The sequence below is a fragment of the Methylobacterium fujisawaense genome (assembly GCF_014138435.1).
Classification (GTDB): Bacteria; Pseudomonadota; Alphaproteobacteria; order Rhizobiales; family Beijerinckiaceae; genus Methylobacterium; species Methylobacterium fujisawaense.
In genome coordinates this window covers 1-56,770 of record NZ_JACJIM010000006.1, presented here as the reverse complement: position 1 = coordinate 56,770, position 56,770 = coordinate 1, and the positions used below count along the sequence as shown (strand labels likewise).

Genomic DNA, 56,770 nt, shown 5'->3' with positions numbered 1-56,770 from the left:
CCGCAAGATCAAGGAGGCGCTGCTGGCGCTCCGGATCGAGGCGGCCTACTCGAAGGACAAGATCCTCGAGCTGTACCTCAACGAGATCTTCCTCGGCACGATCGTGCCGGGCCGGAACCTCCACGGCGTGGCGGCAGCGGCGTTGGATTACTTCGGAAAATCGGTCCACGAGCTGACCATCAACGAGGCGGCCTACCTCGCCGCCCTGCCGAAGGGGCCGAACAACTACCACCCCTACCGCAAGACCCAGGCGGCGCTGGACCGCCGCAACGAGATCATCCGCCTGATGGCGGAGAACGGCTACATCACCAAGGAGGAGGCGGATTCCGCCAAGAAGATGCCGCTCGGCGTCAACCCGCGCGTCGCCTTCCCGAACGCCGCCAACGCCAACTACTTCACCGAGGAGGTCCGCCGCGAGATCTCCGAGCGCTACGGCGAGAAGAAGCTCTACGAGGGCGGCCTCTCGGTGCGCACGACCCTCGATCCGAAGATGCAGGGCTGGGCCCGCAAGGCGCTGGTCGACGGCCTCGTGCGCTACGACCAGGCCCATGGCTGGCGCGGGCCGGTCACCAAGGTCGACCTGACCGGGCGCGACTGGGGCATGGCGGCGGCCGAGGTTCCGGCGCTGGGCGACGTGGCACCGTGGCGCCTCGCCGTGGTGCTGGGCAATGGCGGCGGCGGCGTGCAGATCGGCCTGCAGCCCAAGCGCGAGGCCTCCGGCCAGGTGGTCAAGGACCGCGAGACCGGCGTGATCACGCCCGAGGGCATGCGCTGGGCCGGCCGCGCCAATCTCCAGCCCGGCGACATGGTCTATGTCGAGGCGATGGATGGCGGCCGCGGCCAGTTCCGCCTGCGCCAGAAGCCCGAGGTCTCCGGCGCCATCGTGGCCATGGACCCGAATACGGGCCGGGTGCACGCGATGGTCGGCGGCTTCTCGTACGACGAATCCGAGTTCAACCGCGCCACCCAGGCGATGCGCCAGCCCGGCTCCTCGTTCAAGCCGATCGTCTACTCGGCGGCGCTGGATAACGGCTACACGCCCGCCTCGATCATCCAGGACACCCCGATCACCATCGAGGCCGGCCCCGGCCAGGAGGCCTGGACGCCCTCGAACTACGACGGCAAGTCCGGCGGCCCCCACACCCTGCGCTACGGCATCGAGCACTCGAAGAACCTGATGACGGTGCGGCTCGCCAAGGATGTCGGCATGCCGCTCATCGCCGAGTACGCCCGCCGCTTCGGCGTCTACGACGACATGCTGCCGGTTCTTCCGATGTCGCTGGGCGCGGGCGAGACGACGGTGATGCGCATGGTCACCGCCTACTCGATGCTGGCCAATGGCGGCCGGCGCATCCGGCCGACCCTGATCGACCGGATCCAGGACCGTATCGGCGAGACCATCTATCGTCACGACAACCGCAAATGCATCGGCTGCGACGCCGAGAAGTGGTCCGGCCAGGACGAGCCGAAGCTGGTGGACGATTCCGAGCAGGTGCTCGACCCGCTGACCGCCTACCAGATGGTCTCGATCATGGAGGGCGTGGTCCAGCGCGGGACCGCGACGATCCTGAAGCAGATCGGCAAGCCGCTCGCCGGCAAGACCGGCACCACCAACGACGCCAAGGACGCGTGGTTCGTGGGCTTCTCGCCGGATCTGGCGGTCGGCATCTATATCGGCTTCGACAAGCCGCGCTCGCTCGGCGACCGCGCCACCGGCGGCGGGCTGGCGGCGCCGATCGCCCTGGAGTTCCTCAAGACCGCCCTCAAGGACAAGCCGCCGACGCCGTTCCGCGTGCCCCCGGGGATCAAGCTGATCCGCATCAATCTCGCCAGCGGCACCCGTGCGGGGTCCGGCGAGGGCGCCGGGACCATCCTGGAGGCGTTCAAGCCCGGTACCGCACCGGCGGATTCCTACGTGGCGCCGTCGTCCTCGGGCGGCGGCCAGGCGGCCGCCCCCGCGGCTGTCCCGGCCGATCCCGACCGGGCCGCGCAGGCCGGCGGATTGTACTAAGGCGACCGGTCCCGGCTCGCGCTCCGCTCAAGTCGGGTCTGCCCAAGTCGAGTCTGCTCAGGTCGAGTCTGCCCAGGTCGGGTCCGCCCGGCCTGGGCTTTCTGTTGCGGATCCCGAGCGTGCGCAGCGCCGACGCCGGAGCGGCGTTCTGAAACCGCGGCATGGCCTCGACGAGGGTCACGGATCCGGCCTCATCCTGTCCCCCTCCCGCGTGGGATCAGGGTGCCTGCCCTGGACGATTCAGGGTCCGTGCCGTGGCTCCGGGGCGCGGCAGCGGCCGTGCGCGGTCCGGAAGACGTGGCTCGCGCGATCCGCGCACCGGCATCCGCGCAGAAAAAAGCCGCCCCGGATGGAGCGGCTCGAAGAGTCATCAGGGAGGCATCAAAACAGAGCGGACGAACATGTCCAACTCGACATCCAGATCACTGGATGCCTCTTTATGCCCCGGAAACCTTAATCGGTAGTTAAGACAAATCTTCGGCCGGTGATCTCAGGCCGCCAGACTGTCGAACAGGCCGCGCCCGTCGGTTCCGCCGATCAGGTCTTCGACGAAGTTCTCCGGGTGCGGCATCATCCCGAGCACGTTCCCGGTCTCCGACAGGACGCCCGCGATGGCGTTGAGGGAGCCGTTGCGGTTGGCCTCCACGGTGATGGCGCCGGTGGCGTCGCAGTACCGGAAGGCGACCCGGCCCTCGCCTTCGATCCGCGCCAGCGTCTCGGGATCGGCGAAGTAATTGCCTTCCCCGTGGGCGACGCAGACGTCGATGACCTGACCCGGGGCGTAGGCGCTGGTGAAGCGGGTGTCGGTGCGCTCGACCCGGAGCGTCTGGCGGTGGCAGATGAAACGCCGGTCGACGTTGCGCATCAGCACGCCGGGCAGAAGGCCGGATTCGCACAGGATCTGGAAGCCGTTGCAGATGCCGAGCACGAGTCCGCCGCGCGCCGCGTGGGCCCGCACCGCATCCATGGCGGCGGCCCGGCCGGCGATGGCGCCGCAGCGCAGGTAGTCGCCGTACGAGAAGCCGCCGGGCAGCACGGCGAGGTCGGTGCCGGCGGGCAGTTCGTGGTCCGCGTGCCAGACGAGGCTCACCTGCGCGCCGGATCGCCGCAGGGCCCGGACGACGTCCGATTCGCGGTTGGAACCCGGGAAGACGACGACCGCGGCGTGCATCAGAGGATCTCGATCGCGTAATTCTCGACGACGGTGTTGGCCAGGAGCTTCTCGCAGGCCGTGCGCAACGTCGCCTCCGCGGCGGCGCTGTCGACCGCCGAGACCTCGATGTCGAAGACCTTGCCCTGCCGGACGCCGTCGACGCCCTCGATGCCGAGGGATCTGAGTGCGGCCTCGATCGCCTTACCCTGCGGGTCCAGCACACCGGTCTTCAGGGTGACGATGATACGGGCTTTCATGGATCTTCGGGTCTCACGCGTGTCCGGGACGGGAGTGTGACCTGCGACATCGTCACACAGACCGCCGCGGACCGCTTCTAGCAGGAAGGCCGCCGAACTGTCGAACACCCCGCACGCATGGGGATAATTCCGGTATTCGGTGCAACTTGACGAATATTTCTAGAGCAGGCGCACTCGCTCAGCGATGCGTGGCCGGGCTCCGCAGCGGCTCGATGCTGGTGGCCCGGCGCCAGAGCTGGAGCATGACCCAGGCCGCGAACAGGCTGAACACGCCCATCAGGACGTGTCCCACCCGCTCGCCGAGATCGAAGATGCCCGCGATGGCCCAGCCCGCCGCGATGGCCACGGCGAACACCTCGGTGCCGACGAGGACCATCATGCTGATGATGGTGATGGCGTTGCGCCCGTTCACGAGATCCGCCCTCGAATCGATTTCGCGTCCCGGACGTGCCGTCCGGGACGCGCGCAGCTAGCCCGGAGCGGCCGCGTGATGCAACCGACGGGACGGATCCCGCGTCAGCGCGGCGCGCGCTTGGCCAGGATCCGCTGCAGGGTCCGCCGGTGCATGTTGAGGCGCCGGGCGGTCTCGCTCACGTTCCGGCTGCACAGCTCGTAGACGCGCTGGATGTGCTCCCAGCGGACCCGGTCCGCCGACATCGGGTTCTCCGGCGGGTCGGCCCGCTCGCCCGGCTGCGCCATCAGCGTGCCGTGGATCTCGTCGGCATCGGCGGGCTTGGCGAGGTAGTCGAAGGCGCCGAGCTTCACCGCGGTCACCGCCGTGGCGATGTTGCCGTAGCCGGTCAGGATCACGCCCCGGGCCTCGGGACGGCGCTCCTTGAGGCGGGCGATCACGTCCAGGCCGTTGCCGTCGCCCAGGCGCATGTCGATCACCGCGAAGGCGGGGGCGCGCGCCTCGACGGCCGAGACGCCGTCCGCGACGCTGTCGGCCACCTGCACGTGGTAGCCGCGGCTCTCCATGGCGCGGGCGAGGCGGGTCTGGAAGGGCTTGTCGTCGTCAACGATCAACAGGCTGCGGTCGGAGAAGGCGGCCAGCGGATCGGCATCGTCGATCACGGCGGGGTTGGTCGCCGCCACAGTCCCGGGCTGCGTGAGCATCCGACACTCCTTTTGGGTTTTCGTCGTCGGGTTCTTGGTCTGTGCCTCATATAGGTACGGCATCGCGCGGTGGCAGGGGGGCGCGGATACTGAGTTCCGGAGAATGTCGCGGCGCCGCCCCCCGCTCGAAGATGTGGCGGGCCCAGGAGACCCGCACGATCGCCCCATGGGCGTCCGGAGCGGCGACGTTCATCAGGGCGAGCTGCGCCCCCGAGCGCTCGATCAGGGTCTTGGCGATGAACAGGCCCAGGCCGAGCCCGGCCCCCACGGTCTCGCCGGATTGCGGCCGGTCGTGGCTGCGGGTCGTGACGTAGGGCTCGCCGGCCCGCAGCAGCACCTCGCTGGAGAAGCCCGGCCCGTCGTCGCGGATCTCGATCCAGACCCGGTCGGGCGTCCAGCGCCCCTCGACGGAGACGCGGGCCTCGGCGAAGTCCACGGCGTTGTCGAGGATGTTGGCGAGGCCGAACATGACGCCCGGGTTGCGGCGGCAGGCCGGCTCCGGGCCGTCGCCGGCGCTGGTGACGTCGAGGGCGGCGCCCAGCGCCCGCTGGGGCGCCACCAGCTCCTCCACGAGGTGGCTGAACGTGACCGTCTCCAGGAAGCCGACCCCGTCCCCGTCGAGGGAGGTCAGCTTGCCGAGGATGCCGCGGCAGCGGTCGACCTGCTCGCGCAGCAGGTTGAGATCCTCCGCCACCGCCGGCGAGGCGGTGGGGCCGAGCTGGCGGATCAGCTCCTTGGTCACCACCATGATGGTGCCCAGCGGCGTGCCCAATTCATGGGCAGCGGCGGCCGCCAGCCCGTCGAGCTGCGACAGGTGCTGCTCGCGGGCGAGCACGAGTTCGGTGGCGGCGAGCGCCTGGGCGAGGAGCCGCGTCTCCTCCGCCACCCGCCACGCGTAGACGCCCGTGAAGGCGGTGCCGAGCAGGATCGCCGTCCAGACGCCGGAGACGTACAGGAACGGCAGCTCGATCCGCCCGTCGGCGAACCAGGGCAGGGGCCGGTGCACCAGGGCGAGCAGGGTCGCGAGCCCCACCGCCAGGAGCCCCAGCGCCAGCGTCCGCTCGGGCGGGAGGGCGGTCGCGGAAATCAGCACGGGGGCGAGGAACAGCAGCGAGAACGGATTCTGGAGCCCGCCGGTGAGGAACAGCAGAGCCGCGAGCTGCACGATGTCGAAGGCGAGCAGCAGCGCGGCCGAATCGTCGCTGAGACGGTAGCTCGCCGGGAAGCGGATCCGCAGGGCGAGGTTCAGCCAGGACGAGGTGGCGATCACCAGGAAGCACCAGCCGAAGGGGAGCGGCAGGCCGAGGCCGAACTGCGCCCCGACCACCGCCGCGCTCTGGCCCGTGACGGCGAGCCAGCGGAGGCGGACGAAGGTGTCGAGCCGCAGGTGTCGGGCGTCGCGGCCGAGGCCGCTGAGATCGGTATCGGGCATGCTGTGTTTCGATGCGTCGCCGGACGGACCCGACCGGCCCGGCTTCTCGCGGATCCCCACCGCATGACGCGGTGGCGGGGATCCCGGCAAGCCGACCCGGACAAGTCGTCGCTGGTGAACGTGGTCACAGGCAAGTCGCCGCGGCTCCGGGATGTTCCACCGGCGTTCAGGGTGGAGCATTATCCTACCGATTCGGGTTGCAGGGGACGGGCCGTGCGGCGCAATGCCGGCGGCCGGACCGAGACCGCGAGGTGACGATGCTGCTGGCCTATTCGATGTACGAGGGCGCCCGCGCCCTGATGGCGCCCGCCCGCGTTGCCGCCGATCTGACGCGCTACGGGCTGCAGCTGCCGGGCAACCCCCTGGCCTACGGCCCCTATGCCCGCGCGGTGAGCGCCGGCTGCGAGATGTTCGAGCGCGTCACCCGCCAGTACGGCAAGCCCGCCTTCGGCTTCACCGAGACGGTCGTCGACGGCGCGCCGGTCCCGGTCACCGAGCGGGTGGTCTGGGAGCGGCCGTTCTGCCGCCTGATCGCCTTCGACCGCGCCTTCCCGACGCCCCCCGCTGAGGCGCAGCCCAAGCTGCTGATCGTCGCGCCGATGTCGGGCCACTACGCCACGCTCCTGCGCGGCACCGTCGAGGCGATGCTGCCGAACCACCGGGTGTTCGTCACCGACTGGACCGATGCCCGGATGGTGCCGCTGTTCGCGGGCCAGTTCGACCTCGACGATTACATCGACTACCTGCAGGAGATGTTCGCCGTCCTCGGGCCGGACCTGCACGTCATGGCGGTGTGCCAGCCGGCGGTGCCGGTCTTCGCCGCGGTGGCGCTGATGGAGGCGGCCGACGAGCCGGCGGTGCCGACCTCCATGACCCTGATGGGTGGCCCGATCGACACCCGCCGCTCGCCCACCGCGGTGAACTGCCTCGCGCAGGAGCGCGGCCAGGCGTGGTTCGAGCAGAACACGATCAGCCTCGTGCCGCCGATCTACCCGGGGGCGTGGCGCAGGGTCTATCCGGGCTTCCTGCAGCTGTCGGGCTTCATGGCGATGAACCTCGACCGGCACGTCACCGCCCATTCGGACATGTTCGACCACCTGGTGAAGGGCGACGGCGATTCGGCCGAGAAGCACCGCGAATTCTACGACGAGTACCTCGCCGTGATGGACCTGACGGCCGAGTACTACCTCCAGACCGTGCAGACCGTGTTCGTCGACCACGCCCTGCCCACGGGCCGGATGCGCCACAGGGACACACCGGTCGATCTCGGAGCCATCCGCCGCTGCGCGATCCTCGCGGTCGAGGGCGAGAACGACGACATCTCCGGCGTCGGCCAGACCAAGGCGGCCCTGGACCTCACGCCGAACCTGCCCGACGCCCGCAAGGCCTACCATCTCCAGGCCGGCGTCGGCCATTACGGCGTGTTCAACGGCTCCCGCTACCGGGCGGTGATCGCCCCCCGCATCGCCGCCTTCATCCGCGCCATGCAGGCGGTGCCCGGCACGCGGGGCAGCCACCTGCGGCAGGTGGGCTGAGGCGTTACGTCCAGCCTCCGCCCGCCGCGCTCGGGACAGGCGCGACGGGCCCCGTCCCCTGCGGGCGACGATGCTCACACGGCTCCGACCGCTGCGCGCCGCGCAGTGAGGCCGCACCGGCTCTGGCGAAGTCTCGCCCTGCGCCCGCGCGCGAAAAAATCCCCCGCCGATCCTGAATACATAACGCAGTGATGGCCGGACTGGCGCGGGGCTTGCGAGATGCGCCCCGTGACCTGGATTCGCGCAAGCACCGCCCGCGCAAGCACCGCCTGCGCCCAGCCCGACTCCGTCCCCAGACCGGTGGTCGCGCGGGCGCTTGCCCGAGCTCCATTGTCACGCCGGGCCATTGCGCCCCTGCTTAAGAATTGTTCAAACTCGCCCGCAAGGTGTGGGCCGGCGCTTCGGGCCTGAGACCCGCACCGCCAGGGAGAAGACGATGGACCGCAGGACGTTCCTGAAGGGCTCGGCCGCGCTCGGGCTGGCGGCACCGCAGATCGCGCGGCCGGCCCTGGCGCAGGGCGCGAAGGTGCTGCGCTTCGTGCCGCAGGCGAACCTCGCCAATTTCGACCCGATCTGGGGGACCCAGTACGTGGTGCGCAACGCCGGCACCCTCGTCTGGGACATGCTCTACGGCGTCGACGCGCAGCTGAAGCCGCAGCGCCAGATGGTCGAATCCGAGGAGGTCTCGGGCGACAAGCTGACCTGGACCTTCCGGCTGCGCCCCGGCCTCAAGTGGCACGACGGCGAGCCGGTGCTGGCCAAGGACGTGGTGGCGAGCCTCACCCGCTGGATGGCCCGGGACCCGATCGGCCTGATGATCCGGGGAATCCAGGACGACCTCGCGGCGACCGACGACAAGACCTTCCAGTGGCGCCTGAAGAAGCCCTTCCCGAAGCTGCTCTACGCGCTCGGCAAGACTAACGCGCCGATGGCCCTGATGATGCCGGAGCGGATCGCCAAGACCGACCCGTTCACGCAGATCTCCGAATATGTCGGCTCGGGCCCGATGAAGTTCGTCCGCAACGAGTGGGTGCCGGGCGCCCGGGCGGTGTTCGAGACCTTCACCGAATACAAGCCCCGCGACGAGCCGAATTCCTGGCTCGCGGGCGGCAAGCGCATGCTGGTCGACCGGGTCGAGTGGGTGATCATGCCGGACGCCGCCACCGCCTCGGCGGCCCTGCAGAACGGCGAGGTCGACTGGTGGGAGAACCCGATCTCCGACCTCGTCCCGCTGCTGCGCAAGAACAGCAACCTCAACGTCGATATCGCCGACCCGCTGGGCAATGTCGGCTCGTTCCGGATGAACCACCTGCACCCGCCCTTCGACAATCCGAAGATCCGGCAAGCGGTCATGACCGCGATGAGCCAGGAGGATTACATGCGGGCGATCGTCGGCGACGACGACAGCCTGTGGAAGAAGCTGCCGGGTTTCTTCACGCCGGGGACGCCCCTCTACAGCGAGGCGGGCGGCGGCAACGTCGGCAAGGGCGACATCAAGCTCGGCCAGAAGCTGCTCAAGGAAGCCGGCTACAAGGGCGAGCCGGTGGTCTGCATCGTGGCGCAGGACCAGGGAATCACCAAGGCGCAGGGCGACATCACCGCCGATCTCTTGAAGCAGATGGGCTTCAACGTCGACTTCGTCGCCACCGACTGGGGCACCACCGGCACACGCCGGGCCTCCAAGGCGCCGCCGTCCCAGGGCGGCTGGAACATGTTCCACACGTGGCATGCGGGCGCCGACTGCATCAACCCGGCGGGCTACCCGGCGGTGCGGGCGAGCGGCGACAAGGCGTGGTTCGGCTGGCCGAACATCCCGCCGGTGGAGACGGCCATCGCCGAATGGTTCGACGCCGCCGACCCGGCCGCCGAGAAGGCCGCCATCGACAAGGTCAACGCCGCCGCCTGCGAGGGCGTGGTCTACGTCCCGACCGGGTTCTTCCTCGGCTACCAGGCGTGGCGGAAGAACGTCTCGGGCATCGTGAAGGGGCCGATCCCGTTCACCTGGGGCGTGTCGAAGGCGTGATGGGGCGGGTGGTGATCATGCCGGCGAACGCGACGCGTTCTCCCTCCCCCCTCTGCGGGGGAGGGTGGCCCTCGCGTCAGCGAGGGTCGGGAGAGGGGAGCGACGATGCAGGATCGGGCTTCGCCCTTCATGCAGGCCGCGCCCCTTCCGGAAGCCGGGTTCCCCTCTCCCGACCCCCTTCGGCTGCCACCCTCCCCCGCAGAGGGGGGAGGGGGTGCGGCGGCGCCCGCCGCGCCCTTCGTCCCACGGCCTAGCGAGGACCCATGCTCGGCTATATCGGCAGGCGCATCCTCGCCACCATCCCGGTCATGGCGGTGGTCGGGCTGTTCGTCTTCAGCCTCCTCTACTTCGCCCCCGGCGATCCGGCGGCGATCATCGCGGGCGACCAGGCGACGCCCGACGACGTCGCCCGGATCCGCGCCACGCTGGGCCTCGACCGGCCGTTCCTGGTGCGGTTCTGGGAATGGTCCTGGCAGATCCTCCACGGGGATCTCGGCACCTCGATCTTCACCAACCTGCCGGTCACCACCATGATCGGCCAGCGGGTGCAGCCCACCGTCTCGCTGATGCTGGTCACCCTGGTCTTCGCCATCGTGGTGGCGGTGCCGCTCGGCGTCGTCGCCGCCTGGAAGGCCGGCAGCCTGATCGACCGCCTCGTGATGGGCCTCGCCGTGACGGGCTTCTCGGTCCCGGTCTTCGTGGTCGGCTACGTGCTCGCCTACGTCTTCGCCCTCGAACTCGGCTGGCTGCCCGTGCAGGGCTACACGCCGATCGAGCAGGGCCTGTGGCCCTGGCTGTCCAACCTGATCCTGCCGGCGGTGACGCTCGGCCTCGTCTACATCGCGCTGATCGCCCGGGTGACCCGGGCGACCATGCTCGACGTGCTCCAGCAGGATTACGTCCGCACCGCCCGGGCGAAGGGGCTGGGGCAGGGGCCGGTCCTGTTCGTCCACGCCCTCAAGAACGCCGCGGTGCCGATCGTCACCGTGATCGGCATCGGCATCGCCCTGCTGATCGGCGGCGCGGTGGTGACCGAGACGGTCTTCGCAATTCCCGGACTCGGGCGCCTCACCGTCGATGCGATCCTGCGGCGCGACTACCCGGTCATCCAGGGCGTCGTCCTGCTGTTCAGCTTCGTCTACGTGCTGGTGAACCTCGCCATCGACCTCTTCTACACCGTGCTCGACCCGAGGATCCGCTATTGACCGCGACCGTCGCGCCCTTCCCCAGCAGCGCCCCGCAGGCGGGGCCCCCGTCCGAGGCGACCGCCCCCAAGGCGCCCCCGCCGCCGGGCCTCGCCATCGCGGCGCCGCTGCCCGACGTGTTCCCGGCCCGCAAGCGCCGGGGCCCGGTCTGGACCTATATCCGCCGCAACCCGACCATCGTGGTCGGGGGCGTGCTGCTCCTCGTCGTCTTCCTGATGGCTTTGCTGGCGCCGTATCTCGGCACCGTCGACCCGACCGCCCTGGCGCCCGCCAAGCGCACCCGGGCTCCGTCCGCGCAATACTGGTTCGGCACCGACATGCTCGGCCGCGACGTCTACTCGCGGGTGGTCTACGGCGCCCGGGTCTCGCTGCTGGTCGGCTTCTCGGTGGCGTTCCTCGCCTCGATCGCCGGCCTCGCGGTCGGCCTCGTCTCCGGCATGGTGCGCTGGCTCGACGGGATCGTCATGCGGATCGTCGACGGCATGATGTCGATCCCGCCGATCCTGCTCGCGGTGGCGCTGATGGCGCTCACCCGCGGCTCGGTCCAGAACGTCATCGTGGCGATCACCATCGCGGAGATCCCGCGCGTCGCCCGCCTCGTGCGCGGCGTGGTCCTGTCCCTGCGCGAGCAGCCCTATGTCGAGGCGGCGGTGACCACGGGCACGCGGATGCCGGCGATCATCTGGCGCCACATCCTGCCCAACACGCTGGCGCCCATGACCGTGCAGGCGACCTACATCTGCGCCTCCGCGATGATCACCGAGGCGATCCTGTCGTTCATCGGCGCGGGCGTGCCGCCCTCGACGCCGTCCTGGGGCAACATCATGGCCGAGGGCCGGGCCCTCTGGCAGGTGAAGTTCTACATCATCCTGTTCCCGGCCATCTTCCTCTCGATGACGGTGCTCGCCGTGAACCTCGTCGGCGACGGCCTGCGCGACGCCCTCGATCCCCGCATGGCGAAAGACGTCTGATGAGGACCGGCAGCATGAGCGGCGCACCCCTCCTGTCGATCGAGAACCTGCAGGTCCATTTCCGCACCCCCGACGGGGTGAACCGGGCGGTGGACGGGGTCTCGTTCGCGATCCAGTCGGGGGAGACCCTGGCGATCGTCGGCGAATCCGGCTGCGGCAAGTCGGTGACGTCCATGTCGATCCTGCGGCTCCTGCCCGAGCCGCCGGCCCGCATCGCCGGCGCCATCAAGTTCGAGGGGACCAACCTCCTCGACCTGCCCAACAGCGCCATGCGCAAGATCCGCGGCAACGACATCAGCGTGATCTTCCAGGAGCCGATGACCTCGCTGAACCCGGTCCTGACGGTCGGCCGCCAGATCGGCGAGACCCTGCGCCTGCACCAGGGCCTCGGCCGCCGGGAGGCCGAGGAGCGGGCAATCGAGATGCTGACGCTGGTCGGTATCCCCGAGCCCCGGCGCCGGGTGCGGGAATACCCGCACCAGCTCTCCGGCGGCATGCGCCAGCGGGTGATGATCGCCATCGCGCTCGCCTGCTCGCCCAAGCTCCTGATCGCCGACGAGCCGACCACGGCGCTCGACGTGACCATCCAGGCCCAGATCCTCGACCTGATGCGCGACCTGAAGGCCCGGGTCGGGGCCGCGATCATGCTGATCACGCACGATCTCGGGGTGGTGGCCGAGGTCGCCGACCGGGTGGTGGTGATGTATGCCGGCCGCAAGGTCGAGGAGGCGCCGGTCCGCGACCTGTTCCGGGCGCCCCGCCATCCCTACACGCGGGGCCTGATGGGGGCGGTGCCGAAGCTCGGCGCCGTCGAGCACGGGGCCGACGCGCGGCTCGCCGAGATCCCCGGCATGGTCCCAAGCCTGAAGGGCCGGATCGAGGGCTGCGTCTTCGCCGGGCGCTGCCCGGACGTGACCGACCTGTGCCGCGCCTACGCCCCGGCCCTGGAGCCGAAGGCGCCGGGCCACCTCGCCGCCTGCCACTACGCGCCGAAGGACGCCCTCGCGGCATGAGCGCCACGCCCGCACCCCCTGCCCGCACCCTGCTGGAGGTCAACGACCTCAAGAAGCACTTTTCCCTCGGCGGCGGCCTGTTCGGCCGGTCGACCCGCGTGCTGAAGGCCGTGGACGGCCTGTCCTTCACGGTCGCCCGGGGCGAGACCCTGTCGCTCGTCGGCGAATCCGGTTGCGGCAAGTCCACCGTCGCCAAGGCGCTGATGCGTCTCTACGCGCCCACCGCCGGACAGGTGGTGCTCGACGGGCGGCGCATCGACGACCTCTCGGCCGGAGCGCTCCGGCCCCTGCGGCGCCACATCCAGATGGTGTTCCAGGACCCGTTCTCGTCCCTCAACCCGCGGATGCGGGTGCGGGCGATCCTGGCCGAGCCGATCCGCAATTTCGGCCTCGCCCGCAACGCCGCCGACCTCGAGGCGAAGCTCGCCAGCTTGATGGAGCGGGTCGGCCTGCCCCGCGAGGCGCTGGGCCGGTTCCCACACGAGTTCTCGGGGGGCCAGCGCCAGCGTATCGGCATCGCCCGGGCGCTCGCCGCCGAGCCGGACCTGATCATCTGCGACGAGGCGGTCTCGGCGCTCGACGTCTCCGTGAAGGCGCAGATCGTCAACCTGCTGCGGGATCTTCAGCGCGAGCTCGACCTCGCCATGCTGTTCATCAGCCACGACCTCGCCATCGTCGAGCACATGACCCACCGGGTGGCGGTGATGTATCTCGGCAAGATCGTCGAGATCGGGCCCCGCCGCGATCTGTTCCTGGCCCCGAAGCACCCCTACACGCAGGCCCTGCTCTCGGCGGTGCCGATCCCCGAGCCCGGGGCCGGGCGCACCCGCATCGTGCTCAAGGGCGACGTGCCGAGCCCGATCAACCCGCCCTCCGGCTGCCGCTTCCACACCCGCTGCCCCCACGCCTTCGACCGCTGCCGGACCGAGGTGCCCGGCCTCGACGCGGTGGGCACCGGCCATTTCGCCGCCTGCCACCTCAACGACGCGGCCGCGCCGGCCCGGGCGGCCTGACGGAGCCGTCTTTGCGAGCGCAGCGAAGCAACCCGGTGCGGCGCGCGATCCCCGAGCGTGGCGGATCCCTGGGTCGCTTCGCTGCGCGCGCGATGACGGATCGGATCCCTGCAGACGGCTTTTGGAGACAACCGTGCAGCACGACCTCATCCTGAAGGGCGCGCGGGTCATCGACCCGTCGCAGAACCACGACGGGATCTGCGACGTCGCCTTCGCGGACGGACGGGTCTCGGGCTTCGGCCGCGACCTGCCGGCCGGCTCGGGCACGCAGGTCCGCGAGATGGAAGGCGCCATCGTCACGCCGGGCCTGATCGACCTGCACACCCATGTCTATTGGGGCGGCACGTCGCTGGGCATCGACGCCGACGAATTCTGCCGCACCTCCGGGGTGACAACCTCGGTGGATACCGGCAGCGCCGGACCCGGCAACTTCGCGGGCTTCCGCAGCCACGTGATCGAGCGGTCGCAGGCGCGGATCCTCGTCTACCTGCACGTCTCCTTCGCGGGCATCTTCGGGTTCTCGAAGACCATCATGGTCGGCGAGAGCGAGGATCCGCGGCTGATGGCGCCCCGGGAGGCCGTGGAGGTCGCCGAGGCCAACCGGGACGTGATCGTGGGCATCAAGGTCCGGGTCGGGCGCCACGCCTCCGGCGACCAGGGCACCGCGCCGCTGGACATCGCCCTGCAGGTCGCCGAGGAGACCGGCCTGCCGCTGATGGCCCATATCGACGAGCCGCCGCCGAGCTACGAGGCCGTGCTCGCCATGCTCCGCCCCGGCGACGTGCTGACCCACGCGTTCCGGCCCTTCCCGAACTCGCCCGTGACCGCGCAGGGGGCCGTGAAGCCGGCGCTGCGCGAGGCCCGGGCGCGGGGGGTGCTGTTCGACATCGGCCACGGCAAGGGCTCCTTCGCCTTCCGGACGGCGCGGGCCATGCTGGCGGGGGGCTTCCTGCCGGACACGATCTCGTCGGACGTGCACCAGCTCTGCATCGAGGGGCCGGCCTTCGACCAGGTCACCACCATGTCGAAGATGCTCTGCCTCGGCATGAGCCTCACCGACGTCATCGCCGCCTCCACGGTGAACGCCGCCGTGGCGCTGAAGCGCATGGAATACGGGACCCTGAAGGTCGGGGCGCTGGGCGACGCCACCGTGCTGGCGGTGCGGGACGGGGCCTTCGACTACGTCGACACGCGGGGGGAGACCATGACCGGCGCCCAGCGGATCACCGCCGAGGGCGTGGTGCTGAAGGGCCGGTGGTGGCATCCGGCCTGACCGCGCCGGGGCCGGACCTGCAGGTCCTCGGTCCGATCGCATACAGAATATCGACCTTTACAGCCTCTTCGGCGGCCCGATACACTTTCCCGTGAGGGGCGGGCCATCGCCGGCCCTCTGCGACACGCGGTCGAAGCTGCGGCGCCAGGGAGGATGGATGGACACGGGTCAGCCTCTGCTGGAGGTCGACGGCGTCACACTCCGCTACAAGACGCCCGAGCACCTCGTCACCGCCACCTACCGGGTGAGCTTCCGGGTCTGGCCCGGGGACCGGTTCGTCCTGCTCGGGCCCTCCGGCTGCGGGAAGTCGACCCTGCTCAAGGCGGTGGGCGGCTACATGGCCCCCACCGAGGGCGAGATCCGCCTGAAGGGCCGCCCGGTCACCGAGCCCGGCCCCGACCGGATGATGGTGTTCCAGGAATTCGACCAGCTCCTGCCCTGGAAGACCGTGCGGCAGAACGTGGTCTTCGCACTGGAAGCCTCGGGCCGGCTCAAGGGCCGGGAGGCCCTGGACCGGGCCAACCTCTACATCGACAAGGTCAACCTCACGAAGTTCGCCGACAGCTATCCCCACACCCTGTCGGGCGGGATGAAGCAGCGCGTCGCCATCGCCCGCGGCATGGCCATGGAGCCCGACATCCTGCTGATGGACGAGCCCTTCGCGGCGCTCGACGCGCTCACCCGGCGGCGCATGCAGGACGAGCTGCTGATGCTGTGGGAGGGCACGCGCTTCACCGTGCTGTTCGTCACCCACTCGATCCCGGAGGCGATCAAGGTCGGCTCCCGCATCCTGCTGCTCTCGCCCCATCCCGGCGAGGTGAAGGCCGAACTCAACAGCGCCGAATCCCCGAAGGCGGCGCTGCAGCTGGAGAGCCGGATCCAGCACATGCTGTTCTCGGAAGAGATCGAGGAGGCCGAGAATGTCTAGCGCGCAAGCCCTGACCGGCGCCCCGCTGACCGGCGTCGCGCCGCGCCTGACGCCCGTGGAATCCGGCCGCCCCGAGATCGTGCGCGAGACCGGCCACGCCCATGGCGCCACGGTGGTGGAGAAGCCCCTGTCGCTCGCCGAGCGGCTCTACAACCAGGCCTGGCTGCGCAAGATCGTGATCCTCGTCCTCCTGGCCGGGATCTGGGAGGCCTACGGGCGCTACCTCGACAACGACCTGCTGTTCCCGACCTTCTCGGCCACCGTGGAGGCCTTCTTTCGGGGTATCGCGGACGGCACGCTGCCGGCCCGCGCCTGGTCGTCGCTCAAGGTGCTGCTCATGGGCTACGCCGCCGGCATCGCCCTGGCGACCGTGCTCACGGGCCTCGCCATCGCGTCGCGGATCGGGACCGATCTGCTCGAGACCCTGACGTCGATGTTCAACCCGCTGCCGGCCATCGCGCTGCTGCCCCTGGCACTGATCTGGTTCGGCCTGGGCAACGGCAGCCTGATCTTCGTGCTGGTCCACTCGGTGACCTGGGCGATCGCGCTGAACACCCATTCCGGCTTCCTGTCGGTGAGCCGGACGCTGAAGATGGTCGGGCGCAATTACGGGCTGTCGGGGCCGCGGCTGATCGGCAAGATCCTGATCCCGGCGGCCTTTCCCGCGATCCTCACCGGGCTGAAGGTCGGCTGGGCCTTCGCGTGGCGCACCCTGATCGCCGCCGAGCTGGTCTTCGGCGTGTCGTCCGGGGCGGGCGGGCTCGGCTGGTTCATCTTCGAGAACAAGAACATGCTCGACATCCCGAACGTGTTCGCCGGTCTGCTCACCGTCATCCTGATCGGCCTCGTGGTCGAGAACCTGATCTTCCAGACGATCGAGCGGCGCACCGTCCAGCGCTGGGGCATGCAGGCCTGAGGCGCCGCGGCGCCCGACGACCGGGAGCGTCCCGGCGCGCGGTCGGGTCCACCGTGTCCTTAGATGCGTCTTCTCGAACGTTGCCTGAATAGAGAAGTAACTTCTCTTTTACGTGGGTGCGACGAACGTTTTCTTCCTATAAGCTCCGTCGACGACCGCGGAGTCCGATCCTGTGAGCCTCGAATCCTCTTCCCAGGCAGCCCCGACGCCGGCGCTTCCCGAGCGGGGCGGCCGGTCGGACACGGCCGCCTCGGTCCTGCCCGGCATCGGCCTGTGCGCGGCGATCACCGCGGTGGCGATGGCCGCGCAGGCGCTGGAGGAGCGGGTCGCCGGCCATCCCTATATCGAGGCCCTGGTCCTGGCGATCCTGGTCGGCATCGCGGTGCGCACCGCCTGGACGCCCCCGGCCCGGTTCCGAACCGGCATCGCCTTCTCGGCCAAGCAGCTCCTCGAAGTCGCCGTCGTGCTGCTCGGCGCCTCCCTGAGCCTCGGGGCGATCCTCGCCTCCGGCCCGGCGCTGCTGGCCGGCATCGTCGGGACCGTGGTCCTCGGCATCGCCGCCAGCGTGGCGATCTGCCGGGTGCTGGGCCTGCCGGCCCGGATGGCGATCCTCGTCGCCTGCGGCAACGCCATCTGCGGCAACTCGGCCATCGCCGCGGTGGCGCCGGTGATCGGAGCGGAGCCGAAGGACATCGCCGCCGCCATCGCCTTCACGGCGGTGCTCGGGGTGCTGATGGTGCTCGGCCTGCCGCTGTTCGTGCCGCTCGCCGGCATGACCGACAACCAGTACGGCGTGCTGGCGGGACTCACCGTCTACGCGGTGCCGCAGGTGCTAGCCGCGACCGTGCCGGTGAGCCTGCTGTCGACCCAGGTCGGAACCCTGGTGAAGCTCGTCCGCGTGCTGATGCTCGGCCCGGTCGTGGTGGCGTTCTCGCTGATCGCGCCCCGGCTGCCGCAGGCGGCGGGGGCGCCGGGCGCGCCGGCCCGTCCCGGCCTCACCAAGCTCGTGCCCTGGTTCATTGTCGGCTTCCTGGCCCTGGCCACCCTGCGCTCCCTGGGCCTCGTCCCGGATGCCGCCGTGAAGCCGCTGACCCAGCTCGCCGGCGTGCTCACGGTCCTGTCCATGGCCGCCCTGGGGCTCGGGGTCGACGTGCGGGTTCTCGCCCGGGTCGGCGGCCGGGTCACCCTCGCGGTCATCGCCTCCCTCGCCGTCCTGATCGTCCTCAGCCTCACGCTGATCCGCGTCCTCGGGATCGGCTGACGCCGCGCCGTCCTGCGCTCCGGCCGGATGTGGCGCGGTATTTCCCGGCCTGTGCGCGTCCGGCGCCTGTAACCGGGGCAGGATCGGCATCTTTGTGCAGGTGACGGATCCTTTTCGCAGGCGATCGCGCCCGTTCGGATCGAAAAGCCCTTTCGGTGATCGACTGTCTTTCAAGACCGTCTTGACACATCCGCGATTTTTGCTTTGGAACCACGTCCATCGTCGTCGAAAGCTTCGGATGGACTCGCGCAGTGCCTGAACAGAATCCCGAGAGCCGCCTCCGGTTGGTCACGTTGGTCGGCGAGATCGTCGCCGCCTACGTCTCGAACAATTCCGTTCCGCCGACGGCGCTGCCGGAGCTGATGGCGAGCGTGCATGGAGCGCTGGCGGCCCTCGACGGGCAACCGGCTGCCCCGGCGGAACCGGCCGTGGAGCGGCCGACGCCGGCACAGATCCGGAAGTCGGTCCAGGAGGACGGCATCGTCAGCTTCATCGACGGCCGGACCTACAAGACCCTGAAGCGCCATCTCACCGCCCACGGCCTCACGCCGGAGCGGTATCGCGAGCGCTACGGCCTGCCGGAGGATTACCCAATGACCGCGCCCGGCTACGCCGCGCAGCGCTCCGCGCTCGCCAAGGCGATCGGCCTCGGCGTGCCCGGCGGGCGCAGCGATCAGCGCAGGACCGGCACCGGCGGCTGATCGGCGGCGCGGCGGGAGCCCGGTGACGGCGCGCTCTCGGCCTTGCGGCTCTGGAACGGAAGCACCTGCGCGGGGCCCGGGACGGACCTGCCGAGCGCGGCGCGGTCCGGACGCCCGAACGTGTCGGCCCAGCTCAGCTTGATCACGTGGCAATCCGGAGCCGCGGACGTGGTCTCCTCCGCGGGGGGCGGTGCCTTGCGGTTGCCGGCGCTGATCCAGCGCACGATCCGGTGCTCGCGCCCGCGGCGCAGCGCCGGCGGTCCATCCGGCGCGCTGCGCCGGCGGATCGCTTGCCTGTCGTCGGTCCTGTCTGAGATCGACACGCTGAATCACCCCGTCCGCAGTCGGGGCGGGAGCGAGGACGGATAGCGGGTGCAGCCGTGGATCCGTCGGGGTGCTCCACCCGCGACAACGGCGCCATCCTACTGAACTTGCAGGGGCCGGACAGGGCGGTCCCGTCCAAAAAACTTGTCTCTGCGTCCCAGATTGGCCCGGTCCCGGCCCCGGCGGGCTCAGGAGGCGTGCGCGCCCGGCACCGCCGCGAGGAGGCTGCGGGTGTAGGCGTGCTCCGGCGCGGCGAACAGCTCCGCGGTGCCCCGCATCTCCACGATGGCGCCGCGGTGCATCACGGCGATCCGGTCGCAGATCGTGGCGGCCACCCGCAGATCGTGGGTGATGAACAGCATCGCCAGGGACAGGCGCTGCTTCAGATCCTCCAGCAGGTCCAGCACCTGCCGCTGGACCGAGACGTCCAGCGCCGAGACCGCCTCGTCGGCCACCAGCACGTCCGGCTCCATGGCGAGCGCCCGGGCGATGCCGATGCGCTGGCGTTGGCCGCCCGAGAAGGCGTTCGGGTAGCGGGCGGCGGCCTTCGGATCGAGGCCGACGAGGTCGAGGAGGTTTCGGGCCCGCTCCCGGGCCTCGGCGGCCGGGACCCCATGGGCGATCGGCCCCGCCGTGATGATCTGCTCCACGGTGCGCCGCGGGTTCAGCGACGCGAACGGGTCCTGGAAGATCATCTGGATGCGGCTGCGCTTGTCGCGCAGGGCCGTCTTGCCGAGGGCCGTGTAGTCGAGGTCCCCCAGCCGGACCGTGCCGCCGTCGGGCTCGATCAGGCGGATTGCGAGCCGCGCCGTGGTCGACTTGCCCGAGCCCGACTCGCCCACGATTCCAAGGGTCTCGCCGCGGCGGACGTCGAACGAAACTTCCTTGACTGCCGCCACGACCCGCGGCTTGCCGAACAGGCCGGAGCGCCCGGAATAGGTCTTGGACAGCCCGGTCACCGAGAGGGCGACCGGGGCCGCCGCGAGGGGCGCGCGCGGCGGCGGCGTGAGGCTCGGGACGGCGGCGAGGAGCGCCCGGGTGTAGGGCGCCTGCGGATTGCGCAGCACCGCCTCGGCCGTGCCGGATTCTACGAGCCGGCCGCGCTGGAGCACCGCCACGTGGTCGGCGATCTCCGCGACCACGCCGAAATCGTGGGTGATGAACAGGACGCTCATCCCGCGCTTCCGCTGCAGGTCGCGGATCAGCCGGAGGATCTGGGCCTGGGTGGTGACGTCGAGAGCCGTGGTCGGCTCGTCGGCGACCAGCACCGAGGGCTCCAGCGCCAGCGCCATGGCGATCATCGCCCGCTGCCGCTGGCCGCCGGAGAGCTGGTGCGGGTAGGCCCGCACCGCCTCTTCCGGGTTCGGCAGGCCGACCTCGGTGGCGAGCGCCACCGCCCGGGCCCAGCGCTCGCTCCGGCTGAGCAGGTTGTGCGCCTCGAACATCTCGGCGATCTGGTCGCCGACCCGCATCACCGGGTTCAGCGCCGTCATCGGCTCCTGGAACACCATGGCGATGCGCCGGCCGCGCAGCGACCGCCACGCGGGCTCATCGAGGGTCAGGAGATCCCGGCCCTCGAACAGGATCGTGCCGGCCGTCGGCTTCAGGGCCCGGGGCAGGAGGCCGGTGAGCGCGTAGGCGCTCATCGACTTGCCCGAGCCCGATTCCCCGACCACGCACAGGATCTTCCCGGCCTCGAGGTCGAGGTTCAGGCCCTCGACCGCGTGCGGGCGGTCGGCGCCCTTGGGGAGCGCGATCGTCAGATCGCGGATGCGGACGACCGGCGCGCTCATGGTTCAGGCCCTCGCTTTGCGGCGGCGGAGGATGTCGGGTCCGGCCTCGCCCAGATCCCAGAACAGGCCGGCCATGATCGCCAGGCCCTCGCGGGTGCCGGAGGCGAGCATGTGCTCGTCGGGCCCGTGCTGGCGGCAGGCCGGATAGGAATGCGGCACCCAGAGGGTCGGCAGGCCCAAAATCTCCGAGAAGGCGTCGTTCGGCAACGAGCCGCCGAGATTGGGCAGCAGCGCCGGTTTTTTGCCCGAACTCGCCTCGATCGACTGGAGCGCCCACTCGACCCAGGGATCCTCGACGGGGAGACGTGTCGCCTGGAACACCTCCGCGGCGCGGGCCGGACGGACCTCGATCATCGGGAAGCCGTGCGCGTCGAGATGGGCGCGGACGTTCGGGATCAGGTTCTGCCAGTCGGTGCCGACCACGAAGCGCAGTTGCAGGGTCGCCTTGGCGTGGGGCGGGACAGCGTTGAGCGGGCCGTCCGGATCGCCGGTCTTGAAGGCCAGCACCTCCAGGGTGTTCCAGGCGAAGACCCGCTCGGCCGGACTCAGGCCCGGTTCGCCCCAGTCGGCATCGATCGTGGGCGCGGTCGGGTCCTCGCCGACGCGGATGTCGGCGAGCGCCGCGCGCACGCCCTCGGGGATCGGCGGCGGCCGCAGGGCGTCCACTAGGATGCTGCCCCGCGCGTCGACCATCGAGGCGATCGCTGAGGCCAGCACCGTGCCGGGGTTGCGCAGCAGGCCGCCCCAGTTGCCGGAATGGTGCGGGCCCTCGCGCAGGTTGAGGCTCAGCTCGAAATTGTAGGCGCCGCGGGAGCCCAGGAACAGGGTCGGGCGCTCGCCGTTGAGGCGGGGTCCGTCCGAGGCGATCAGCACGTCCGAGCGGAGGGAATCGGCCTGTTCCCGGCAGAACGGCCGCAGGCCCGGGGAGCCCGATTCCTCGCCCATCTCGATCAGGAGCTTCACGTTGAAGCCGAGATGGCCCTCGCGGGCCGCGATCACCTGCTCCAGGGCGGCGAGGTTGAGGACGTGCTGGCCCTTGTTGTCGGCGGTGCCGCGTCCGTACCAGCGGTCACCCTCGACCACGATCTCCCAGGGGCCGAGGCCCGCGCGCCACTGCTCGGGATAGCCCCGCACCGTGTCGCCGTGGCCGTAGATCAGCACGGTCGGCAGCTCCGCGCCCTCGCGCCGCTCGGCGATCAGGAACGGGCCGTGCACCCCGTCCGGGTTCGGGAAGATTTTTGGAGTTTCAAACCCGAGCCGGCTGACCAGTGGCGCGATGAAGCTTTCGAGGTAGGCGCGGAGCGCCGCCTCCTGGCCGGGGGCCTGGCTCTCGGTGGGCATCGCCACCGCCTCCCGCAGGAGGGCGAGGAACGCGCCCGAATCGAAAGCCTCCGTGGCGCGCGCGATGGCGGCGTCTCGCGTCATGGTGTGTTTCCCGTGAAACATTTTGGTAACCTGTCGACGGGCCCTGGCCCGGCGAAGCCGTCAGTTGCGCGCCTCGGGGGCGGTGATGTCGCGCAGGCCGTCGCCCAGGAGGTTGATCGCCAGCACGAGGAGGAGGAGCGCCACGCCCGGGATGGTGATCACCCAGGGCTGGAAGAACATGTACTGCTTGCCCTCGGCGATCATCAGGCCCCAGGAGGGCAGGGGCGGCTGGACGCCGAGGCCGAGGAACGAAAGGGCGGCCTCCAGCAGGATCGCGTGGGCCATCTCCAGGGTCGCCACGACGATCAGGGCGTTCATGATGTTGGGCAGGATCTCCTGGCGGAGGATCCGCAGGTCGGTCAGCCCCGCGGCGCGGGCGGCCGAGACGAAATCCTGGTTGCGGATCTGCTGGGTCGCGGCCCGGGTCACCACGGCGAAGCGGTCCCAGAGCAGGAAGCCCAGCACCAGCACCACCACCTTCAGGGAGCCGCCGACCAGGGCCGCCATGGCGAGCGCCACCAGCACCACCGGCATGGCGAGCCGCGTGGTCACCACGTAGCTGACCACGGAGTCGACCCAGCCGCCGAAATAGCCGGCGCACAGGCCGAGCACCGTGCCGATCAGCCCCGAGATCAGCGCCGCCGAGATCCCGATCAGGAGGGAGATCTGGCCGCCGTAGAGCAGGCGGCTCAGGTAGTCGCGGCCGAGCTTGTCGGTGCCGAGCACGTGCTCCCAGGAACCCTTGGCCTGCCAGACCGGCGGGATCAGGCGGCGGGACACGTCCTGCGCGTAGGGGTCGTGCGGCGCGATGAGCGGGGCGGCGAGCGCCGCCAGCACGATCAGCCCGAGGATTCCTGCCCCGATCAGGAAGCCGGTGTGGCGCAGGCCCCGCCGCAGGATCAGGCGGGTGGGGGAGGGCACCGCCGCCAGCGCGACAGGCGCGTCCGGGGGCAAAGCGGGGGCGGCGAGCGCCGCCGTGTCGGGGGGGAGGCTCATGGCGATCTCCGTCCTCAGGCCTGGCGCAGGCGCGGATCGAGGAAGGCGTTCAGGAGGTCGGCGGCCAGCGTCAGGCCGATGTAGATCATCGCCAGAACCAGCACGATCGCCTGGACGACCGGGAAGTCGTTGCGGGCGATCGACTCCCAGGCGAGCTGCCCGAGCCCCTGGAGCGAGAACACCGCCTCGATCACGATCGAACCGCCGAGCATGAAGCCGAACTGCACCGCCGACAGGGCGATCACCGGGATCACGGCGTTGCGCAGCGCGTGCCGCACCAGGATTTTTCTGGGCGGCAATCCCTTGGCGCGGGCGGTGCGGACGTAGTCGGAGGCCAGCACCTCCAGCATGCCGTTGCGGGTGAGGCGCATCACGGCGGGCATCGCGTAGTAGCCCAGCGCGATTGCCGGCAGGACGAAGTTCTTCCACGTGGCGTTGCCCGAGACCGGCAGCCAGCGGAGGTTGACGGAGAAGATCAGGATCAGCGTCAGGCCGAACCAGAAGCTCGGCATCGCCTGGCCGAGCACCGAGACGGCGAGCGCCGTCCGGTCGATCCAGGTGTCCCGCTTCACGGCGGCGACGACGCCCAGCGGGATCGCCACGAACAGGGCCACGCCGAGCGCGATGATGCCGAGATAGAGGGTGATCGGCAGGCGGGCGGCCAGCAGGTCGATCACGCTCTCGCGGAAATAGAAGGAGTTGCCGAAGTCGAGGTGCAAAGCCCGCCAGCCCCAGGTGAGGAACTGGGTCAGCAGCGGCTGGTCCAGGCCATAATCCTGGCGGATCTGGGCGATTTGCGGCCCGGTGGCCTCCGGGCCGGCGATGGCGGTCGCGAGGTCGCCCGAGAGGTGGAGGAGCAGGAAGCTCGCCACCGAGACCGTGAAGGCCACCGCCAGGGCGACCAGCACGCGCCGGAACGTGAAGGCCAGCATGGCTCAGGCTCCCTTTCGCCGATGCGGACCGGATCGGCTCCCGCCGTCGGAACCGGGGCGGATCGCGGGTCCCCTCTCCCGTGCGGGAGAGGGACAGGGTGAGGGGTGCGACCTCTCCGGGAAGACCTGATCCCTCACCCCAACCCTCTCCCGCACGGGAGAGGGGGCCAGTCGCGCCACGACCACCATCCTCACTTCCACGACGCCGCGTAGAAGCGCGGCACCTCGTCGGGCTGGGCGGTGAAGTTCAGGTCCGACGTGAAGGCGTAGTTGGTCGAGTAGGAGAACATCGGCAGGGCATAGGCCTCTCCGGCGATCCGCTGCAGCGCCTTGGCGTAGGCGGCCTTGCGGGTCTCCGGATCGGTGGAGCCGTCGCCCTTCTGGAGATCGGCGATCACCTGCGGATCCTTGGTCAGATCCTCCTCGCCGCCGCGGAAATACACCCCGTCGAAGGCCGAGACGTCGTTGACCGAGAACGACCCCCAGGTCTGGTAGCCGATCGAGGTCTTGCCGGCCCGCAGCGCGTCGCGGAAGGCGGCGTAGCGCAGGTAGTTGAGCCGCGCCTTGATGCCGACGGCGCCGAGATAGCCGATCACCGCCTCGGCGTAGTCGCGCTCGCGATAGGCGCCGAGGTCGATCTCGAACCCGTTCGGGTAGCCGGCGTCCTTGAGCAGCGCCTTGGCCTTGGCGGGATCGTAGGCGTAGCGCGGCACGCCCTGGTCGGTGCAGCCGAACTGGTCGACGAAGCACAGCGCGTTCATCACCCGCGAGGCGCCGCGCACGAGGTTGTCGACCATCGCCTTGCGGTCGATGGCGTAGGAAATCGCCTGCCGGACGCGCACGTCCTTGAGCGGCGAGTTCTCCTTGGCGCGGCCCAGCGTGTCGAATTGCAGGAAGCCGACCCGCATCGTCTCGGAGTTGAGGACCGTGATGTTGGGCGCGGCGCGCAGCTGCTCGGCCTGGTCGCTCGGCACCCGCCAGATCCAGTCGACGCCGCCGGTCATCAGCTCGGCCATCCGGCTCTCGCCGTCCGGGATGACGCGGAACTGCAGCTTGCCGATCTTCGGCTTACCCAGCGGACTGCCGGCCCAGTACTTGTCGAACCGCTCCATGGAGACGCCGCGGCCGCTGTCGACCTTGGTGATCCGGTACGGGCCGCTGCCGACCGGCGCCTTGGCGAAGCCGTCGAGACCGACCTTCTTGAAGTAATTGGCCGGGAAGATCGGGGTCGGGCCGGCGAGGTATTCCAGCGCCGCCGGGAACGGCGCCTTGAGGTGGATGCGGACCGTATGCGGGCCCGTGACCTCCACCGACTTCATCCAGTCGACGTTCTGGCGGGTGACCGTGCGCGCCTCGGGCGTCAGCACGTAGTTGAACGTGAAGGCCACGTCCTCCGGCCCGAGCGGGTCGCCGTTGTGGAAGACCACGCCCTCGCGGATCGTGAGATCCAGGGTCGTGTCGTCCGCCCAGGTCCAGGCGGTCGCCAGCATCGGCTTGTAGGTGCCGTCCTTCTGGTCGCGGTACAGCAGGGTGTCCCAGCAGTTCCGGGCCAGGATCACGCCCTCGCGGGCGCTGTTGTGATACGGGCTGACATTCTCCGGCTCGCTGTCCGACGCGTAGACCAGCGTGTCGTCGGCCTTCCCGGCCAGTGCCGGATGCGCGGCGATCAGAGTCGCGAACGAGGCGGCGAGGGTCGCGGCGCGGGTGAGAATCCGTAGCGGCATGCGGTCTCCGACGGCGCGGCGGACAGGTCCGGCGGATCGATCCGCGGCTGCCGCGTTTTTCACCCTGCCATGGTGTTGTGCATCTGGGATCGCAACAAGTAGAATTTGGCGAGTGCTGCGTTGCCGTATTGGCAATGTGCATGGCAGCATACAGCGTATCGAGCACGATAATGCAGACGACGGGCCTGCGCTACTTCCTGGCCGTGGCCCGCACCGGCTCGATCGCGGCGGCCTCGGCCCAGCTCAACGTGGCGGCCTCGGCGATCAGCCGGCAGATCGCCAACCTCGAAGCCGAGCTCGACTGCGTGCTGTTCGAGCGGCGCCCGCGCGGCATGGTGCCGAGCCCGGCCGGGGAGCTGCTGGCGCAGCACGCCCATCAGGTGCTGATCCGCTCCGAGCAGGTGGTCACCGAGATCCGGGAGCTGGAAGGGCTCGCCCGCGGGCTGATCCGGGTCGCCTGCTCCGAGGGCTTCTCCCTCGACATCGTGCCGAACGCGATCGCGGCCTTCCACGCGGCCCATCCCGGCATCCGCTTCGAGGTCACGGTCCAGCCCCCGGCCCAGGTCACCCAGACGGTGGCAGTGGGGGATGCCGATCTCGGGATCACCTTCGCGCTGACACCCACCGCGCAGGTCGAGGTGCTCTACGACGGGCAGGTCGACATGCTGGCGCTGGCCGCGCCCGACCATCCCCTCGCGCGGGCGCCCGCCCTGCGCCTCGCCGACCTGCTGGACTATCCCGTCGCCCTGCCGACCCGGGACACGACCCTGCGGCAGGTCTTCGACGCCGCCTGCGCGCACGAGGGCATCGCGGTGGAGCCGGTGCTGACCTCCAACAATCTCTCGGCGCTGCTGCCCTTCGTGCGGCGCTCCCGCGGCATCGCCCTGATGTCGGCGCTGTCGGTGCAGACGCCCCTGCGGCTCAACGAGCTTGTCAGCCTGCCGATCCAGTCCCGGACGAGCCTCGCCCGGGGCGTGAAGATCCAGGCGATGCGCGACCGGCGGCTGCCGAAGGCGGTGCGGGCATTCCTGCGCCAGCTGCTCGACGCGCTGCCGCCGCCGCGATCGCCGTGACCCTCGGCGCGCTCGGCCCGCGACCGCTCAGGCGCCGCTCCGGTCAGCCGCGAGCCGACAGCTGTGGTCCATGACGTCCTCGGCGCTGGCACTCGGCGCCCGGTAGGCCAGCAGGATGTAGCCCGGCTCGGGATCGCCCGGGGGCGTGGCGAGCGCCGCGAAGCTCGTCCGGTGCAGGTCCGGCCGGGCGCCCGGCAGGGTGTGCAGGGCCGCGAACGGGTTGAACTGCGCGGCCTCCGCCTCCGGCACGCGCAGGGCGTAGTAGCGGTCGCCGGCCAGTGGCACCGGGAAGCGGCTCCAGGTGTGGCGCACCTGCCGGCCGTGCGCCCGGACCGCCTTGAGCACGCTCGGCTTCAGGCAGTCGAGATGGATGTGCAGCTGGTCCTGGCTGCGGCCCCGGGCCGAGTTGACCGCGAGCCCGACCTCCGCGGGGGACAGCTTCCCTTTCAGCACGTCCGACACGAGCGGCCGCGCCGCCAGGGCCGCCCGCCAGTAGGCGGCGCCCCGCGGCCCGCGCAGGACCGGTGCCTCCAGGCCCGCCACGGTGTCGGTGGGCATGACGACGCTGTGGGTCGGCTCGCCGGGGGCGCGCAGCACCGCCGAGCCCGGACGATCCGCGTCGCCCAGGTCGACCGAGAGGCACGGGAAGGTCCGGTTGGCGAGCCGCTTGGCGAGCACGCAGGTCTTCAGCGCCGCCCACAGGACGTCGCGGCTCGGATCGGGGGCGGCCGCGGCCGGGACCGCGGCCATCGCGGAGAGCGCCACGAGGAGGGCGGCGAACGGCGCGCGGCGCATGAGGGCTCCCCGATCGAGCCGGCGCGGCGCGTCGGCTTGGCCGTCCCGGAATAGCCGATCCGGGGGCCTGCCGGCAAAGGATCCGGAGACGCTGACGCCGCACCGGAAAACCCGCTATGCCGGCCGCTCCGCCGCCCCGGAGGCCCGCGATGACGCCATGCCCGCGATGACGACCGCGCTCACCCCCGACATCGCCGCGCGCTTCGCCGCGGTCGCCCTGGGCCACGTCGCCCGCGAATATCCGAACAAGCCCGGGCACGTCCTGGCCGGTCCGGCGGATGCCCGCACCCCCGCGGCCCTGCACCCGGCCTTCCACGGCAGCTACGACTGGCATTCCTGCGTCCACGGCACCTGGCTGCTGGCGCGCGTGCTGCGCCTGTACCCGGACGGCCCCCAGGCCCCGGCGATCCGCGCCCGGCTCGACGCGCAGCTGACCCCCGAGACGGTGGCGGGGGAATGCGCCTACTTCGCCGCCCCGACCGCCCGGGGCTTCGAGCGGCCCTACGGCTGGGGCTGGCTCCTGAAGCTCGCCGACGAACTCTCCGCGCTCCCCGAGCGCCGCTGGTCCGAGGCCCTGGCGCCGCTGGCCGGGATGATCGCGCAGCGGTTCCGGGACTTCCTGCCGGTCGCCGTCTATCCGGTACGGGTCGGGACCCATTTCAACACCGCCTTCGCGCTGCGCCTGGCGGCCGATTACGCGGATGGCGCGGGGGATGCCGGGCTGACCGCCCTGCTGCGCGACACCGCCGAGCGCTGGTACGGGGCGGACACGGACTGCCCGGCCTGGGGCGAGCCCGGCGGCGACGACTTCCTGTCCTCCGCGCTGATCGAGGCCGAATGCATGCGCCGGCTGCTGCCCCCCACGCGTTTCGCGCCCTGGTTCGACCGGTTCCTGCCCGATCTCCCGGCGTCCCGGCCCGCGACCCTGTTCCGCCCGGCCCGCGTGACCGACCGCTCGGACGGCAAGATCGCCCATCTCGACGGGCTGAACCTCAGCCGCGCATGGTGCTTCCGCGCGCTGGCCGCGGCCCTCGGTGCGGACGATCCCCGCCGGCCGCTCCTGGGCGCGGCCGCGGAGGATCACCTCGCGGCGGGGCTCCCGCACGTCACCGGCGACTACATGGGCGAGCACTGGCTCGCGACCTTCGCGGTTCTGGCCTTGGAGGCGGGGCCGGACGGCGACCCGGGCGGCGGTCCGGATGATCTTCTAAGAGAAACTTGAGAACTCTTCGCCCCGGGCCGGGCTGGGGAAGGGGACCGACAATAAAAAAAGACCGCCCTCAAGAGAACGGTCCGAAAGTCTAGGGAGGAAACGCCCGAGCGGGGCGGCCGGACAATGCGGTCGGCACCGTCTGGCCCGGCATCAACTCGACACAGGTGGTCTTGTTCCTGGATCCGGAACGCCGCGTCGCAACGGCAATGCGCCCGTCACCGGAGCGATTCCGACCGGCCGGCGCAGGTCTCCGGGTCCAAACTCGGCGCGGTAGGTCCGCTCCAGCGTCATCAGGTTCCGCAGGGGCGCTTCGGCGAGGTCGAGGAGCCGCGCATCGCGCCAGCGCAGCTTGCGGCCGAGGTGGCGACGGAACCAGCGCCCGCGCTCCTCCTCGACGAGCAGGATCAGCTTGCCGGTCCAGGTCCGGCGGAACCAGAAGCGTCCGGTCAGCGGCATGGCGGTCTCGCGCCCCGATTGTCGAGGCGAATACAATACATCCAGTCCGGTGTGGCCCAAAATGCTTAGGTTAGAACGCGGACGAATTCGGGCGAAGGCGGTTAAGGATCGCGCGCCCCGTCAGCGCCGCCCGGCTGCGGCGCCGGGGCGGCCGGCTGCCCGCCGCGCTTCGCCGTCTCGTAGAGGACCTGGGCGAGCTGCTCGGCGGAGTAGGGCTTGCGCACGAGGGTGAAGCCGTGGGCGTCGTCCGTGGCCAGGATGTGGCTGTAGCCCGAGGTCAGCACCACCGGCAGGTCGGGACGGTCGGCCTGGAGCTGCCGGGCGAGGGCGAAGCCGCCCATCCCCGGCATGACCACGTCGGAGAAGACCACGTCGAAGCGGTCGGGCGTCCGCCCGAGTTCGCCCAGCGCCTCCTCGGCGGATTTCGCCCAGACCGGGGCATGGCCCAGATCCTCCAGGATCTGGGTGCAGAACCGGCCGACCCCGAGATTGTCCTCCACGACGAGGATGCACAGGCCCCGCCGCGGTTCCGCCGCCCGGCGGCGGTCGCGGTCGGCCTCGGCGACCTCTGCGGGCGCCTCGACCTGGGGCAGGTAGAGCGAGAAGGTCGTGCCGCGCCCGAGCGTGCTCGCCACGTCGATGTCGCCGCCCGACTGCTTGGCGAAGCCGATGACCTGGCTGAGGCCGAGGCCGGTGCCCTTGCCGATCTCCTTGGTGGTGAAGAACGGCTCGAAGATCCGCCCCAGATCGGCGTCCGGGATACCGCCGCCGGTATCGGAAACCCGCACGGCCACGAAAGGCCCCGGCGCGCCGGCATGCCCGCGGATCGGCGGCATCGGGCACTCGCCCTCCAGGCGCAGGGTCAGGCTGCCTTCCCCACGCATGGCGTCGCGGGCGTTGACCGCCATGTTGATCAGCGCGGTCTCGAACTGGCTCTCGTCGGCGCGCACGAAGCGGGGCGTCTCCGGCAGCTCGATGATGACGCGGATGCGCGCGCCGGTAACCGAGTCGAGCATGTCGGCGATGCTGCGCAGGCGCGCGCCGATGTCGAAGACCTGGGGCTTCAGCGCCTGGCGCCGGGCGAAGGCGAGGAGCTGGCCGGTGAGCTTGGCCGCGCGGTCCACGGTGTCGGAGACCGCGTCGACGTAGCGGCGGCGGCGCTCCTCGGCGAGGTCGGGCCGGCGCAGGAATTCCATGGAGGACCGGATGATGGTCAGGAGGTTGTTGAAGTCGTGGGCCACCCCGCCGGTGAGCTGGCCGATGGCCTCCAGCTTCTGCGATTGCCGCAGGGCCTCCTCGGCCTGCCGCTGCTCGGTGATGTCGCGCCCGAAGCCGTAGAACAGCCCGTCCTCCGGCACGACGGTCCAGAGCACCCGGCGCCGGTCGCCGGCGCGGGTCAGACAGGAAAGTTCGACATCCTCGACCCGGCTCTCGTCGCAGAGGGGCCGCAGCGCCGCCTGCGCGGCCGCCCGCTCCGGGGCGGCCACGAAGTCGAGGGCGGCCCGGCCCAGGGTCTCGGCCTCCGACCAGCCGAGCGCCCGGCTCCAGGACGGGTTCGCCGACTGGACCCGCCCGTCCCGGTCCGCGACGAGCTTCAGCACCGGCGACAGCGTCCAGACCCGGTCGCGGTCGCGGGTCTGGGCGGCGACCTGCGCTTCGAGGCGCTCCGCCCGGGACTGGAGCAGCGCCTCGATCCGCTTCCGCTCCGAGACGTCGTGGGCGAAGACGTAGAATCCGTCGACCCCTCCGTCCGCTCCCCGGCGCGGCAGGTAGCGGGTGTCGGCGACGCGGGTCTCGCCGTTCGGGAGCGTCCAGGTCCATTCCCGGCGGATCTCCTGCCCGGCCAGCACCCGCTCGAAGGCGGCCTGCCGCATCGCGAAGGCCTCGGGACCGATGAGCATCCGCACGGTCTGCCCGACGACCTCGGAGGGCCTGCAGCCGGTCCAGGACTCGTAGGCGGCGTTGGCGAACCGATAGGTGAGGGTGCGGTCGATGAAGGCGATCAGGACCGGCATCGCGTCCGCGACCAGCCGGAGTTCCGCCTCCCGGGCGCGGAGTGCGATCTCGCTCCGGCGGCGCTCGGTGATGTCGTTGAACAGGATCGCGACGCGGTTCCGGCCCGGCCCGTCGACCCGGTAGGCGTGCACGTCGTACCAGCGGTCGAGGGCCTTGGCGGCCTGCTCGACGCGGACCGGCTCGCCGGTCAGGGCGACGCGGCCGTAGAGGTCGAACCAGCATTGCTCGTGATCGGGGGCGATGTCCCGCATCCACCGCCCTACCACGTCCGTCAGGCCGGTCTGCCGCTCGAAGGCGGGATTGGCCTCCAGGAAGCGGTAATCGACCGCCCGGCCGTCTTCGAACGTCAGCTCGACCAGGCAGAAGCCGGCATCGATGAAGGTGAACAGCGAGCGGTAGCGCTCCTCGTTCCGGCGCAGGGCGGCCTCGGCATTCCGGGTGTCCAGCTGCGTCATCACCGTCCGGGCGAGCGCCTTGAGGATGAAGATCTGCTGGTCGGTCAGGGTGCGCGGGACGCGGTCGAGGACGCAGAGCGTCCCGATGGCCCAGCCGTCCGGCGTCACCAGGGGCACGCCGGCGTAGAAGCGCAGGTGCGGCTCGCCGGCCACGAGCGGATTGGCGGCGCGGTCCGGCAGCGCGGCCAGATCGGGCAGCACGAGGACGCCGTCCTCGCGCATGGCCTCGGTGCAGAAGCCGAAATCGAGCGGCATCGCCCGCGCGGGGTGGCCGAACGCAGCCTTGATCCACTGCCGGTCGGCATCGACGAAATTGATGTGGGCCATCGGCGTGCCGCAGGCCTGGGCGGCCATCTCGGCGATCTCGTCGAACGCGCGCTCCGGCGGCGTGTCGAGGATGGCGTAGGCGCGCAAGGCGGCGAGCCGCTGGGGATGCTCGGGCTCGAAACCCGACGGGCGGGATATTGTCTCGGTCTGCGACACGGGACCGTCATAGCGTAAGCGCCCGCGCCTCCCTAATGAAACTCTGCCTCACGGGCCCGGCGGCGCGACCAGCCCAAGCATTCCGCGACAGTCCATTAGTCGACATTCGCATCGGATCGTCGGCGACAACATGGTTTCACAGGCGCCGGCCAAGTCTTGTCCGGGCCGGCGATCCCGTCCGGGCGCCCGCTTCGGTGTCTTCGTGATCTGTGCCGGCGCGGACCGCACCGGAGGCCGCGCGGTCACGGCTGTGGATCGGATCGCCGCGGCCGGGAGCCCGCGGGGGCGGTGCGGCGTTGCCGGCTCAAGAGGGACGGGTTCGGATCAGGCATGGCCAAGCGCAGGACGAAGGCGGGCGCCCATCAGGGCTTGGAGGACGCGCCGCTGATGCCCACCGGCGCCCTGGCGGTGGCGCTCCTGGCCTATGCCGAGGGCCCCGGTCCGGTGGTGCATGTCGCCCGGGATGCCCGCCGCCTCGAGGACCTCGCCGCGACCCTCCGGGCGCTGGATCCCGACGCGCAGGTCGCGATCTATCCCGAATGGGACTGCCTGCCCTTCGACCACGCCTCGCCGTCGCGGGCCATGATGGGCGCCCGGGCCGCGGTGCTGCGCTGGCTGACCGACCGGGAGGCGCTGCCGGATTTCGTGCTGACCACCGCCCCCGCCCTCGTGCAGCGCGTGCCGCCGCCGGAGACCTGGGCCTCGGCCCGCGTGACCCTGCGGGTCGGCGACCCCCTCGACGTCGCCGCCGCGACCGCCGACCTGAAGCGCCTCGGCTACATCCTCGACGAACGGGTCGACGAGCCCGGCGAGATCGCCGTCCGCGGCCGCACCGTCGAGGTGTTCCCCGCCGCCGCGCCGCGGCCCTGCCGGATCGAGCACGCGGAGGGGCGCGTCACGGCGATCCGCTCCTACGACCCGATCTCGCAGCGCTCGGTGGCCGAGGCGGACGAACTCGTCATCGATCCCGCCACCGAGATCATCCTGGAGCCCGGATCCGGCCAGAGCTTCGAGCCCTTCACCGGCCAGGAGCACCGCCTGGACCGCTATTACCCCCGCCTCGTCACCCTCTTGGACTACGTGCCCGGCGCGCGCCTCGCGGTCGAGGACGGCACGCAGGCCCGGGTCGACGCCTTCTTCGAGCAGATGGACGAGGCGCGGGGCCGGCTGACCGCCCGCGACGCGCAGGGGCAGCCCGGCGCCGCCCTCTATCTGACGCCGGAGGCGTGGCGCGCCATCGTGGCGGCGCACGGCCGGCTTGCCGTCACCGAGGCGGCCGGGGAGCCCCGGGCCATGCCGACCTTCGCCGGGGAGCGCCGGCCGGGGACGGCCTTCGCCAAGGTCCTGCGCGAGCGGCTGAAGGCCGGCGACGTCGTCGTGCTCGCCGGCTCGGTCCGGCCGCTCCGGCGCCTCGTGCGCCAGGCGGGCAAGATCGCCGAGCGCCCGATCCGGCTGATCGACGCCTGGGCCGACGTCGCCGAGGCGGCACCCGGCGACGTCCTCGCCCTGGAGGCGCCGCTGGCGGCCGGCTTCCGGGTGCCCGAGCAGGGCGCGACCGTGATCGCCGCCGCCGACCTGTTCGGCCCGGAGGCCGCCGTCACGGGGGGCGCCCGGGCGATCCTGCCCATGGGCGAGGTCGACCTGCGCCCCGGCGACGTGGCCGTCGACCGGGATCACGGCCTGTGCGTGTTCGAGGGGCTGGAGGCGGTGACGACCCGGGGCGAGGAGCCCTCCGAGGCCCTGCGCCTGCGCTTTTCCGGCGACGCGATCCTGATGGTGCCGGTGACCCAGGCCGACCGGATCTGGCGCTACGGTCCGGAGCCCGACGCCGTCACCCTCGACAAGCTCGACGGCGGCACGTGGCCTCGGCGCCGCCTGGAGGCCGAGGCCACCATGGCGCGGACCGCCCGCCTGATGCTGGAGGCCGCCCGCGCCCGCCGGGAGACGGAGGCGCCGGTCCTGTCGCCCCCGGCCCGGGACATGGAGCGGTTCGCCGCGGGCTTCGGCTTCGCGCCGACGCCCGATCAGGCGGCTGCGGTCGATGCGCTGATGGCCGACCTCGCCTCCGGCCGGCCGATGGACCGGCTGGTCTGCGGCGATGTCGGCTTCGGCAAGACCGAGGTGGCGCTCCGGGCGCTCGCGGCCGCGATCTTCTCCGGCCGGCAGGCGGCGCTGATCGCCCCGACCACCGTGCTGGCCCGCCAGCATGCCGAGACCCTGCGCCGCCGCTTCGGGCGGTTCGGCGTGGAGGTGGCGCAGCTCTCGCGCCTCGTGGCGCCGGCCGAGGCCAAGCGCGTCAAGGCGGGGCTCGCCGACGGCACGATCCGGCTCGTGGTCGGCCCCCTGCGCGGCGCCGCTGCCCTCCGCGGCCCGCACCGACGGCGGATGGAGATCCGTCACGTCGATATAGGCGCCGCGTCCCCGCAGCGCGCCGTCCGCGTCGGGCGTCAGGCAGCCGCGGTTGAGGATCCAGCGGGTCTCGCCCGCCCCGGTCAGGATGCGGAACTCCAGCGAAACCGGCCCCCCGGTCCGACGGACATGGTGGATCCGGCCGAACACCCAGTCCCGGTCCGCCGGGTGGATGCGGCCGAGGGCGGCGTCGAGCGGCAGCGGCGTCCCGGCGAGCCGCGGGTCCCCCGCCAGAAGGGACGCCGCGCCCGTGTCGAGCACCGACCGGCCGGCCCGGACGTCCGTATCCCAGAGTCCGATCAGTCCGGCGGCCTGCAGGGCAGAGGCTGCCGTAGAAGCCAGCATCATGGAATCCTCTCCGAACTGGCTAGTATCGATGATTGTACGATGATGGACAGATTGATCCGCACCACATGCGCTCGGCACGCCGGATGTCCAGTATCGTCGCGGTCGACAGCTTCATACGCGGCGTCGCGGCCGCCGAGTTTCGGGTCGCATTGCGGCCGAGGAAGACATCGATGCGGCGCAGGGCGAATCTCGGCGTTTCTCGACAGGTCTCGGCCGTCCCATCGCGGCACAAAGACCGAATCCACATCGCTGCGGCACGGAAAGTTCGATCACAAATGATGGGTAGACCGCGCGATCGGAGAGAATTCCGCACTCCGCCCCGGGCTCCGGGACGGCCGCTGCCCGGCCGCCGGAACACGCGTCGCCCGACCCTGGTGCGGGTTGCCGGTGCGCCGTAACCTGCACCGTCCGGTCGGCATTCGGCAGAGGCACCATGGAGCGCACGGTGGACCGCATCAACCTCCCGCTCTCGCAGGTCCGGCTCTGGGACAGCCTGATGGATCTCGCCCGGATCGGCGCGCTCCCCAACGGCGGCAACGACCGGCAGGCCCTGACCGACCGCGACGCCGAGGGCCGCACCCTGTTCCAACGCTGGGGCGAGGCGGCGGGGCTGACGCTCACCGTGGACCGGGTCGGCACCATGATCTTCCGCCGCCCCGGGCGCGATCCGAGCCGCAAGCCCGTGGCCATCGGCAGCCATCTCGACACCCAGCCCACCGGGGGCAAGTTCGACGGACCCCTCGGCGTGCTGGCCGGGCTCGAGATCATGCGCGCCCTGCACGAGGCCGGGATCGAGACCGAGGCGCCGCTCCTGCTGATCAACTGGTGCAACGAGGAGGGCGCGCGCTTCGCCCCGCCGATGAGCGGCAGCGGCGTCGCCATGGGCATCGTCCCGGAGGCCGACATCCTGGCGACCCGCGACCTCGCGGGCCACGTCTTCGGCGACGCGCTGCGGCGCATCGGCTGGCAGGGCACGGCGGATCCCGCCGCCCTGCGGGAGATCGGCGCCTATTTCGAGCTCCACATCGAGCAGGGCAAGCGCCTGGAGGAGGCCGGCCTCACCATCGGGGTGGTCGACCGGGCGCTCGCCCAGATCTGGTACGAGATCACCGTGCTGGGCGAGGAGGCCCATGCCGGCAGCCCCATGGCGGGCCGGCGGGACGCGATGATGGCCGCGGCGGCGCTGATCGCCTCGCTGGAGGACATCGCCGAGACGGCGGTCGGCGAGGGGGGCGAGCGCGGCCGCGCCACCGTCGGCGTGCTGAAGGCGGAGCCGGCGAGCCGCAACATCACGCCTGGCCGGGTCTGGTTCAGCCTCGACACCCGCCACGGCGACACCGCGCAGCTGGAGGCGATGGGGACGCGGATCCGCGCCCGGGCCGACGCGCTGGCGGCCGGGCGCGGCGTCACGATCCAGGTCTCGGAGTTCTGGCGGGCGCCCCCGACCCCGTTCGATCCGGTTCTGGTGGATCGCGTCCAGGCGGCGGCGGAGGCGCGGGGCCATGCCTGGACGCGGATGCCGACCGCGATCTACCACGACGCCGTCTACTGCGCCCGTGCGGTGCCGGCGGCTCTGGTGTTCTGCCCCTGCCACGGCGGGATCAGCCACAACGAGGCCGAGAGCATCACGCCGGCCTGGGCCGGGGCCGGCCTGGAGGTGCTGGCCGACGCGGTGCTCGCGACGGCGGGTCTCGCCGCCCCCCGGACCGGGCCGGCCTGAGCCCCGCCCGCACCGGCACCCGCGTACGAACGGAGACTGGGTTCCGCATGTCCGACGACAACGTCATCCGCCCCGCCTTCGGCGTCCCCCGCACCCCCGCGCCGGAACCGGAGCCCGATCCCGCCCAGGCGCCCCTGCGCGTCTTCGGCACGGGGGCCGGCCATCGGGTCGGCCTGATCCGGGACCCGTCGGCGGTCGAGGGCGACGTGATCCGGGTCGTGGTCGGTCCGGAGGACGAGCGGGGGGTCGAGACCGTGGCGCTGCTCCCCGCCGACGCGGAGACCGAGGCCGAGCGGATCGGGTTCGCCATCCTGCGGGCGCTGGAAGTGGTCGAGGGCGCGGTCTGAACCGCCGGGTGGGCGGCGCGCGGTCTCGGAGAGCGGGAGCGGCCGGGGCGAACGGGCGCCGGCGGGAGGGCGGCGGGAGGGAAGGCATGACGGGCGTTCGGATCAGCAGCACGGAGATCGCGATCCCCGCGCGGGCCGGACTGGTCTGGTCCGTGCTGACGGATCTGGATTCCTACCCGGCGTGGAACCCGTATATCCGCAAGGCGGCGGGCCGCCTGCGCGAGGGCGCGCGCTGGCGGCTGGAGCGGACCCTGAACGGCCGCGCCTACCGGACGCGCCAGGTGACGGTGACCGGCTGGGAGCCCGGTCGGCGCCTCGCGTGGCGCGGCGGCCTCACGATGCCGCCCCTGCTCGTCGGCGAGCACGAGGTCCGGATCCTCGAGACCGCCGACGGGGTCCGCCTCGTCCAGGCGGTGGCCGTCGCAGGCCTGCTCGCCCCCGCCCTGGTCCCGTGGCTGCGGACGCGCCTGCAGACCCGGTTCGCGGCGATGAACGAGGCCCTGCGCGACGAGGTCCTGCGCCGGCTGGCCGAGAGCGCCTGACCGCTCCGGTCAGACGACCGGCTTCGGCTTGACGACGGGCGAGCGCGTCAGGCTCTCGATCGCGCGGCCCGGCCGTCCGGCCTTGCGGGCGATCTCTTCCTCCTGCTCGGCGATGAGCTGCCGGGCCGGCTCGTCGCCGTCCAGGCCGCCGAGGATCTCGGCCGGCACACGCCGGTTCGAGGCCCGTGAACCGTCCGTGAAGACGATATCGAACAGAACGGAGCCCCGCTCCTGGGGTCTCGACTTGATGCGTTTGGCCATAGGTGCTGATACGCCGCCGGAATCGGTCGCGGCAAGGTGCGTCGCCGGGCAGGGGGTTGCGCGACGCGCACTGCCGGGTCCGGGCGCCGCCTTGCTCCTGCCGCGATCCCTCCGCCGCCCGTACGGGACGGGCGCCGGCAAGCCGAGGACGTGTGCGTGATACCCTGGGTTCATCTCGATACCGGATCCGTGCCCGGGGGCGGCACCGACCTGCGCCTGATGCGGCGCGGCGACGAATTCGCCATCATGGCCGACACGATCGAGCTCATGAACAACCGGCGCAGCGGTTCCGAGGTGGCGCTCGCGGCGATGACCTGCGCGCGGCTCCAGGACCGGCCCCGGGCCCGGATCCTGATCGGCGGCCTCGGCATGGGCTTCACCCTGCGGGCGGCGCTCGAAGGCCTCGGGCCGGAGGCACAGGTGGTGGTGGCCGAGCTGGTGCCCGCCGTGGTCGCCTGGGCCCGGGGGCCGCTCGCCCACGTCTTCGCCGGCTGCCTGGACGATCCGCGGGTCGACCTGCAGGAGGCCGACGTCAACCGCCTGATCCAGGCCGGCCCGGCGCGCTACGACGCGATCCTGCTCGACGTCGACAACGGCCCGGAGGGGCTGATGCGCAAGTCGAACGACCGGCTCTACGACAATTGGGGCCTGAAGCGCGCCCGCTGGGCCCTGCGGCCGGGCGGCATCCTGGGCGTCTGGTCGGGCGCCCCGGACCGGAAGTTCAAGAGCCGCCTGCAGCGCTCCGGCTTCGCGGTCGACGAGCAGCGCGTCCACGCGAGCGGCCGGGGCAGCGGCCCGAAGCACGTGGTCTGGCTCGGGACCCGGACCGAGGGGCAGGCCGAGACTCGGGGCGAGACTCGGGGCGAGACTCGGGGCGAGGCTCGGGGTGAGGGCCGGAGCGAGGGCCGGCCGGCGGGCGGCGCCGGACCGCGCGGACCGGCCCAGGGCCGGCGGCCGGCGCGCTAGGGCCGTTCCCGCACGGGGTGCAACCGGGTTCTGTGATTCCCCACCGCGGGGTGACGGGACCGACGATGCGGCCTCCGCGGCGTTCCGATCCACCCCTCTCCGCCTGAGGGGCCCGCGCTCCGGCCCCTCCGGAGGACGGGGGCGGGTCGGACGGCCGGCCCTGGTCCGGAGCGCGCCCTAGCAACGCGGGGAGAACGGCTCTCGCGAACGGGACTGACGCCCAGGGTCGCACCCCCTGTCCCGATGCGGGACGCTTCCGCACATTCCCAGCATGGGTGCGACGGGCGGGCATCTCTACACGGTCGAGGTCAGGCCAAGCCGGCATGATCCCGGCCGCTTCACCTGGGCGATCCGCGACCGCGGCAAGCTGGTCCGGGGGTCGTTCCGCCCGTACACCTCCGAGCACGCGGCACGCGCCGTCGCGGAGGCGGAGATCGAGCGGCTCATCGGCCAGGATGGTCGGTCCGGGGGGGCCTAGATCCCGTTCTCGTCCACCCGCCACCGCCAGATCCGCGTGCAGGGCGCCCTGCGCGTCGCGCGGTCCGTCCGCGATCCCGCGCCGTGACATGCTTCAGGTGCATGGCTGAACGGCCCAACAGGGTAGCATATGCATATCTCCCCGGCGTCCGATCCGTTGCATGCCGCACTGCGGTATCCTATCTTTGCATTGCGGGATGGCGATGGCGTCGCGATCCCGCTGCCCTTCTTGGGCGTTTCCTCCCTAGACTTCGGGCCGCTCCTTCGGGAGTGGCCTTTTTTGTTTGCGCCGACGCACGGTTCGGTGGCGCGGAACCGGGAGCTTGGCGGTACGTTTTTCCGCCATGGAACACTACCGCTCCACCCTCGGTACCACTGCCGTTGCCGTATTCGGGCTGGTGGCGGCCGCGCATATTCTGCATCCGGGCAATTACGAGGTGCAGACACGCCCTGCACGTCCGGTCGTGACGGCTGCGGCACCAGTCGCGCCGGCCGCCTGGGTGAATCCCCCGGCCCACGCGTCCGCACCGGAGACCACGGGGGCGCTGGCGGCTGTCCCGACGCCGCGGATCGCCGCCGCGGTTCCCTCCACGGCGATGCCGACCGCGCCGCTTCCGGCCGAGATGGCACGTCCGGCCGAACCGCTGCGGAAGGCCGTGGCGACGCATCGGCCGAAGGGGGCGGAGCGTGGGTCGCGCCGGACTGCCCGGCTTCGCCACGCCGCACTCGAGCGTACCGCGCAATCCGATCGGCCGGCCGTCGTCGCGGCGGCCCCCCAGACGGCCCCGGTGGCTGCCCCGTCCCCGAAGATCGATCCGATCGGCGACATCATCCGCGGTCTCGGCCTCGGTCGCGACGGCTGAGCCGCGCCGCGATGCCCCGACTCCGACGCGGCGGAAGGGTGCGTCGCGCACGGGATGGCGAGATCCGTCGGCTGGTCCCGGGGCGGGTGCGCATCGCCGGTGCGCAGGGCGATGCTGTCGCCACGGCGCAGATATAAGTCGGTCGTGATGGACCGGCCCGCCGACGGCAGAACGAACCGGGTGGCGGCGGGTCGCTCGGCTTAGGCGGTCGCCCGGGCGATGCCCATTCCGATCGCAGCCCCTGTCATCTTCGGCGCAAGAGAGGGCGTCATCTGTTTGGGTCGTCGCCGTCCAGGGTGGCGCCGGGGCAGTCGCGCGCCGCCAGGGCGCTGCGGACATGCTCGCGGAAGACCTGGACGCGGGCGGGCAATTCGCGCCCCGCGAGGGTGACGGCGCGCAGATGCGCGCCGCGGGTCGCCCAGGGGCTGAGCACCCGCAGGATCTCCCCCGCCTCCACGGCGCGGGCGGCGACGAGGCTCGGGAGATGGCCGATCCCGGCGCCCGCCAGGGTCAGCCGGTGCGCGGTGGCGAAGTCGCTGACCCGGATGGCCGGGCTCAAGGCCAGCGGCTCGGTACGGCCCTGCCCGTCGGTCAGCACCAGTCCCGCCGTGCCGATCCGCTCCCGGGCGAGGATCAGGTCGTGGTCGTGCAGGCCCGCGAGGTCCGTCGGGGCCGGGCGGCGCAGCAGATAGGCGGGGGCGGCGTAGAGGCCGAGAGCCAGGGTCGCGAGGACCATCGCGCGGTAGCCGGTCTCCTCCGCGCCGCCGAGACGCAGGGCGAGGTCGATCCGGTTGGCCGCGAGGTCGAGGCGCGCGTCGGTGTTCAGCATCTCCACGGTGATCTGCGGGTAGGCGGTCCGGAAGCTCGCGACGATCTCGGGCATCACCTCGATCCCGAAATCGATCGAGGTCGTGATCCGCAGGTGCCCGGTCGGCACCGTGCGGGCGTCGCGGGCGGTCTCGGCCGCCTCGTCGAGGAGGGTCAGGCTCTCCTGCGCCTTGGCGTAGAAGGCCAGCCCCTCGGCCGTCGGCGAGACCGCCCGTGAGGTGCGCGCCATCAGCCGGGCGCCCAGCGCCTGTTCCAGGCGGGAGATCCGTCGGCTGACGCTGCCCTTGGTCTCCTGCAGGCTCGCGGCCGCGGCCGTCACCGTGCCGAGATCGACGACGGCGCAGAAGGCCCGCACATCCTCGAGTCCGCCCCGGAAGGTTTCCGTTCTCGCAACCATGGGGTTCCGGATAGCAGGCTCAACCGGTGCCGTGAACGGGTCTACAGGGCTGCTGCGGCGCAGCGAATCGCGCTCGACCGTCTGCTCTGCAGGAGACACCCTTGAAGTCGATTCTTGCCTCCGGCCTGCTGGCCCTGCTGGTCGCCACCCCGGTCGCCACCTCGGCGCTGGCCCAGACCCCGCCGACCCGCGATCCGGCGCAGATCCAGGCCGGCACCTACGCGGTCGATCCCGGCCACACCCAGGTCGGCTGGCGCGTGTCCCATATGGGCTTCTCGAACTATGCCGGCGGCTTCTCGGACGTGTCCGGCACGCTGGAGCTGCAGCCGAAGAACCCGGCGGCGGCCAAGCTCTCGGTGAAGATCCCGGTCGCCTCGGTGACGACCACCAGCGCCAAGCTCACCGACGAGCTCAAGGGCGACCAGTGGCTCGACGCCGCCAAGTTCCCCGACATGACCTTCGTGTCCACCAAGGTCACGCCGGCCGGCAAGGACCACGCGAAGGTGACGGGCGACCTGACGCTCCACGGCGTGACCAAGCCGGTGACGCTGGACGTCACCCTGGTCGGCGCCGGCGTGAACCCGCTGAGTAAGAAGTATACGGTCGGCTTCGAGGCCACCGGCACGCTCAAGCGCTCGGAGTTCGGGGTGAAGACCTACGTGCCGCTGATCGGCGACGAGCTGCACCTCACCATCGCGGGCGCCTTCGAGAAGCAGGACTGACACCGGGGGATCGGCCATGGCGAACGGGGTTTCCGCGCGGCGGTACTCCGCCGTGGCGATCCTGCTGCACTGGGCGAGCGCGCTCGCCGTGCTCGTCCTGATCGGCCTCGGGCTGACCATGACGCACGCGGCCCTGGCGCCGCTGCGCCAGTTCCAGCTCTACCAGTGGCACAAGTCGGTCGGCGTCACGGTGCTGGCGCTGACGGTCCTGCGCCTCCTCTGGCGCCTGACCCACCGGCCGCCACCGCACCCGGTTGGGATGCCGGCGCGGGAGCGGCGGGCGGCCGCGGCGGCGCATCACCTGCTCTATCTGCTCCTCGTCGGGCTGCCCCTGACCGGCTGGGCCGTGGTCTCGCTGTCGCCGTTCAACATCCCGACGGTGCTCTACGGCCTCGTCCCCTGGCCGCACCTGCCGCTGGCGGCCCACGTCCCCGACCCCGCCGCCGCCGAGGGCCTCCTCAAGCAGGTCCATGCCCTGGGGGCGTGGTTCCTGGCGGCCCTCCTCGCCGTCCACGTGGCGGCCGCCCTGCGCCACCATTTCCTCCTGCGCGACGACGTGCTGCGCCGCATGCTGCCGGGGCGCCGGCCGTCGACCGCCCCGATCGTGGAGCCCACCCGATGAACGCGCGTCACCTCTGCCTGCTCGCGGCGCTGCAGGGCGCGTTCTTGGGCGCGTTCCTGAGCGGGGTCCTGCCGGCCGCCGCCGCCGAGTGGGCGGTGGATCCGGCCCGGAGCGCGATCCGGTTCTCGGGCGTGCAGGTCGGCGTCCCGTTCACCGGGCGGTTCGAGCGGTTCACGGCCAGCGTGGATTTCGACCCCGCCAAGCCCGAGGCGGGGCACGCGCTCGTGCTGGTCGACCTCGCCAGCGCGCGGACCGGGGACGTCCAGCGCGACGAGGCCCTGCCGCAGAAGGACTGGTTCGACGTCAAGGCGGCGAGCCAGGCGCGCTTCGAGGCGACCCGCTTCGTCGACAAGGGGCAGGGCGACTACGCGGCAGTGGGGACGCTGACGATCCGCGGCACGAGCCGGCCGGTGACGCTGCCGTTCCACCTGACCTTCGACGGCGGCGCGGCGCATGCCGTGGGGCGCGTCGGCCTCGTCCGCACCGAGTTCGGCGTCGGCCAGGGGGCCTGGGCCTCGGGCCAATGGGTGGCGCTCGATGTCGGCGTCGAGGTCGACATCGTCGCGACGGCGCAGCCGGCCTCCGGCCACTGATCCCGGCCCCGGTCGACTCCTTCGGCGGGTGTCACGCGCTCCGTCATCGCGAGCGCAGCGAAGCGACCCAGGGTAGCGCGCCCTCCGTAAGTGTGGCGCTCCTGGATCGCTTCGCTGCGCTCGCAATGACGGCGGCCGGGCGTCGGACGCCGCCCCGTCCCGGCCCGCTACCCCGGCCGGTCCTCCGACCCGGTGCCCAGCGCCCGCTGGACCATGACGCTGTCCGACCAGTGGCCGTACTTGAAGCCCACCGCCCGCAGGTAGCCGACCCGCTCGAACCCGCAGGCCTCGTGGAGCCGCAGGGACGCCGCGTTCTCGGCGTCGATGTAGCCGATCATCTGGCGGTAGCCGCCGGCCGCGCAGGCTTCGATCAGGGCCGGCAGCAGCCGGCGGCCGATCCCGGCATGCAGGTGGTCGGGATGCACGTAGATCGAGTGCTTCAGCGTGTAGCGGTAGGCCGGGCGTTTCCGGAACGGCACCGCGTAGGCGTAGCCCGCCACCGCGCCGTCCCGGTCGGCCACGAGGTGGGGCAGGCGCTTCTTGCGCATGGTCTTGCGCCGCCGCTTCAGGTCGTCGGGAAGCAGACGGTCCTCCTCGGCGACGCCGACATCGCTCACGCCCCTGCTGATGTGGTGCTCGTAGATCGCCACCATCGCCTCGACATCCGCATCCGAGGAGGCGCGGATGACGATGTCGGGGCAGGTGCGGGCCGGGACCAGGCCGGGCGTCTCGACCTCGATCTCCATCAGGCCCCCTCGCGTGCCACGTAGGTGTGGAAGCGGATCCGCCCGTCCGGATCGACCTCGCGGTAGACGCCCTGGATCTCGGCCTCGAAGCCCGGGAACAGGTTGGCGGAGGCCTCGAACATCTTGAAATAGTCGAGCATGGGCTTGGCCCGGTCGTCCAGGCGCTCGCCCGGCAGCACCGTGCCGATGCCCGGGGGATAGACCAGCATCAGCGTGGTGGCGATCCGCCCCTCGGCCTCGGCGATCGGCACGTAATCCACCTTGTTGCGGGTCAGCAGCTGGGCGGCCTTCTTGGGCGGCATCACCATCTCGGGCAGGTGCTCCGGGGCGAACTGGCGCCGCTGGAGCGTGGAGGTGCCGGCCTCCCGGTGGAAGGCGTGGAATTCGGCGCAGAGGTCGCGCAGGCGCACGCCGCGGTAGCGGTTCGGCCGGCGGTTGACGAATTCCGGCATGGCCTCCTCCAGCGGGACGTTGTCGTCGTGGAGCCGCTTGAAGGCGACGAGGCCCGAGATCAGCGTGCCGGCCTTGGAGGATTCGACCCCCGGGGTCAGCAGGAAGAGCAGCGAGTTCAGGTCGTTCTTCTCGGCGACGATCCGGTTCTCACGCAGGTACTGGGCCACGATCGGCGCCGGCACGCCGTGCTGGGCGTAGGCCCCCGTGTGCCGGTCGAAGCCGGGGGTGAGCACGGTGAGCTTGTTCGGGTCGGTGATCGCGTAGCCCGGCGCCACGTGGGTGAAGCCGTGCCAGCGGGCGCCCGGCTTCAGCTCCCAGTGGCGCGGCGTGGCGGCGAGTTCGTCGGTCGGCACGCTCTCCCACGGCACCTCGGCCCCGTCGGCATTCACCGTCACGTCCGGCACGAAGGGGTCGAAGAACCAGCGCCTTGCGGGATCGCGTTCGTTCTCCTCGAATTCCCGCCGGATCGCCCGGACCTTCTTGCGCCACTCGATCCCGAGCCGGATCGTGTCGTCCCACAGGATCATGCCGGAGCGGCCCTTCATCATCTGGGCGCCGACGTCGAGGGAGGCGAAGAGCGGGTAGAAGGGCGACGTGGAGGCGTGGACGAGGAAGCTCTCGTTGAGCCGCTTGTGCTCGACCCGCCGGGTCTGGCCGCGGATATGCCCGTCGCGGGTGTGGATCTGCGAGGCCTGGGAGAAGCTCGCGAGCTGCTTGTGGGTCGATTGCGTGGCGACGATGCCGGGCGAGGTCTCGTCGAGGCCGGTCAGCCCCATGGCGAAGCGGCGGGCGTAGAGCGGGTGGAACTTCATGAAGCCCGCCCAGGCCTCGTCGAACAGGATGTAGTCGCAGAGGTGGCCGATCTTCTCCAGGATCTCCTGGGCGTCGTAGATCGTGCCGTCGTAGGTGCACTGCTCGATCACCGCGACGCGGAACGGCCGCTCCCGGCGCCACGCCTCGGGATCGGTCACCAGCGGGTTCCGGCGGATCTTCTCCCGGATCCGGGTCTCGTCGAGGGCCTCATGATACATGGGGCCGATCAGGCCGTAGGCGTTCCGGTCCGTTTCCAGAAAGATCGGGATGCCGCCGCCCAGGAACAGGGCGCCGTGATGCGCCGCCTTGTGGTTGTTGCGGTCGAACAGGACGAGGTCGTCCTCCGCGATCAGCGAGGACAGGACGATCTTGTTGGAGGCCGAGGTGCCGTTGAGGACGAAGTAGGTCTTCTCGGCCCCGAAGATCTTCGCGGCCTCCTTCTGGGCCTTCAGCGCCGGGCCCTCGTGGGTCAGCAGGTCGCCGAGGTCGAGGACCGAGTTGTCGAGGTCGTCACGGAAGATCGCTTCCCCCAGGTGCTCCACGAAGATCCGGCCGATCGGCGACCGGTTGTAGAAGATGCCGCCGTTGTGGCCCGGGCAGGTCCAGAGCTGGTTGCCCTTCTCGGCGTAGTCGACGAGCGCGCCGAAGAACGGCGTCTTGAGGGTCTGGGCGTATTGCGTGACCCGGCTGACGAGGCCGCGGGCGATGAATTCCGGGGTCTCCTCCGCCAGGAAGATGTAGCCGTCGATGAAATCGAGCAGTTCGACCGGGATGTCCTCCAGCCGCTTGCGGCGGACCATGATGACGATCGGCATCTCCAGGCCGCGCTTGCGCATCATGTCGATGAGGGCGGCGGCCTTGCCGTCGAGGCCGCGCTTGCCCCAATCGACCACGAGGCAGCCCACCGCGGCGTCGGTCTGCACCGCGATGGCCGCGTCCTCGACCCGCCGGGCGCGCACCACCTCGAAGCCGCGCTGCTCCACGGCTGCCACGATCTGATTGACGCGCGCCCCTTCGAGATCGTCCGGATCGAAGGCGGGGGCGCACATCAGGACCGTGAAGCGACGGTGGAAGTCCATGGAGCCCTCTCTGGCCTCGGATGCAGCGCGTGGCTTTCCGGCCCGTCTGCGACGATTGCATGACAACGTGCGCGGCGGGCGGTCGTGGTGCGGACGAAAGGGCTTGATCCGGGCGCGGTCGGAGCCGTTGGACCGCGGCCTTCCCACCCGCGCCCTCATCCTGAGGTGCCGGTCGGAGATCGGTCGCGCGGCCCGCGGCGGCAACCCGTCTCAGGGTATCACAGGGCGCGCCGCCGCGCCCAGACATCCGGATTGACCAGTCCGCCCGGCCGCCGGCCTGCCAGCACGTCGACCACGCGGCCGGCGGCGGTTTCGGCGGTGCGGATCAGGGCCGACCCGGTGGAACCGCCGACATGGGGCGTCAGGATCGCCCGCGCCTGACGGGCGAGGGGGTGGTCGGCCGGCAGGGGCTCCTGCGCGAAGACGTCCAGCCCGGCGCCCGCGATCGTGCCGGATTCCAGCGCCTCCACCAGGGCCGCCTCGTCGATCAGACCACCGCGGCTGGTGTTGATCAGGAAGGCGTCCCGCTTCATCCGGGCGAGCTGGTCCCGGCCGATCAGGCCGCGGGTGGCAGGGGTCAGGGGCACGTGCAGGGAGACGATGTCGGCCTCCGCGAGGAGCGCGTCCACCGAAGGAGCCCGCAGGGCGCCGGCATTGGCGAAGTCGGCGTCCGGCCGGCTCGGGCCGTAGGCCAGCACCCGCAGGCCGAGGGCCGTGCCGAGCCGGGCCGTCGCCTGCCCGATCGCCCCGAAGCCGACGAGGCCCAGCGTCAGGCCGGCCAGCTCGATCAGGCGGGCGGTGAACTTGAAGCTGTCGTCCCCGCGCCGGACCGAGCGGTCGGCCTCCGGCAGGGCCTTGGCCAGGGCGAAGATCAGCGCCAGCGTCTGCTCGGCCACCGAGACGGCGTTGGCGCCGGGCGTGTTGACCACCACGATCCCGGCCTCGGTCGCCTCGGCGGTGGCGACGTGGTCGGTGCCGGTGCCGTGCACGCCGATCACCCGCAGGGCCGGGGCCGCCGCGATGGCGCGGGCCGGGAAGCCGGTGTTGCGGGTGATGACGGCGACGCACGGGGCGGCCTCGCGGGCCAGGGTCTCGGGATCCGTGCCGCTCGCCGGACGCGGCTCCAATCCGGCCGCCCGCAGCCGGTCGAGGCCCGCCGCGTGGATCGGCTGGACGATGAGGCACGGACCGGTGATCACGGGAAAACCTCTGCACTAGAGGAGGGGTGACAGGCACGTTTCGCGCCGGGCCCGTCTAGGCGGGGTGGGCAACCCTGGCAACCGGGCGCCCCGGTCTCCGCCGCGGCAACCCGATCGGACGCGCGCGATCCACACCCGATCGCGGCCGTGTCGGGCCCCGCACGCCCCGCCCGGCCCGACGATCCCGGCCGCGCGCCTCGGCCGAGCTCTGGCCCGGCCTTCCGCGAAATCGCCGGCTCGACCGTGCGATGATGAGTGAGGCACTGATAATGATGTCGTTCGGCAATGGAATTCAGTATAGAACGCACTCAATATCGATCACGTAGATCGACCCTGCGTGCGCTGAATATAATTATAATTAATCCAAATGTATTTTTGACACACGTAGAGATATTTGCTGCCTTGCTCCGTGATTCGGAGCTTTCGTCACGACAATGCGGTCTCAAGATTTCTCGGTGTCGGTTTCCGCGCGGAACCGGCGCCGGCGGCGCGCGGCCCGGCCGGTTCTCCCGATGGCTGTCCTGCTGGGCTTCGTCGGTTCCGGGCTGCACGCGGCCCGCGCGGAGGAGGCCGGGGCCGGCCGGGAGGTCCAGCTCGACGAAATCTCGGTCGCGAGCGCGGCCGCGCCGCGCGGACCGGTCCCGGCCTATGCCGGCGGTCAGGTGGCGCGGGGCGGTCGCCTCGGCCTGCTGGGCGATACCGAGATCCAGAAGGCGCCCTTCAGCATCGCCAGCTACACCGACACGCTCATCCGGGACCGGCAGGCGCGGACGGTGTCCGAGACCCTGGTCCTCGACCCGTCGGTGCGCGCCACCCAGACCACGGGGGCGCCGTTCGACTCCTTCTCCATCCGGGGCTTCCCGTCCAACGAGAACACCAGCGGCGAGGTCGCCTTCGACGGGCTCTACGGCATTGCCCCGAGCTTCCGCATCTTCACCGACTACGTGGAGCGCATCGAGGTCCTAAAGGGGCCGTCCGCCGCCCTCACGGGGGTGTCGCCGAACGGCGCGGTCGGCGGCGTGGTCAATATCGTCCCGAAGCGCGCCGGCGCGGACCTGACCCGCGTCACCCTGGATTACGGCTCGACCGCCTGGGGCGGCAGCCAGGTCGACGTCGCCCGCCGCTGGGGGCCGGGACGGGAATGGGGCGCCCGCGTCGTCGGCAGCCTGCACGGCGGCGCCACGCCCTTCGACCGCCAGACTGAGACGACCGGCGTCGGGGCCCTGGCCCTCGACTACCAGGGTGACCGGTTCCGCGCGTGGCTCTACCTGCTGGCGCAGACGGACCGCTTCAACGCGCCGCTGCGCCCGTTCCTCCTGCGGGCCGGCGTGCCCGTACCGCGGGCGCCCGACGGTCGCCTGAACCTGACCCAGCCCTGGGAATACTCGGACGTCGACGATCGCGGCGGCCTGCTGCGCACCGAGTACGACCTGACCGATCAGGTCACGCTGTTCGCGGATGTCGGCGGCGGGCAGACCGGAGTGGAGCGGTACTTCCAATCGGCACCGACGATCCTCAACGGCCGCGGCGACACGACCAGCACGCCGCAATTCTACGCCCTCGGCGTCGACCGGCTCACCTACGACGCCGGCGTCCGGGCCCGGTTCGAGACCGGATTCATCCGCCACGCCCTCACGCTTCAGGGCTCCGTGTACGACGAGGCGACGGGACGGCGGTTCTCGCCCGGCCGGGGCGCCTACCTGTCGAACCTCTACGTGCCGGCCCTCGTCCCGTACATCGCGCCGATCTACGGCATCGGCCGGCCCCGCCTGTCCGACAGCACCCTGTCGGGGATCGCGGTGGCCGACACGCTGTCGGCCCTCGACGAGCGCGTCCTGCTGACCCTGGGTGTGCGCCGCCAGCGCGTGGAGGCGCACAATTACCTGTCGAATGTCGGCACGCTGGCCTCGTCGTACGACAAGAGCGCCACGACCCCGATGGTCGGTCTCGTGGTGCGGCCCTGGGACTCGGTCTCGCTCTACGGCAACTACATCGAGGGCCTGAGCCGCGGCGACGTGGCCCCGGCGGTGGCGACCAATTCCGGCACGATCCTCGCTCCCTACGTGGCCCGACAGGTCGAGGCGGGTGTGAAGCTCGATCTCGGCCGGTTCGGCGCCACGCTTGGCGCCTTCCGGATCACGAAGCCCGCGGGCGAACTCGGCCCGCAGGGGCGCTTCGCGGCGACCGGCGAGCAGCGCGTCGGCGGCCTCGAGCTGAGCCTGTTTGGCGAGATCACGCCGCAGGTGCGCGTGGTCGGCGGCGTGACCCTGCTGGACGGACGCCTCGTCCGGACGGCGCTCGCCGCCAATCGCGGGCACCGGCCGATCGGCGTGCCGGAGGCCCAGGCGAGCCTGGGCGCCGAGTGGGACCTGCCCGGGCTGCCCGGCCTGACGCTCAACGGCGCCGTCATCTCCACCGGGCGGCAGTTCGTCGACCTCGCGAACACCCAGGCCCTGCCGGCCTGGGCCCGCCTCGACCTTGGCCTGCGCTACACGACCCTCGTCGCCGAGCGGCCGACGACCTTCCGGGCCAGCGTCCTCAACGTGACCGACGCGCGGTACTGGACCGGGGTCGCGTCGTTCGGCACCTTCTTTCAGGGCGCGCCGCGCACCTACCTCCTGTCGATGGGGGTGGATCTCTGAGCCGGACCGGAGCGGCCATGCTGCTTCTGACGAGCCGCGCGATGTTTCACGGGAAACATTTTCTTAACCCTGAAGGTCGGGCGTGCGGGGGCCGCCCGCTGTTGCAGCGGCGCCGTCGCGGCGCGGCGCCGGCCGGGTTACCACCGGTCCACCATGACCACATCGAGCTGGCGCACCCTCCGCAACGAGCAGGCCCGGGCGCGGCTGGAACGGGCCCTGCCGTCGGTCTTCCCGGCACCGGTCCTTCAGCACGCCTTGGCGCGCCCGCTGATCCCGCCGACACCGCGGCTCGCCGTCGAGAGCTACTGGCGCAACCACATCCTCCGCGCCGACCGGCTGGCCCGGGCGCTGGCGGCCCGCTCCGGGACGCCGGAGGGCTGGACCTGGCAGCTCGGGGCCGAGGGCCGGGCCGGAAGCTTCCGCATGCCGCCGGCACCCTACCGCGATCCGGCCTTCGCCCGCGGCCGGGGCGTCTGCTGCATCTGCGGTCAGCCGGTCTACCGGTTCGGCTGGCACCGGGATCTCTGGGCGCGCGGCGCCCCCAACACCAATGCCGGCTGGCACGCAGCCTGTGTCGCGGCCTGGAAGTTCTGGATCGCGCCGCATGCCCAGGTCCGGGCGCTGAAGCTCCGCCAGCGACATCGCTGCACCACCACCGGCAAACGCCTGCTGAAGACGGCCGAGGTCGACCACACCCTGCCGCTCTACCGGGTCTGGCGGGAACACCGCGACGCGCCCTGGCCGGTGCTGCTCGGCTATTGGGGGGCGCCGAACCTGCAGGTGGTCAACCGCGCCGCCCATGTCGACAAGTGCCGCGACGAGGCGGCCGAGCGCTCCCGGACCGTGCAGCGCGCCCGTTTCCGGGTGGTCGAGGACGAGTCCGGGTTCAGCGTGGTCGAGGAGGAGTGACCGGCCGGCTCAGCCGTCCAGGGCCTCGAAGGCCCGCGACAGGTCGGCCAGCAGGTCGGCTTCCGCCTCCAGGCCGACAGAGAGACGCAGCAGCCCGTCGGTGATGCCCGCGATGGCGCGCGCCTCCGGATCCATGGCCGCATGCGTCATGGTCGGCGGATGGGCGATCAGGCTCTCGACGCCGCCCAGGGATTCGGCCAGCGTGAACACCCGCAGGGCCTCCACGAAGGTCTTCACCGCCGCACGGCCCCCGGCGAGCTCGAAGCTCAGCATGGCGCCGAAGCCCGCCTGCTGCGTCTTCGCCAGGGCATGTCCCGGATCGGTAGGCAGACCCGGGTAATGCACGCGGGCCACCGCCGGATGCGCCTCCAGGAAGGCCGCCAGGACGGCGGCGTTGCGCTGCTGCTGCTCCACCCGCACGAACAGGGTGCGCAGGCCACGGAGTGTCAGATAAGCGTCGAGGGGCGAGCCCGTGACCCCGATCGTGTTCGCCCAGGCGGCGAGTTCCTCCCCAACGGCCTTGTCGGCGGCGACCACGACCCCGCCGATGACGTCGGAATGGCCGTTCAGGAACTTGGTGGTGGAATGGACGACCAGATCCGCCCCGAGGGCGATCGGCTGCTGCAGGGCGGGCGACAGGAAGGTGTTGTCCACCACGGCCAGCGCGCCGGCCGCCTTCGCGTCCGCGGTGATGCGTCGGATATCCACCACGCGCATCAGCGGGTTGCTGGGCGTTTCGATCAGCACGACCTTCGGCCCCTCGGCCAGGGCCGCCGCCCGCGCGTCCAGATCGGTCTGGTCCACGAAGGCCACGCGGTAATGCCCGCGGGCGGCGCGGAAGCTCAACAGCCGGTGAGTCCCGCCGTAGCAATCGTGCGGCGCGACCAGGAGATCGCCCGGCCGCACGCTCGACAGCGCGAGATCGAGGGCCGCCATGCCGCTCGCCACCATGACGGCGCGGGCGCCGCCCTCGAGCTTGGCGATCGTGTCGGCGAGGGCGTCCCGCGTGGGGTTGCCGAGACGCGAGTAGTCATAGGGTCCGGCCTGCTCGAAGGCCGGGAACTTGAAGGTCGTCGACAGGTGGATCGGCGCAATCACCGCGCCGAAGGCCGCGTCCTGGGCCACGCCGTTGGCCGCCGCAACGGTACGGGCCGCAAATCCCTCTGACATCGCCTCGTCCTCCACGCAGAGATCGTCCGCACCGTCCAACCGGAGCGAACGGGCGTTCTTTATGCAGAACGTATCAGACTTTCAAGAGAACGATCCCGCGTTCATGCTGGGAGAGTCAGCGCCCGGTGATGCCACGGCCACGGCGCCATGCCGGCGAAGACCTGTCCCGTCGGATCCCCGCGCGCAGCAGGGCCGCCCCCCGATAACCGAGCATCACGGTGGACAGTCCGTAGCGCAGGACTGTGTCGCCCCGGCGGTCGGGTCGCCACCTTGGCCGGGCATGACGACCGCGTGCCAGTGCCGCAGGCCTTGTGCGTGCTGCGGGGTGAACGCGTCGAACAGGGTGGTCCTGTCGATGGCGGACAGGCGCAGGCCCAGGGCGCCACCGGTCATGCCCGGGGGCTCCGGAGGTCGTGCGGCCGCGTCATCGGGTCCCTCAAGGTCGGCCACGATGACACCCTTTCGCCCGCCCGCCGCGGCGGAGTCAGGCGGTGCGGGTGTCGCGCACCGCCGCCGGTGGCGTCTCGTCCGGCACGGCCGGTGCGGCGGCCCGCACGCCATCGGCCTCCTGCGCCAGGGTGCGGGCCAGGAGACCGGCCCGTCCGGCCCACAGGTCCCGTTCGTCGCGCAGGCCCTCAAGCCGGTCCGCGGAGGCGGCCAGTGCGACGCGCAGGCCGTCGATCTCCGCCCGCAGGTCGGTCGTACGCTGCCGCTCGCTCGCCAGGGCCGCCTTGAGCACACTGAGGGCGGCTTCGGCCGCGCCGCGCGTCCCGGCGGGGCGACGCAGGACCGGTGCGGCCCGCGGCGCCCGATCCGACCCGGCAGGAGCCGGCGCCGGGGCCTGGGATGCGGGCTCCGGACGCAGCCGCGCGATCTCGGCCCGCACCTGCGCGACGTCGAGCCCGGCAGCCGTCCGCGGCTCGGGCCCGGCCGCCAAGGGCGCGCTCTCCACGGGAGCGCTCTTCAAGGGAGCGGCCTCCACGGGGGCGGTCTCCGAGATAGCTGTCGCCACGGGATCGGCCCCCACGACCGGAAATCCCTCTTCCTCGAGAACGAGCCCGTGCAGCATGGCGAAGACCCGGTCGCCGTCGAGGCGCGCGAGGTCGAAGCCGCTCTCGGCCGAGAGGCTGCTGAAGCGGGCCTGCCCGCTGGACGACTGGCCCACGAACGCCATCGACCAGTTGGCGAAGGCGCGGCTCTCCGCCGGGCCGCATTGCAGGACCGTGACGTCGTCGTGCCGCAGGTCGCGCTGGATCCGCTCGAAGGTCGTCTCGACCCCCCGACGCGGACCTTCGAGCACCTGCGCAAAGGCGCCCGCGTTGAACATCAGGGCGCCGGTTACCCCGAGGGCCGCGTTGTTCCGCTGGGACGCGTCCAGGATCTGGCGGACCGCGGCCATCACCTCCGGCTCCGAGCCCTGCAGCAGGTTCTTGCTGGCATAGACGAGACGGTAGAGGTCGCTCATGGCAAGGCGTTCCGAAGGGGAGAGTGATCAGGTCTGCGGAAAGCCGGCGAAGACCTGGCGCAGGTCCTCGGCGGGTACGGGCTTGCTGATGAGGTAGCCCTGCACGTCGGTGCAGCCCTCCAGGCGGATGCGCTGCATCTGCTCGGCCGTCTCGACGCCCTCGGCGACGGTGGTCATGCCCAGGCTCTTGCCCAGGCCGGCGATCGCCCGGATGATCGCCTCGCCGTCGGGCTTGCTGGTCAGATCCTTCACGAAGGAACGGTCGATCTTGATCTTGTCGAAGGGGAACGAGCGCAGGTAGCTCAGCGACGAGTAGCCGGTGCCGAAATCGTCCATGGAGACGCGCACGCCGAGTTCCCGCAGCCGGTGCAGGGTCTGGAGCGTCCTGTCGTTCTCCTGCAGCAGCACGCCCTCGGTGATCTCCACCTCCAGCCGCCGGGCGGGCAGCCCCGAGCCGGCCAGGGCCGAGATGATCGTCTCCACCAGCCGGTCGCTCTTGAACTGCGCCGGCGAGACGTTGACCGCCACCGACATGTGCTCCGGCCAGGTCATGGCGTCGCGGCAGGCCTGGCGGACGACCCACTCGCCGATCGGGACGATGAGGCCGATCTCCTCGGCAAGCGGGATGAAATCGAGGGGCGAGACCAACCCGCGTTCGGGATGGCGCCACCGGATCAGGGCCTCGCAGCCGATCAGCGTGCCGCTCGCGAGCTGCAATTGCGGCTGGAAGTGCAACTGGAATTCCCGCCGGGCGAGCGCCTGCCGCAGGTCGAGTTCGAGCTTGCGGCGCGCCTGCATGCGCGCATCCATCTCCGGCTCGAAGAACCGGTAGGTGCCGCGGCCGTCGAGCTTGGCCCGGTAGAGGGCGAGGTCGGCGTTCTTCAGGAGCCGGTCGGCGTCGGTCCCGTCCTCGGGGGCCAGCGCCACGCCGACGCTGGCGCCGATCGTCAGGAGATGGCCCTCCACCATGTAGGTGCGGCCGATCAGGTCGACGACGCGGCGGGCAAGGGCCTGCGTGCCCGCCGCGTCGCGGATCCCGGCCTGGAGGATGACGAACTCGTCGCCGCCGATCCGCGCCACCGTGTCGGTGGGCCGCACCGTCGAGCGCAGGCGGTCGGCGACCGTCTCCAGCAGCGCGTCGCCGATCGGATGACCGAGCGTGTCGTTGACCGGCTTGAACCGATCGAGGTCGATCAGCAGCAAGGCACAGCACTCGCCCGTGCGCGCGAGACGCGCGAGAGCCTCGGCGAGACGCTCGCGCAGGAGCAGGCGGTTCGGCAGACCGGTGAGGGGATCGCGCCGCGCCATCGCGTCGGCCCGGGCTTCCGTGGCCTTCCGGGTGCTGACATCCTCCAGCGAGACGACCCAGCCGCCCGTCGCGAGGGGATGGAGTTCCACCTGGACCGTGTGGTCCCGGTGCCGCAACTCGAACACGACCGGCTGCCGCCGGGCCAGCGCGCGGCGGAGGCTGCGCAGCAGAGCGCCCCGCGGCGGGGCGGTCCCGGCCCGCAGGGCCCGCAGCAGCGGGATCGCCGAAGCCTGCACCCGCAGCGTGACATTGAGGCCGGCCAGGAGCTGCCGGGCCGGGGCGTTCGCCGCGATGACCGTCCCGGTGGGGTCGATCATCAGCAGACCCTGCCGGACCGCGTCGAGAAAGGGGAGCAGGGGATCGCGCCCGACGCCCCGCTCCGACAGGGGCGGACGCGCCGCCTCCCGGCGCGACAGGTCGGCAGGCTGGGGATCCGCGCGCATGCCAAGGGGCCTCGGAGTGAGCCGCCGGGCAAGCTGCGGCTGGAAACAGGGACTCCATAGATGCGAAGATGCTAATTCCATCTTTAAGGACCAGAAGATCGCGGGCTTGATCTGCGTTCAAGACTGCGAATGCGATCGTGTCGCTCGCCGCCGCCCGGTCCGCTGCGCTCATGCCATGAGCCCGGTACTCTTCAGGGAGCCGCGGGCGGGGGCGGGCGTCGGCGATCGCGGCGATCCGCAGATTTCCGGCCGGAGCGCCCGGCCTGTCGGCCGCGCGAGGGGGATCGGTTCGGGCGCCCGGACAGGACGCTTGCCAGAGCGCCGGTCCGCGGAGGACCCAGGCGATGCGGCGGCGGCGGTCGGTCGGGCGCGGATGCGGAGGTGTGCATCCCGGGCTTGGCCGGCCTGCGCCCGGCCCCTTGCGTCGCGCGGCGAGCCCCACTACATCCGCTTCACCGGACGCGACGGCACGCCGTCCTCCGGTCCTTCCAGCAGCATCGCCGGCCAGCGACGACCCTCAGGGTCGGATGGTCGTCGGACTTGAGCCCAGGCTCAACCCGCACGCGGCGACTGAGGGAGCGTCCATCGTCCAGCGCTTCACCGAAGGGCCCCCGGGCCGTTCTGCGTTGCGCTTTGTCGACGGAGGCACCGGAGACCGGCTCGACCGGTTCGGTTCTTTCGCCGGGAAAAAGGGCGGTTGACACGGAAGTCTGGGGCGGCTTATACGGCGCCTCCCGACGCGGTCCGGAAGAAAAACGGAGCGGGTCGGACGGACTTCCCGAGGTTTAGAAAAGTAGATCTGGCGAAAGCCGAGGTACTTGACTTCTCCTCGAAAGGTAATTACGAGAGTGATTACTGATCTTTGACAAGTTGGAATTGAGGAAGGGAGACGCGGGCGGCGTTTGTCCTTGCGGCCAGGCCTTAGGGTCTGGCGTGAGAGACTTGTGCCGATCT

The 56,770-nt window shown here is 71.4% G+C and carries 47 protein-coding genes and 2 pseudogenes (1 of these 49 cut by a window edge); 26 read left to right on the top strand and 23 right to left on the bottom strand.

The window, feature by feature from the left end; all coding sequences use genetic code 11:
- On the top strand, positions 1-2,011 hold the 3' portion of the coding sequence (locus tag GGQ91_RS18990) for a penicillin-binding protein 1A (protein WP_043350075.1). 422 nt of this gene lie to the left of the window's left edge; 2,011 of the gene's 2,433 nt are visible here — the last part of the coding sequence; its start codon lies beyond the left edge, outside the window; its stop codon occupies positions 2,009-2,011.
- A gap of 490 nt (positions 2,012-2,501) precedes the next feature.
- Here the strand turns inward: GGQ91_RS18990 and purQ are convergent, their stop codons facing one another.
- From purQ to GGQ91_RS18965, 5 genes are all read right to left on the bottom strand, one after another.
- Positions 2,502-3,182: a phosphoribosylformylglycinamidine synthase subunit PurQ gene (purQ, locus tag GGQ91_RS18985; RefSeq protein WP_043350073.1), complete on the bottom strand. Its 681-nt coding sequence runs from the start codon at positions 3,180-3,182 to the stop codon at positions 2,502-2,504.
- Positions 3,182-3,421, bottom strand: a complete 240-nt coding sequence (gene purS, locus GGQ91_RS18980; RefSeq protein WP_043350071.1) for a phosphoribosylformylglycinamidine synthase subunit PurS — start codon at positions 3,419-3,421, stop codon at positions 3,182-3,184. The genes purQ and purS overlap by 1 nt, the downstream gene beginning before the upstream one ends.
- 178 nt (positions 3,422-3,599) lie before the next feature.
- The gene (locus GGQ91_RS18975; RefSeq protein ID WP_043350069.1) at positions 3,600-3,833 is read right to left on the bottom strand and encodes a hypothetical protein; all 234 of its coding nucleotides are present in this window, start codon (positions 3,831-3,833) and stop codon (positions 3,600-3,602) included.
- A gap of 104 nt (positions 3,834-3,937) precedes the next feature.
- Positions 3,938-4,537: an ActR/PrrA/RegA family redox response regulator transcription factor gene (locus tag GGQ91_RS18970; RefSeq protein WP_043350065.1), complete on the bottom strand. Its 600-nt coding sequence runs from the start codon at positions 4,535-4,537 to the stop codon at positions 3,938-3,940.
- A 46-nt stretch (positions 4,538-4,583) separates the two neighbouring features.
- The gene (locus GGQ91_RS18965) at positions 4,584-5,969 is read right to left on the bottom strand and encodes an ActS/PrrB/RegB family redox-sensitive histidine kinase (protein ID WP_043350081.1); all 1,386 of its coding nucleotides are present in this window, start codon (positions 5,967-5,969) and stop codon (positions 4,584-4,586) included.
- Between the two features lie 257 nt (positions 5,970-6,226).
- On the opposite strand from GGQ91_RS18965, the gene GGQ91_RS18960 reads away from it, so the two are divergent.
- The 11 genes from GGQ91_RS18960 (at position 6,227) to GGQ91_RS18910 (ending at position 18,808) form a co-directional block, all read left to right on the top strand.
- Complete coding sequence (locus tag GGQ91_RS18960) at positions 6,227-7,504, top strand: polyhydroxyalkanoate depolymerase (RefSeq protein ID WP_043350062.1); 1,278 nt, start codon at positions 6,227-6,229, stop codon at positions 7,502-7,504.
- Between the two features lie 436 nt (positions 7,505-7,940).
- Positions 7,941-9,527, top strand: coding sequence for an ABC transporter substrate-binding protein (locus tag GGQ91_RS18955; protein ID WP_182592642.1), 1,587 nt, complete (start codon positions 7,941-7,943; stop codon positions 9,525-9,527).
- A gap of 263 nt (positions 9,528-9,790) precedes the next feature.
- Positions 9,791-10,732 (top strand): ABC transporter permease, encoded by a 942-nt coding sequence (locus tag GGQ91_RS18950; protein ID WP_043350057.1) that lies wholly within the window; start codon positions 9,791-9,793, stop codon positions 10,730-10,732.
- Positions 10,733-10,827: 95 nt separating this feature from the next.
- Positions 10,828-11,703 carry an ABC transporter permease gene (locus GGQ91_RS18945; RefSeq protein WP_051044766.1) on the top strand — a complete coding sequence of 292 codons (876 nt, stop codon included), beginning with the start codon at positions 10,828-10,830 and terminating at the stop codon, positions 11,701-11,703.
- The gene (locus tag GGQ91_RS18940; protein WP_043350053.1) at positions 11,703-12,716 is read left to right on the top strand and encodes an ABC transporter ATP-binding protein; all 1,014 of its coding nucleotides are present in this window, start codon (positions 11,703-11,705) and stop codon (positions 12,714-12,716) included. The genes GGQ91_RS18945 and GGQ91_RS18940 overlap by 1 nt, the downstream gene beginning before the upstream one ends.
- Positions 12,713-13,729: an ABC transporter ATP-binding protein gene (locus GGQ91_RS18935; RefSeq protein ID WP_043350050.1), complete on the top strand. Its 1,017-nt coding sequence runs from the start codon at positions 12,713-12,715 to the stop codon at positions 13,727-13,729. The genes GGQ91_RS18940 and GGQ91_RS18935 overlap by 4 nt, the downstream gene beginning before the upstream one ends.
- Positions 13,730-13,862: 133 nt before the next feature.
- Positions 13,863-15,002: an amidohydrolase/deacetylase family metallohydrolase gene (locus GGQ91_RS18930; RefSeq protein WP_182592641.1), complete on the top strand. Its 1,140-nt coding sequence runs from the start codon at positions 13,863-13,865 to the stop codon at positions 15,000-15,002.
- 157 nt (positions 15,003-15,159) lie between these two features.
- The gene (locus tag GGQ91_RS18925) at positions 15,160-15,930 is read left to right on the top strand and encodes an ABC transporter ATP-binding protein (RefSeq protein WP_182592640.1); all 771 of its coding nucleotides are present in this window, start codon (positions 15,160-15,162) and stop codon (positions 15,928-15,930) included.
- Positions 15,923-16,846: an ABC transporter permease gene (locus GGQ91_RS18920; protein ID WP_051976149.1), complete on the top strand. Its 924-nt coding sequence runs from the start codon at positions 15,923-15,925 to the stop codon at positions 16,844-16,846. Before GGQ91_RS18925 ends, GGQ91_RS18920 begins: the two co-directional genes overlap by 8 nt.
- Positions 16,847-17,018: 172 nt before the next feature.
- Positions 17,019-18,107 (top strand): YeiH family protein, encoded by a 1,089-nt coding sequence (locus tag GGQ91_RS18915; RefSeq protein WP_043384759.1) that lies wholly within the window; start codon positions 17,019-17,021, stop codon positions 18,105-18,107.
- A 251-nt stretch (positions 18,108-18,358) separates the two neighbouring features.
- On the top strand, positions 18,359-18,808 hold the full coding sequence (locus GGQ91_RS18910) for a Ros/MucR family transcriptional regulator (RefSeq protein ID WP_043384757.1): 450 nt from the start codon (positions 18,359-18,361) through the stop codon (positions 18,806-18,808).
- Here GGQ91_RS18910 and GGQ91_RS18905 read toward each other — a convergent pair.
- From GGQ91_RS18905 to GGQ91_RS18880, 6 genes are all read right to left on the bottom strand, one after another.
- Entirely contained in the window at positions 18,781-19,131 is a 351-nt protein-coding gene (locus GGQ91_RS18905; protein ID WP_182592639.1) for a hypothetical protein, read from the bottom strand. The genes GGQ91_RS18910 and GGQ91_RS18905 overlap by 28 nt on opposite strands.
- A gap of 189 nt (positions 19,132-19,320) precedes the next feature.
- Positions 19,321-20,925: an ABC transporter ATP-binding protein gene (locus GGQ91_RS18900; RefSeq protein WP_182592638.1), complete on the bottom strand. Its 1,605-nt coding sequence runs from the start codon at positions 20,923-20,925 to the stop codon at positions 19,321-19,323.
- Between the two features lie 3 nt (positions 20,926-20,928).
- Positions 20,929-22,350 carry a M20 family metallopeptidase gene (locus GGQ91_RS18895; protein ID WP_075381043.1) on the bottom strand — a complete coding sequence of 474 codons (1,422 nt, stop codon included), beginning with the start codon at positions 22,348-22,350 and terminating at the stop codon, positions 20,929-20,931.
- Positions 22,351-22,410: 60 nt separating this feature from the next.
- On the bottom strand, positions 22,411-23,346 hold the full coding sequence (locus tag GGQ91_RS18890; RefSeq protein ID WP_043384746.1) for an ABC transporter permease: 936 nt from the start codon (positions 23,344-23,346) through the stop codon (positions 22,411-22,413).
- Between the two features lie 14 nt (positions 23,347-23,360).
- The gene (locus GGQ91_RS18885) at positions 23,361-24,278 is read right to left on the bottom strand and encodes an ABC transporter permease (RefSeq protein ID WP_043351630.1); all 918 of its coding nucleotides are present in this window, start codon (positions 24,276-24,278) and stop codon (positions 23,361-23,363) included.
- Between the two features lie 191 nt (positions 24,279-24,469).
- A complete protein-coding gene (locus tag GGQ91_RS18880; RefSeq protein WP_043759657.1) occupies positions 24,470-26,002 on the bottom strand; it encodes an ABC transporter substrate-binding protein in 1,533 nt (510 codons plus the stop codon).
- Positions 26,003-26,172: 170 nt separating this feature from the next.
- On the opposite strand from GGQ91_RS18880, the gene GGQ91_RS18875 reads away from it, so the two are divergent.
- Positions 26,173-27,075, top strand: a complete 903-nt coding sequence (locus tag GGQ91_RS18875; protein ID WP_043351634.1) for a LysR family transcriptional regulator — start codon at positions 26,173-26,175, stop codon at positions 27,073-27,075.
- Between the two features lie 27 nt (positions 27,076-27,102).
- Here the strand turns inward: GGQ91_RS18875 and GGQ91_RS18870 are convergent, their stop codons facing one another.
- Entirely contained in the window at positions 27,103-27,870 is a 768-nt protein-coding gene (locus GGQ91_RS18870; RefSeq protein WP_075382026.1) for a CDP-diacylglycerol diphosphatase, read from the bottom strand.
- A gap of 166 nt (positions 27,871-28,036) precedes the next feature.
- Between GGQ91_RS18870 and GGQ91_RS18865 the strand changes: the two genes are divergently transcribed.
- Positions 28,037-29,092: a DUF2891 domain-containing protein gene (locus GGQ91_RS18865; protein WP_182592779.1), complete on the top strand. Its 1,056-nt coding sequence runs from the start codon at positions 28,037-28,039 to the stop codon at positions 29,090-29,092.
- A 141-nt stretch (positions 29,093-29,233) separates the two neighbouring features.
- Here GGQ91_RS18865 and GGQ91_RS18860 read toward each other — a convergent pair whose 3' ends face one another.
- Positions 29,234-29,539 (bottom strand): hypothetical protein, encoded by a 306-nt coding sequence (locus GGQ91_RS18860; RefSeq protein WP_043387073.1) that lies wholly within the window; start codon positions 29,537-29,539, stop codon positions 29,234-29,236.
- Between the two features lie 101 nt (positions 29,540-29,640).
- Positions 29,641-32,493, bottom strand: coding sequence for a PAS domain-containing protein (locus GGQ91_RS18855; protein ID WP_182592637.1), 2,853 nt, complete (start codon positions 32,491-32,493; stop codon positions 29,641-29,643).
- Positions 32,494-32,823: 330 nt separating this feature from the next.
- On the opposite strand from GGQ91_RS18855, the pseudogene GGQ91_RS18850 reads away from it, so the two are divergent.
- Positions 32,824-34,833 (top strand): annotated as a pseudogene (locus tag GGQ91_RS18850) (DEAD/DEAH box helicase); the annotation flags it as partial.
- A gap of 147 nt (positions 34,834-34,980) precedes the next feature.
- On the opposite strand, the pseudogene GGQ91_RS18845 reads toward GGQ91_RS18850, so the two are convergent.
- Positions 34,981-35,247: pseudogene (locus GGQ91_RS18845) on the bottom strand (PAS domain-containing protein); the annotation flags it as partial.
- A gap of 436 nt (positions 35,248-35,683) precedes the next feature.
- Between GGQ91_RS18845 and GGQ91_RS18840 the strand changes: the two are divergent.
- The 3 genes from GGQ91_RS18840 (at position 35,684) to GGQ91_RS18830 (ending at position 37,859) form a co-directional block, all read left to right on the top strand.
- Positions 35,684-36,970, top strand: a complete 1,287-nt coding sequence (locus GGQ91_RS18840) for a Zn-dependent hydrolase (protein ID WP_182592636.1) — start codon at positions 35,684-35,686, stop codon at positions 36,968-36,970.
- A 47-nt stretch (positions 36,971-37,017) separates the two neighbouring features.
- Positions 37,018-37,317, top strand: coding sequence for a hypothetical protein (locus GGQ91_RS18835; protein ID WP_043348759.1), 300 nt, complete (start codon positions 37,018-37,020; stop codon positions 37,315-37,317).
- Positions 37,318-37,403: 86 nt separating this feature from the next.
- Entirely contained in the window at positions 37,404-37,859 is a 456-nt protein-coding gene (locus GGQ91_RS18830) for an SRPBCC domain-containing protein (RefSeq protein WP_182592635.1), read from the top strand.
- A 9-nt stretch (positions 37,860-37,868) separates the two neighbouring features.
- Here GGQ91_RS18830 and GGQ91_RS18825 read toward each other — a convergent pair whose 3' ends face one another.
- Complete coding sequence (locus GGQ91_RS18825; protein ID WP_043348754.1) at positions 37,869-38,120, bottom strand: hypothetical protein; 252 nt, start codon at positions 38,118-38,120, stop codon at positions 37,869-37,871.
- 156 nt (positions 38,121-38,276) lie between these two features.
- Here GGQ91_RS18825 and GGQ91_RS18820 point away from each other — a divergent pair, with 156 nt between their 5' ends.
- From GGQ91_RS18820 to GGQ91_RS18810, 3 genes are all read left to right on the top strand, one after another.
- On the top strand, positions 38,277-39,086 hold the full coding sequence (locus tag GGQ91_RS18820) for a polyamine aminopropyltransferase (RefSeq protein ID WP_182592634.1): 810 nt from the start codon (positions 38,277-38,279) through the stop codon (positions 39,084-39,086).
- Between the two features lie 271 nt (positions 39,087-39,357).
- Complete coding sequence (locus GGQ91_RS18815) at positions 39,358-39,564, top strand: hypothetical protein (protein ID WP_043348747.1); 207 nt, start codon at positions 39,358-39,360, stop codon at positions 39,562-39,564.
- Positions 39,565-39,886: 322 nt separating this feature from the next.
- Entirely contained in the window at positions 39,887-40,426 is a 540-nt protein-coding gene (locus GGQ91_RS18810; RefSeq protein WP_244538929.1) for a hypothetical protein, read from the top strand.
- A gap of 268 nt (positions 40,427-40,694) precedes the next feature.
- On the opposite strand, the gene GGQ91_RS18805 is transcribed toward GGQ91_RS18810, so the two are convergent.
- Positions 40,695-41,651, bottom strand: coding sequence for a LysR family transcriptional regulator (locus GGQ91_RS18805; RefSeq protein WP_043387084.1), 957 nt, complete (start codon positions 41,649-41,651; stop codon positions 40,695-40,697).
- 101 nt (positions 41,652-41,752) lie between these two features.
- Here GGQ91_RS18805 and GGQ91_RS18800 point away from each other — a divergent pair, with 101 nt between their 5' ends.
- Genes GGQ91_RS18800 through GGQ91_RS18790 form a run of 3 tightly spaced genes read left to right on the top strand, consistent with a single transcriptional unit; the run spans position 41,753 to position 43,588 of the window.
- A complete protein-coding gene (locus GGQ91_RS18800; protein WP_043759663.1) occupies positions 41,753-42,373 on the top strand; it encodes a YceI family protein in 621 nt (206 codons plus the stop codon).
- 16 nt (positions 42,374-42,389) lie between these two features.
- Positions 42,390-42,995 carry a cytochrome b gene (locus GGQ91_RS18795; protein ID WP_043387087.1) on the top strand — a complete coding sequence of 202 codons (606 nt, stop codon included), beginning with the start codon at positions 42,390-42,392 and terminating at the stop codon, positions 42,993-42,995.
- A complete protein-coding gene (locus GGQ91_RS18790; protein WP_182592633.1) occupies positions 42,992-43,588 on the top strand; it encodes a YceI family protein in 597 nt (198 codons plus the stop codon). The genes GGQ91_RS18795 and GGQ91_RS18790 overlap by 4 nt, the downstream gene beginning before the upstream one ends.
- Positions 43,589-43,755: 167 nt before the next feature.
- Here the strand turns inward: GGQ91_RS18790 and GGQ91_RS18785 are convergent, their stop codons facing one another.
- The 3 genes from GGQ91_RS18785 to GGQ91_RS18775 form a co-directional block, all read right to left on the bottom strand.
- Positions 43,756-44,334 (bottom strand): GNAT family N-acetyltransferase, encoded by a 579-nt coding sequence (locus GGQ91_RS18785; RefSeq protein WP_043348725.1) that lies wholly within the window; start codon positions 44,332-44,334, stop codon positions 43,756-43,758.
- Positions 44,334-46,679, bottom strand: coding sequence for an Orn/Lys/Arg family decarboxylase (locus GGQ91_RS18780; RefSeq protein WP_043348722.1), 2,346 nt, complete (start codon positions 46,677-46,679; stop codon positions 44,334-44,336). Before GGQ91_RS18780 ends, GGQ91_RS18785 begins: the two co-directional genes overlap by 1 nt.
- A 218-nt stretch (positions 46,680-46,897) precedes the next feature.
- The gene (locus GGQ91_RS18775) at positions 46,898-47,878 is read right to left on the bottom strand and encodes a hydroxyacid dehydrogenase (protein ID WP_043759665.1); all 981 of its coding nucleotides are present in this window, start codon (positions 47,876-47,878) and stop codon (positions 46,898-46,900) included.
- A 512-nt stretch (positions 47,879-48,390) separates the two neighbouring features.
- Here GGQ91_RS18775 and GGQ91_RS18770 point away from each other — a divergent pair.
- The gene (locus tag GGQ91_RS18770) at positions 48,391-50,520 is read left to right on the top strand and encodes a TonB-dependent receptor (RefSeq protein WP_182592632.1); all 2,130 of its coding nucleotides are present in this window, start codon (positions 48,391-48,393) and stop codon (positions 50,518-50,520) included.
- Positions 50,521-50,673: 153 nt separating this feature from the next.
- The gene (locus GGQ91_RS18765; RefSeq protein ID WP_182592631.1) at positions 50,674-51,429 is read left to right on the top strand and encodes a hypothetical protein; all 756 of its coding nucleotides are present in this window, start codon (positions 50,674-50,676) and stop codon (positions 51,427-51,429) included.
- 9 nt (positions 51,430-51,438) lie between these two features.
- Here GGQ91_RS18765 and metB read toward each other — a convergent pair whose 3' ends face one another.
- From metB to GGQ91_RS18750, 3 genes are all read right to left on the bottom strand, one after another.
- Positions 51,439-52,599: a cystathionine gamma-synthase gene (metB, locus tag GGQ91_RS18760; protein WP_182592630.1), complete on the bottom strand. Its 1,161-nt coding sequence runs from the start codon at positions 52,597-52,599 to the stop codon at positions 51,439-51,441.
- Between the two features lie 484 nt (positions 52,600-53,083).
- Positions 53,084-54,064 (bottom strand): BLUF domain-containing protein, encoded by a 981-nt coding sequence (locus GGQ91_RS18755; protein ID WP_182592629.1) that lies wholly within the window; start codon positions 54,062-54,064, stop codon positions 53,084-53,086.
- 27 nt (positions 54,065-54,091) lie between these two features.
- Complete coding sequence (locus tag GGQ91_RS18750) at positions 54,092-55,816, bottom strand: putative bifunctional diguanylate cyclase/phosphodiesterase (protein WP_182592628.1); 1,725 nt, start codon at positions 55,814-55,816, stop codon at positions 54,092-54,094.
- Positions 55,817-56,770: the final 954 nt, after the last annotated feature.

Excerpts from the sequence above, each read along its gene's own strand:
- GGQ91_RS18900 (WP_182592638.1), bottom strand. The coding sequence starts at position 20,925 with ATGAGCGCGCCGGTCGTCCGCATCCGCGATCTGACGATCGCGCTCCCC.
- GGQ91_RS18950 (WP_043350057.1), top strand. The coding sequence starts at position 9,791 with ATGCTCGGCTATATCGGCAGGCGCATCCTCGCCACCATCCCGGTCATG.
- GGQ91_RS18885 (WP_043351630.1), bottom strand. The coding sequence starts at position 24,278 with ATGCTGGCCTTCACGTTCCGGCGCGTGCTGGTCGCCCTGGCGGTGGCC.
- GGQ91_RS18940 (WP_043350053.1), top strand. The coding sequence starts at position 11,703 with ATGAGGACCGGCAGCATGAGCGGCGCACCCCTCCTGTCGATCGAGAAC.
- GGQ91_RS18805 (WP_043387084.1), bottom strand. The coding sequence starts at position 41,651 with ATGGTTGCGAGAACGGAAACCTTCCGGGGCGGACTCGAGGATGTGCGG.
- GGQ91_RS18865 (WP_182592779.1), top strand. The coding sequence starts at position 28,037 with ATGACGACCGCGCTCACCCCCGACATCGCCGCGCGCTTCGCCGCGGTC.
- GGQ91_RS18795 (WP_043387087.1), top strand. The coding sequence starts at position 42,390 with ATGGCGAACGGGGTTTCCGCGCGGCGGTACTCCGCCGTGGCGATCCTG.
- GGQ91_RS18895 (WP_075381043.1), bottom strand. The coding sequence starts at position 22,350 with ATGACGCGAGACGCCGCCATCGCGCGCGCCACGGAGGCTTTCGATTCG.
- GGQ91_RS18925 (WP_182592640.1), top strand. The coding sequence starts at position 15,160 with ATGGACACGGGTCAGCCTCTGCTGGAGGTCGACGGCGTCACACTCCGC.
- GGQ91_RS18860 (WP_043387073.1), bottom strand. The coding sequence starts at position 29,539 with ATGCCGCTGACCGGACGCTTCTGGTTCCGCCGGACCTGGACCGGCAAG.
- GGQ91_RS18960 (WP_043350062.1), top strand. The coding sequence starts at position 6,227 with ATGCTGCTGGCCTATTCGATGTACGAGGGCGCCCGCGCCCTGATGGCG.
- GGQ91_RS18825 (WP_043348754.1), bottom strand. The coding sequence starts at position 38,120 with ATGGCCAAACGCATCAAGTCGAGACCCCAGGAGCGGGGCTCCGTTCTG.
- metB (WP_182592630.1), bottom strand. The coding sequence starts at position 52,599 with ATGTCAGAGGGATTTGCGGCCCGTACCGTTGCGGCGGCCAACGGCGTG.
- GGQ91_RS18970 (WP_043350065.1), bottom strand. The coding sequence starts at position 4,537 with ATGCTCACGCAGCCCGGGACTGTGGCGGCGACCAACCCCGCCGTGATC.
- GGQ91_RS18890 (WP_043384746.1), bottom strand. The coding sequence starts at position 23,346 with ATGAGCCTCCCCCCCGACACGGCGGCGCTCGCCGCCCCCGCTTTGCCC.
- GGQ91_RS18870 (WP_075382026.1), bottom strand. The coding sequence starts at position 27,870 with ATGCGCCGCGCGCCGTTCGCCGCCCTCCTCGTGGCGCTCTCCGCGATG.
- GGQ91_RS18840 (WP_182592636.1), top strand. The coding sequence starts at position 35,684 with ATGGAGCGCACGGTGGACCGCATCAACCTCCCGCTCTCGCAGGTCCGG.
- GGQ91_RS18780 (WP_043348722.1), bottom strand. The coding sequence starts at position 46,679 with ATGGACTTCCACCGTCGCTTCACGGTCCTGATGTGCGCCCCCGCCTTC.
- GGQ91_RS18920 (WP_051976149.1), top strand. The coding sequence starts at position 15,923 with ATGTCTAGCGCGCAAGCCCTGACCGGCGCCCCGCTGACCGGCGTCGCG.
- GGQ91_RS18750 (WP_182592628.1), bottom strand. The coding sequence starts at position 55,816 with ATGCGCGCGGATCCCCAGCCTGCCGACCTGTCGCGCCGGGAGGCGGCG.
- GGQ91_RS18790 (WP_182592633.1), top strand. The coding sequence starts at position 42,992 with ATGAACGCGCGTCACCTCTGCCTGCTCGCGGCGCTGCAGGGCGCGTTC.
- purQ (WP_043350073.1), bottom strand. The coding sequence starts at position 3,182 with ATGCACGCCGCGGTCGTCGTCTTCCCGGGTTCCAACCGCGAATCGGAC.
- GGQ91_RS18755 (WP_182592629.1), bottom strand. The coding sequence starts at position 54,064 with ATGAGCGACCTCTACCGTCTCGTCTATGCCAGCAAGAACCTGCTGCAG.
- GGQ91_RS18770 (WP_182592632.1), top strand. The coding sequence starts at position 48,391 with ATGGCTGTCCTGCTGGGCTTCGTCGGTTCCGGGCTGCACGCGGCCCGC.
- GGQ91_RS18830 (WP_182592635.1), top strand. The coding sequence starts at position 37,404 with ATGACGGGCGTTCGGATCAGCAGCACGGAGATCGCGATCCCCGCGCGG.
- GGQ91_RS18765 (WP_182592631.1), top strand. The coding sequence starts at position 50,674 with ATGACCACATCGAGCTGGCGCACCCTCCGCAACGAGCAGGCCCGGGCG.
- GGQ91_RS18965 (WP_043350081.1), bottom strand. The coding sequence starts at position 5,969 with ATGCCCGATACCGATCTCAGCGGCCTCGGCCGCGACGCCCGACACCTG.
- GGQ91_RS18955 (WP_182592642.1), top strand. The coding sequence starts at position 7,941 with ATGGACCGCAGGACGTTCCTGAAGGGCTCGGCCGCGCTCGGGCTGGCG.
- GGQ91_RS18935 (WP_043350050.1), top strand. The coding sequence starts at position 12,713 with ATGAGCGCCACGCCCGCACCCCCTGCCCGCACCCTGCTGGAGGTCAAC.
- GGQ91_RS18785 (WP_043348725.1), bottom strand. The coding sequence starts at position 44,334 with ATGGAGATCGAGGTCGAGACGCCCGGCCTGGTCCCGGCCCGCACCTGC.
- purS (WP_043350071.1), bottom strand. The coding sequence starts at position 3,421 with ATGAAAGCCCGTATCATCGTCACCCTGAAGACCGGTGTGCTGGACCCG.
- GGQ91_RS18835 (WP_043348759.1), top strand. The coding sequence starts at position 37,018 with ATGTCCGACGACAACGTCATCCGCCCCGCCTTCGGCGTCCCCCGCACC.
- GGQ91_RS18875 (WP_043351634.1), top strand. The coding sequence starts at position 26,173 with ATGCAGACGACGGGCCTGCGCTACTTCCTGGCCGTGGCCCGCACCGGC.
- GGQ91_RS18815 (WP_043348747.1), top strand. The coding sequence starts at position 39,358 with ATGGGTGCGACGGGCGGGCATCTCTACACGGTCGAGGTCAGGCCAAGC.
- GGQ91_RS18880 (WP_043759657.1), bottom strand. The coding sequence starts at position 26,002 with ATGCCGCTACGGATTCTCACCCGCGCCGCGACCCTCGCCGCCTCGTTC.